Origin of the sequence: Zooshikella ganghwensis (assembly GCF_018263875.1) — a bacterium.
Classification (GTDB): Bacteria; Pseudomonadota; Gammaproteobacteria; order Pseudomonadales; family Zooshikellaceae; genus Zooshikella; species Zooshikella ganghwensis.
In genome coordinates this window covers 115343-173013 of record NZ_JAEVHG010000011.1, presented here as the reverse complement: position 1 = coordinate 173013, position 57671 = coordinate 115343, and the positions used below count along the sequence as shown (strand labels likewise).

At 36.3% G+C, this 57671-nt stretch carries 58 protein-coding genes and 1 riboswitch (1 of these 59 cut by a window edge); of the genes, 10 read left to right on the top strand and 48 right to left on the bottom strand.

Translation table 11 applies throughout. The features are described 5' to 3' along the window. Nucleotides 1–265 precede the first annotated feature (265 nt). From KHS79_RS16060 to KHS79_RS16040, 5 genes are all read left to right on the top strand, one after another. The gene (locus KHS79_RS16060) at nucleotides 266–661 is read left to right on the top strand and encodes a hypothetical protein (protein WP_027710195.1); all 396 of its coding nucleotides are present in this window, start codon (nucleotides 266–268) and stop codon (nucleotides 659–661) included. Between the two features lie 411 nt (nucleotides 662–1072). Further along, on the top strand, nucleotides 1073–1795 hold the full coding sequence (locus KHS79_RS26140) for a transporter substrate-binding domain-containing protein (protein WP_212720283.1): 723 nt from the start codon (nucleotides 1073–1075) through the stop codon (nucleotides 1793–1795). A 297-nt stretch (nucleotides 1796–2092) separates the two neighbouring features. Then, nucleotides 2093–2428, top strand: coding sequence for a DUF2845 domain-containing protein (locus KHS79_RS16050; RefSeq protein WP_094786254.1), 336 nt, complete (start codon nucleotides 2093–2095; stop codon nucleotides 2426–2428). Between the two features lie 132 nt (nucleotides 2429–2560). Then, a complete protein-coding gene (locus KHS79_RS16045) occupies nucleotides 2561–3058 on the top strand; it encodes a hypothetical protein (RefSeq protein ID WP_212720282.1) in 498 nt (165 codons plus the stop codon). Between the two features lie 44 nt (nucleotides 3059–3102). After that, on the top strand, nucleotides 3103–3459 hold the full coding sequence (locus KHS79_RS16040; RefSeq protein ID WP_212720280.1) for a DUF2845 domain-containing protein: 357 nt from the start codon (nucleotides 3103–3105) through the stop codon (nucleotides 3457–3459). Nucleotides 3460–3621: 162 nt separating this feature from the next. On the opposite strand, the gene thiH is transcribed toward KHS79_RS16040, so the two are convergent. The 7 genes from thiH to KHS79_RS16005 all read right to left on the bottom strand — a co-directional run bounded on the left by thiH (nucleotide 3622) and on the right by KHS79_RS16005 (nucleotide 10872). Next, the gene (gene thiH / locus KHS79_RS16035; RefSeq protein ID WP_212720279.1) at nucleotides 3622–4743 is read right to left on the bottom strand and encodes a 2-iminoacetate synthase ThiH; all 1122 of its coding nucleotides are present in this window, start codon (nucleotides 4741–4743) and stop codon (nucleotides 3622–3624) included. Next, a complete protein-coding gene (locus KHS79_RS16030) occupies nucleotides 4740–5510 on the bottom strand; it encodes a thiazole synthase (RefSeq protein WP_212720278.1) in 771 nt (256 codons plus the stop codon). The genes thiH and KHS79_RS16030 overlap by 4 nt, the downstream gene beginning before the upstream one ends. 24 nt (nucleotides 5511–5534) lie before the next feature. After that, nucleotides 5535–5747: a sulfur carrier protein ThiS gene (gene thiS, locus KHS79_RS16025; protein ID WP_212720277.1), complete on the bottom strand. Its 213-nt coding sequence runs from the start codon at nucleotides 5745–5747 to the stop codon at nucleotides 5535–5537. Further along, on the bottom strand, nucleotides 5744–7675 hold the full coding sequence (gene thiC / locus KHS79_RS16020; protein WP_212720276.1) for a phosphomethylpyrimidine synthase ThiC: 1932 nt from the start codon (nucleotides 7673–7675) through the stop codon (nucleotides 5744–5746). The genes thiS and thiC overlap by 4 nt, the downstream gene beginning before the upstream one ends. Nucleotides 7676–7863: 188 nt before the next feature. Further along, nucleotides 7864–7985: riboswitch (TPP riboswitch) on the bottom strand. A gap of 93 nt (nucleotides 7986–8078) precedes the next feature. Then, nucleotides 8079–9068 (bottom strand): ABC transporter substrate-binding protein, encoded by a 990-nt coding sequence (locus KHS79_RS16015; protein WP_212720275.1) that lies wholly within the window; start codon nucleotides 9066–9068, stop codon nucleotides 8079–8081. Nucleotides 9069–9084: 16 nt separating this feature from the next. After that, nucleotides 9085–10062, bottom strand: coding sequence for an ABC transporter substrate-binding protein (locus KHS79_RS16010; protein ID WP_165773283.1), 978 nt, complete (start codon nucleotides 10060–10062; stop codon nucleotides 9085–9087). Between the two features lie 30 nt (nucleotides 10063–10092). Further along, nucleotides 10093–10872 (bottom strand): substrate-binding periplasmic protein, encoded by a 780-nt coding sequence (locus KHS79_RS16005; RefSeq protein WP_094786244.1) that lies wholly within the window; start codon nucleotides 10870–10872, stop codon nucleotides 10093–10095. A gap of 281 nt (nucleotides 10873–11153) precedes the next feature. On the opposite strand from KHS79_RS16005, the gene KHS79_RS16000 reads away from it, so the two are divergent. Beyond that, nucleotides 11154–11507: a PAS domain S-box protein gene (locus KHS79_RS16000; protein WP_212720274.1), complete on the top strand. Its 354-nt coding sequence runs from the start codon at nucleotides 11154–11156 to the stop codon at nucleotides 11505–11507. A gap of 205 nt (nucleotides 11508–11712) precedes the next feature. On the opposite strand, the gene KHS79_RS15995 is transcribed toward KHS79_RS16000, so the two are convergent. From KHS79_RS15995 to KHS79_RS15980, 4 genes are all read right to left on the bottom strand, one after another. Continuing rightward, nucleotides 11713–12471, bottom strand: a complete 759-nt coding sequence (locus KHS79_RS15995; RefSeq protein WP_212720273.1) for a substrate-binding periplasmic protein — start codon at nucleotides 12469–12471, stop codon at nucleotides 11713–11715. A gap of 50 nt (nucleotides 12472–12521) precedes the next feature. Next, on the bottom strand, nucleotides 12522–13274 hold the full coding sequence (locus KHS79_RS15990) for a substrate-binding periplasmic protein (RefSeq protein WP_233468464.1): 753 nt from the start codon (nucleotides 13272–13274) through the stop codon (nucleotides 12522–12524). A gap of 20 nt (nucleotides 13275–13294) precedes the next feature. Next, nucleotides 13295–14035, bottom strand: coding sequence for a substrate-binding periplasmic protein (locus KHS79_RS15985; RefSeq protein ID WP_212720270.1), 741 nt, complete (start codon nucleotides 14033–14035; stop codon nucleotides 13295–13297). Between the two features lie 385 nt (nucleotides 14036–14420). Further along, on the bottom strand, nucleotides 14421–15104 hold the full coding sequence (locus tag KHS79_RS15980; RefSeq protein ID WP_212720268.1) for a TIGR02117 family protein: 684 nt from the start codon (nucleotides 15102–15104) through the stop codon (nucleotides 14421–14423). Between the two features lie 361 nt (nucleotides 15105–15465). Here KHS79_RS15980 and KHS79_RS15975 point away from each other — a divergent pair, with 361 nt between their 5' ends. Further along, nucleotides 15466–15855, top strand: a complete 390-nt coding sequence (locus KHS79_RS15975; RefSeq protein WP_027709398.1) for a hypothetical protein — start codon at nucleotides 15466–15468, stop codon at nucleotides 15853–15855. Nucleotides 15856–16153: 298 nt separating this feature from the next. On the opposite strand, the gene KHS79_RS15970 is transcribed toward KHS79_RS15975, so the two are convergent. From KHS79_RS15970 to KHS79_RS15950, 5 genes are all read right to left on the bottom strand, one after another. Continuing rightward, nucleotides 16154–16405, bottom strand: coding sequence for a FeoC-like transcriptional regulator (locus tag KHS79_RS15970; RefSeq protein ID WP_027709399.1), 252 nt, complete (start codon nucleotides 16403–16405; stop codon nucleotides 16154–16156). Between the two features lie 3 nt (nucleotides 16406–16408). Next, on the bottom strand, nucleotides 16409–18763 hold the full coding sequence (gene feoB / locus KHS79_RS15965) for a Fe(2+) transporter permease subunit FeoB (protein ID WP_212720266.1): 2355 nt from the start codon (nucleotides 18761–18763) through the stop codon (nucleotides 16409–16411). After that, complete coding sequence (locus KHS79_RS15960; RefSeq protein WP_212720264.1) at nucleotides 18760–18999, bottom strand: FeoA family protein; 240 nt, start codon at nucleotides 18997–18999, stop codon at nucleotides 18760–18762. Before KHS79_RS15960 ends, feoB begins: the two co-directional genes overlap by 4 nt. A gap of 356 nt (nucleotides 19000–19355) precedes the next feature. After that, nucleotides 19356–20282, bottom strand: coding sequence for a hypothetical protein (locus KHS79_RS15955; protein ID WP_212720262.1), 927 nt, complete (start codon nucleotides 20280–20282; stop codon nucleotides 19356–19358). A 211-nt stretch (nucleotides 20283–20493) separates the two neighbouring features. Beyond that, on the bottom strand, nucleotides 20494–21411 hold the full coding sequence (locus KHS79_RS15950; RefSeq protein ID WP_212720260.1) for a PEP-CTERM sorting domain-containing protein: 918 nt from the start codon (nucleotides 21409–21411) through the stop codon (nucleotides 20494–20496). A 387-nt stretch (nucleotides 21412–21798) separates the two neighbouring features. Here KHS79_RS15950 and KHS79_RS15945 point away from each other — a divergent pair, with 387 nt between their 5' ends. The 3 genes from KHS79_RS15945 to KHS79_RS15935 all read left to right on the top strand — a co-directional run bounded on the left by KHS79_RS15945 (nucleotide 21799) and on the right by KHS79_RS15935 (nucleotide 25228). Continuing rightward, nucleotides 21799–23241, top strand: coding sequence for a GMC family oxidoreductase N-terminal domain-containing protein (locus tag KHS79_RS15945; protein ID WP_212720257.1), 1443 nt, complete (start codon nucleotides 21799–21801; stop codon nucleotides 23239–23241). Further along, complete coding sequence (locus tag KHS79_RS15940) at nucleotides 23198–23635, top strand: hypothetical protein (protein ID WP_212720255.1); 438 nt, start codon at nucleotides 23198–23200, stop codon at nucleotides 23633–23635. Before KHS79_RS15945 ends, KHS79_RS15940 begins: the two co-directional genes overlap by 44 nt. A 66-nt stretch (nucleotides 23636–23701) precedes the next feature. Continuing rightward, nucleotides 23702–25228, top strand: a complete 1527-nt coding sequence (locus KHS79_RS15935; protein ID WP_212720253.1) for an aldehyde dehydrogenase family protein — start codon at nucleotides 23702–23704, stop codon at nucleotides 25226–25228. An 89-nt stretch (nucleotides 25229–25317) separates the two neighbouring features. Here the strand turns inward: KHS79_RS15935 and KHS79_RS15930 are convergent, their stop codons facing one another. From KHS79_RS15930 to upp, 32 genes are all read right to left on the bottom strand, one after another. Then, on the bottom strand, nucleotides 25318–25980 hold the full coding sequence (locus KHS79_RS15930; RefSeq protein ID WP_212720251.1) for a nitroreductase family protein: 663 nt from the start codon (nucleotides 25978–25980) through the stop codon (nucleotides 25318–25320). Between the two features lie 216 nt (nucleotides 25981–26196). After that, on the bottom strand, nucleotides 26197–26448 hold the full coding sequence (locus tag KHS79_RS15925; RefSeq protein ID WP_212720249.1) for a hypothetical protein: 252 nt from the start codon (nucleotides 26446–26448) through the stop codon (nucleotides 26197–26199). Nucleotides 26449–26461: 13 nt separating this feature from the next. Next, complete coding sequence (locus tag KHS79_RS26380; RefSeq protein WP_212720248.1) at nucleotides 26462–26569, bottom strand: SidA/IucD/PvdA family monooxygenase; 108 nt, start codon at nucleotides 26567–26569, stop codon at nucleotides 26462–26464. Continuing rightward, a complete protein-coding gene (locus tag KHS79_RS15915; RefSeq protein WP_212720247.1) occupies nucleotides 26562–26708 on the bottom strand; it encodes a SidA/IucD/PvdA family monooxygenase in 147 nt (48 codons plus the stop codon). The genes KHS79_RS26380 and KHS79_RS15915 overlap by 8 nt, the downstream gene beginning before the upstream one ends. 17 nt (nucleotides 26709–26725) lie before the next feature. Next, entirely contained in the window at nucleotides 26726–27901 is a 1176-nt protein-coding gene (locus tag KHS79_RS15910; protein WP_267910757.1) for an MFS transporter, read from the bottom strand. Nucleotides 27902–29174: 1273 nt separating this feature from the next. Then, nucleotides 29175–30527 carry a DNA/RNA non-specific endonuclease gene (locus KHS79_RS15905; RefSeq protein WP_212720245.1) on the bottom strand — a complete coding sequence of 451 codons (1353 nt, stop codon included), beginning with the start codon at nucleotides 30525–30527 and terminating at the stop codon, nucleotides 29175–29177. 85 nt (nucleotides 30528–30612) lie between these two features. Further along, nucleotides 30613–31656 (bottom strand): hypothetical protein, encoded by a 1044-nt coding sequence (locus tag KHS79_RS15900; RefSeq protein WP_212720244.1) that lies wholly within the window; start codon nucleotides 31654–31656, stop codon nucleotides 30613–30615. Between the two features lie 628 nt (nucleotides 31657–32284). After that, entirely contained in the window at nucleotides 32285–34438 is a 2154-nt protein-coding gene (locus tag KHS79_RS15895; RefSeq protein ID WP_212720243.1) for an ATP-binding protein, read from the bottom strand. An 87-nt stretch (nucleotides 34439–34525) separates the two neighbouring features. Continuing rightward, complete coding sequence (locus KHS79_RS15890) at nucleotides 34526–38548, bottom strand: phage tail-collar fiber domain-containing protein (protein ID WP_212720242.1); 4023 nt, start codon at nucleotides 38546–38548, stop codon at nucleotides 34526–34528. A gap of 59 nt (nucleotides 38549–38607) precedes the next feature. Further along, nucleotides 38608–39576 carry a phage tail protein I gene (locus KHS79_RS15885; protein ID WP_212720241.1) on the bottom strand — a complete coding sequence of 323 codons (969 nt, stop codon included), beginning with the start codon at nucleotides 39574–39576 and terminating at the stop codon, nucleotides 38608–38610. 89 nt (nucleotides 39577–39665) lie between these two features. Further along, nucleotides 39666–40574 carry a baseplate assembly protein gene (locus KHS79_RS15880; RefSeq protein WP_212720239.1) on the bottom strand — a complete coding sequence of 303 codons (909 nt, stop codon included), beginning with the start codon at nucleotides 40572–40574 and terminating at the stop codon, nucleotides 39666–39668. A 514-nt stretch (nucleotides 40575–41088) separates the two neighbouring features. Then, nucleotides 41089–42018 carry a baseplate J/gp47 family protein gene (locus tag KHS79_RS15875; protein WP_212720237.1) on the bottom strand — a complete coding sequence of 310 codons (930 nt, stop codon included), beginning with the start codon at nucleotides 42016–42018 and terminating at the stop codon, nucleotides 41089–41091. 17 nt (nucleotides 42019–42035) lie between these two features. Continuing rightward, nucleotides 42036–43046, bottom strand: coding sequence for a phage late control D family protein (locus tag KHS79_RS15870; RefSeq protein ID WP_212720235.1), 1011 nt, complete (start codon nucleotides 43044–43046; stop codon nucleotides 42036–42038). Nucleotides 43047–43052: 6 nt separating this feature from the next. Then, on the bottom strand, nucleotides 43053–43370 hold the full coding sequence (locus tag KHS79_RS15865; protein ID WP_212720233.1) for a tail protein X: 318 nt from the start codon (nucleotides 43368–43370) through the stop codon (nucleotides 43053–43055). A gap of 12 nt (nucleotides 43371–43382) precedes the next feature. Next, nucleotides 43383–43853 carry a phage tail protein gene (locus tag KHS79_RS15860; RefSeq protein WP_212720231.1) on the bottom strand — a complete coding sequence of 157 codons (471 nt, stop codon included), beginning with the start codon at nucleotides 43851–43853 and terminating at the stop codon, nucleotides 43383–43385. 10 nt (nucleotides 43854–43863) lie between these two features. Continuing rightward, the gene (locus tag KHS79_RS15855; protein ID WP_212720230.1) at nucleotides 43864–45315 is read right to left on the bottom strand and encodes a hypothetical protein; all 1452 of its coding nucleotides are present in this window, start codon (nucleotides 45313–45315) and stop codon (nucleotides 43864–43866) included. Nucleotides 45316–45460: 145 nt separating this feature from the next. Further along, nucleotides 45461–45700, bottom strand: coding sequence for a phage tail assembly protein (locus KHS79_RS15850; protein ID WP_212720229.1), 240 nt, complete (start codon nucleotides 45698–45700; stop codon nucleotides 45461–45463). Between the two features lie 107 nt (nucleotides 45701–45807). Then, nucleotides 45808–46314, bottom strand: a complete 507-nt coding sequence (locus tag KHS79_RS15845; RefSeq protein WP_212720228.1) for a phage major tail tube protein — start codon at nucleotides 46312–46314, stop codon at nucleotides 45808–45810. Next, nucleotides 46311–47972, bottom strand: coding sequence for a phage tail sheath family protein (locus tag KHS79_RS15840; RefSeq protein ID WP_212720227.1), 1662 nt, complete (start codon nucleotides 47970–47972; stop codon nucleotides 46311–46313). The genes KHS79_RS15845 and KHS79_RS15840 overlap by 4 nt, the downstream gene beginning before the upstream one ends. 203 nt (nucleotides 47973–48175) lie before the next feature. Next, a complete protein-coding gene (locus tag KHS79_RS15835; RefSeq protein WP_212720226.1) occupies nucleotides 48176–48529 on the bottom strand; it encodes a GPW/gp25 family protein in 354 nt (117 codons plus the stop codon). 15 nt (nucleotides 48530–48544) lie between these two features. Continuing rightward, complete coding sequence (locus KHS79_RS15830; protein WP_212720225.1) at nucleotides 48545–49372, bottom strand: phage baseplate assembly protein V; 828 nt, start codon at nucleotides 49370–49372, stop codon at nucleotides 48545–48547. A gap of 32 nt (nucleotides 49373–49404) precedes the next feature. Further along, nucleotides 49405–50328, bottom strand: coding sequence for a hypothetical protein (locus tag KHS79_RS15825; RefSeq protein ID WP_212720224.1), 924 nt, complete (start codon nucleotides 50326–50328; stop codon nucleotides 49405–49407). 48 nt (nucleotides 50329–50376) lie between these two features. Beyond that, entirely contained in the window at nucleotides 50377–52389 is a 2013-nt protein-coding gene (locus tag KHS79_RS15820; RefSeq protein WP_212720223.1) for an ATP-binding protein, read from the bottom strand. Between the two features lie 5 nt (nucleotides 52390–52394). Further along, nucleotides 52395–52796 carry a hypothetical protein gene (locus KHS79_RS15815; protein ID WP_212720221.1) on the bottom strand — a complete coding sequence of 134 codons (402 nt, stop codon included), beginning with the start codon at nucleotides 52794–52796 and terminating at the stop codon, nucleotides 52395–52397. 46 nt (nucleotides 52797–52842) lie between these two features. Continuing rightward, nucleotides 52843–53223: a hypothetical protein gene (locus tag KHS79_RS15810; protein ID WP_212720219.1), complete on the bottom strand. Its 381-nt coding sequence runs from the start codon at nucleotides 53221–53223 to the stop codon at nucleotides 52843–52845. 36 nt (nucleotides 53224–53259) lie between these two features. Beyond that, nucleotides 53260–53457, bottom strand: coding sequence for a hypothetical protein (locus tag KHS79_RS15805; protein ID WP_212720217.1), 198 nt, complete (start codon nucleotides 53455–53457; stop codon nucleotides 53260–53262). Nucleotides 53458–53487: 30 nt separating this feature from the next. Beyond that, nucleotides 53488–53895: a 3TM-type holin gene (locus KHS79_RS15800; RefSeq protein ID WP_212720215.1), complete on the bottom strand. Its 408-nt coding sequence runs from the start codon at nucleotides 53893–53895 to the stop codon at nucleotides 53488–53490. A 73-nt stretch (nucleotides 53896–53968) separates the two neighbouring features. Further along, complete coding sequence (locus KHS79_RS15795) at nucleotides 53969–54502, bottom strand: hypothetical protein (RefSeq protein WP_212720214.1); 534 nt, start codon at nucleotides 54500–54502, stop codon at nucleotides 53969–53971. After that, nucleotides 54502–54726, bottom strand: coding sequence for a hypothetical protein (locus tag KHS79_RS15790; RefSeq protein WP_212720213.1), 225 nt, complete (start codon nucleotides 54724–54726; stop codon nucleotides 54502–54504). The genes KHS79_RS15795 and KHS79_RS15790 overlap by 1 nt, the downstream gene beginning before the upstream one ends. A 902-nt stretch (nucleotides 54727–55628) precedes the next feature. Continuing rightward, the gene (locus KHS79_RS15785) at nucleotides 55629–56945 is read right to left on the bottom strand and encodes an aspartate aminotransferase family protein (RefSeq protein WP_212720212.1); all 1317 of its coding nucleotides are present in this window, start codon (nucleotides 56943–56945) and stop codon (nucleotides 55629–55631) included. Between the two features lie 112 nt (nucleotides 56946–57057). Continuing rightward, complete coding sequence (locus KHS79_RS15780; RefSeq protein WP_094786223.1) at nucleotides 57058–57432, bottom strand: SecDF P1 head subdomain-containing protein; 375 nt, start codon at nucleotides 57430–57432, stop codon at nucleotides 57058–57060. A 123-nt stretch (nucleotides 57433–57555) separates the two neighbouring features. Next, on the bottom strand, nucleotides 57556–57671 hold the end of the coding sequence (gene upp / locus KHS79_RS15775) for a uracil phosphoribosyltransferase (RefSeq protein ID WP_027709420.1). Its footprint extends 511 nt past the window's final position; the window shows 116 of its 627 coding nt (coding positions 512–627); the start codon falls outside the window, past its right edge; it ends in the stop codon at nucleotides 57556–57558.

The following is a 57671-nucleotide window of genomic DNA, read 5'->3' as shown; positions in this document are numbered from 1 at the left end:
ATCACTCACAAAATTTTAATTGTTTAATTCATATAATTGACTAGCGTCATATTAAACTATGCATTATTTGTTGTATAAATTTGCACGCAAAACTATAGTACACGGAAAGGGAACTTAAAATACACATCCTTAACTATGTGTATAATTTTCCACCAAATAAGCGTACATGACCAAATGTTGACTTTTAAGCATTACTTAAAATAAGCCTGGCAATTTCGCTTTTTTAGGTGGCATTCTAAAAACATAAAAACGCAAGGAAATGACAATGAATACTTTATTAAAAAGTGCCTGCATCGCAACAATGATAGCGCTTCTCTCTCCCATCCAGGCAATGGCTGACTCAGATAAAGCTGCAGTCAAACGCCCTAGCGGTATATGCACAATGGACATAAACCCCTGTGGAAACTCCAGTATTTGTACATGTGATGAAGGTTATCGCTATGATGCCAAGGTGGGCTACTGTATTATCGATAATCTCTCTGAAGCGACACATAAAGGATTTGATAAACGCTCAATAAAAAGCTCTTGCTCTATCCAAGTTCCACCCAATCGGGCCTGCACCCGAGATCTCAACCCTGTTGGCTACCCCAGCTACTGTGACTGCAGTGGCATAGGAGAGTACGACCAACGTCTTGGTCAGTGTGTTCTTGCTTTATTCTAATCACCATAATACTAAGTTAGAAAGCTAATAGAGAGAGGTTAATACCTCTCTCTATCTTGGTAGTGCTTATCCACTGAAGTACTACCATTAGTTACGCATTACAAATACCTATTTTTTTATATTATTCCACTATACTCATACCTATACCCAATACGAATGGTTTTAAGGTGCGGCCATCCATTGACGAAGACCCATAAGCCTATATTAATAGGTAATTGGGGTGAGGAGTGAAGATAATAAAACCTAGAAATCATTTGTGAAGGGTATATATCAGTTAAAAGTACCTCTTACATGAACGGTTTAAACCTCTATGCTTAAAAGTCGTCTTTTAAAAAAGTTAAGCATGGTAGATCAATAATCGTATAATTTTTATAAGTAACAAAAAAGAATCAAATAAAGTGAATTAATAAAGTGCATAAAATTAATACAATATATTGTTGGTTATTCACTCTATTATTGTTAAGCTCAAAGTTGTTTGGAGCACCTCAAACACTTCGCTTTTTCACATCATTTGATACCCCTGACATAAAACTTGCTCAAGCAATTCTTGAAGAAGCATTTAAGCAAAATCACTACCATACCATTTTTATTCTGGAAGCATACAGACGAAGTATATCCCGAGCCAACTCTGAAGGCGATGGTGAGGTGTTAAGGGTCGCGAACCTTAAACAAATCGATCCTGAAATTACCGGTAACCTTGTGCCAATACCGGAGCCAATACTAGAGGTTCCTGTTTTTATAGTAAATCACAACCCTATATCAAACTTTACTCATTACAACGACTTGAAGCCATATAGGAATGGTGTATTAAAAGGTATTCGAGTGCTTGAAAAAAATGTACCTAATATTCATACCATATCAACTTACCCTTCCCTTTTTAAACTCTTAAATAAAAAACGAATCGATAACCTGATCACTTCTGACTACTTTATTGAAGAAATAACCTACAATCCAGACTTTCAAACTGAATTTTATATTCATACTTTGTTAAAAATCGATGTATTTACCTACTTGAACATGAAACATGTTAAACTCGTAGCTCCAATAGCCGCCACATTAAAAACAATGAAGAAGGATGGGACGTATAAACGCGTAGAGTCAATAATTCGTAGTCAGTACTACTCAATTCAATAATAAACCCTTTATTATTCCAAGGTAAGTTCAAATAATAATAGTTTGCGATGAGTATAGATTACGCTGCCAATGTAATGCATAAATTAATGTGTTCAACAAGCATTATACTATCTTTAAACAAATTCGCATAAAAAATGCGTTTAAGGGAAAACTTATAAATAATTTTTCAACCCCTCATCATCCATTAACAATTCATTTAAACTCTTATCAAAATATAATAATTAATTATTAATATTCGCTATAGATTAAGGCCAGATCAAATGTTAGTATAAATTTTTACAATAAAAGAGTTAGCTAATGAATATACGATTATTGTTTTTATTTTTTTCTCCAATACTCTTTTTTATGCAAACCAGTCATGCAGATAGCTTACGTTGCGGTCAATATTTAATCAAAGGTGGTGAAAGTACAATTGAAGTACTTAATATATGTGGAGAACCAATTCTAAAGGAAAACCTTGGCACAGTAGCAGAAGAACACGACTTAAATAATACAGGCACTAGAGTACGTATTAGTGAAGAAGTTGTAACCCGATGGACTTATGGCAAAAAAGGTGATTTATACAAGTATGTCATTTTCCATAATGGTCAAGTTCGCAGTGTTCAAACCGGGGGCCGCTGGAAAATTAACTAGATGAGCCCTAGAGTAAAAACCCTTTAATAATTAATTAACAGTATATTGACCAATTACTAACAGACTTTAAACATATTATTAAATAGAAAAAAGTAAGATCATTGATTTTAAATATACGTAAAGATTAAAACTATGATTAATACTAAACATCTCAATAGCAAAATAATATTACAACTTACTTTTTTGCTAATTTTGACGAATACAGCCTTTTCCGCCGAATACATTTGGAAAAGCCAAAATCAATCGAAAATGCCTGACGCCGTTATCTTAGATAATGGCCAGCTTTGGCTTAACTCAAATACAAGTTCAATACCTAATGCCATTATTGTAGATAATGAAACAAAAAAACTTAAGAATCATTACTCAATGGGTTCTGACATCATTATAAAAAAGGATGGCAAACTCTGGATTAATAAAGGTATTAATCAAAAGCCAGATGCAACTATCAATGCTGCAGGTGAAATATGGCTACAAAACAATCAGTCTAATATTCCCAATGCTAAAATCAATAGAAATGGCTGGATTTGGTTATCAGGGAATCAACAGAATAAACCCGATGCTATTGTAAAAGGCATTAGCCCCCTATCATCTGCATTCATTGCTACCGTTTATATGTTACTGCCTTACTGAAAGGTATATACCTTTCGCTGTGGTATACAACAAGAGCATTTAAAATGAATAAATACTTATTAAGTTTAGTTTTTTTACTATTAACTCATTCTTATAACGCATACAGCGCTTCAACGATGATGCGCTGTGGCAGCAACTTGGTAAAAGTTCAAGATGATAAGAGTACTATAATACAAAAATGCGGTGCACCCATTACAAAAGAGTTTATAGAACGTGAATGGCATTACAAAGGCGACCCTGAAAAGCTTTCAAAACCACTTCAATACCGGCTCAAAAAAGGTCTAAAGCTTTATTACACTGTTGAACAATGGACCTATGGTAAACCTGGCTCTTTTTACAAACACCTTATTTTTAATGACAATGGTATATTACAAGAGATAAATACTGGAAAACGTTATTAAACTATTAATTATATCCGTACACATCACCAATAATATATTTAAAATAGGTGCCTTTAGCGCCTATTTCACAAAAAAATCCAATTATAGCCTCCCCTTTTAAATAGGAGAAGCTGTCAGCCATTACCCTGTTACAAACCCTCTTCTAGGGCCTGTTAACAGGCCCTAAAACGAAGCATTTAAACTACGATCCCAGTCCTTCCATACCACCTCTAAACCTTTTAGTTTAATTATTTCTTCCATTTGTTCTGGTGGACGATCATCAGAAATCTCGAACTGTTTCAATGCTAACGTCCTTTCATCAGTATAACCTCCAGGCTGTGTGCTTGAACCTGCACTTAAGCTGGTAATACCCAATGGGAGAACATTATTTCTAAAGTGCGCAGACTCTCTTGTTGACAATGATAACTCAACATCAGGATTAAACAAACGGTAGGCACAAATCAGTTGCAACAATTGACGATCTGTCATGATTGATTTTGGTTGAAATTCTCCTGCACAAGGACGCAAGCGAGGAAATGAAATCGAATATTTGGTTTGCCAGTATGATCGTTGCAAATAATCTAAATGCATTGCAACATGGTAACTGTCTGTTCGCCAGTCATCTAAACCAATTAATGCGCCAATCCCTATTTTGTAGACTCCAGCCTTTCCTAAGCGATCTGCGGTTTCCAGCCGATAACGAAAATCTTGTTTCTTTCCTTTTAAATGATGTGCGGCATAAGTAACAGGGTTATAAGTCTCCTGATATACCAGCACAGCATCCAGTCCTAAACCAATCAGCTCTTCATATTCATGTTGGTCTAAAGGTTGAACCTCCATGGAAAGATGTGCAAATTGAGATTTCACGTGTTTGATTATTTTACGAAAATAGTCAATGCCTACGCGGTACTCCGATTCTCCTGTAACCAATAGCACATGATCGAACCCCATTTTTTTTACCGCAGCAATTTCTGCATTCAGTTGTGGCAAGGTTAAAGTTGTGCGGCGAATTTTATTATGAATGGAAAAGCCACAATAAGTACAAATATTCGAACAAAGATTCGATAGGTATAATGGAATATACATTTGCAACGTATTGCCAAAACGCTGCCGAGTTAATTGCATACTCCGCTGAGCCATCTGCTCCAGGTAAGGTTCAGCTGCAGGTGAAATTAGCGCCTGAAAGTCATTAAGTGTTAGTCGCTGGCGAGACAAAGCACACTCTACATCTGTCTTGCTTTTACTACGAATAGAGAGCCGACACTCATCCCAATTAACTTGCAGTAGATAGTCGTAAAAACTCATCCGACATCCTCTAAAAAAGCAGTTAATGGGCTTGAAGCCTGTGCTTGCTGTTGTTGTCCTGCCAGCCCAGTTTCAAATGCCATTCGCCCTGCCTGTACCGCTAATGCAAATGCACGACTCATCACGACTGGGTCGGGTGCTACAGCAATTGCCGTATTCACTAAAACAGCATCAGCCCCCATTTCCATTGCAGACGCAGCATGACTTGGCGTTCCTAATCCCGCATCAATAATGACAGGGACATTGGACTGCTCAATAATAATCTCTAAAAACGCTTTCGTTTTAAGCCCTTGATTAGAGCCAATAGGTGATCCCAGAGGCATAACAGCCGCAACACCCACACTTTCCAACCGCTTACATAAAACAGGGTCTGCATGAATATACGGCAATACCACAAAACCTTCTTTAACCAACTGTTCTGCAGCAGATAACGTCTCTACGGGATCAGGCAATAAGTACCGTGGGTCTGGGTGTATTTCCAGCTTTATCCAGTGAGTTTCCAGTGCTTCTCGTGCTAATTTAGCCGCAAAAATAGCATCTTTTGCGGTACGAGCACCAGACGTGTTTGGTAATAAATGCATGTTATTAGCGATCAGCGGCTGCAAAATATCATCGTCTTTATTTTGCAAATCAACCCGCTTCAATGCCATGGTCACCATTTCGGAGCCTGATGCTTGTAATGCTGCAACCATGGTTGTTTTATCATTAAATTTACCGGTTCCCGTAAATAATCGAGAGCTAAAAGTTTTATTCGCTATTTTTAACATATTTACACCTTAGCCCTTTTCACCTTAACCACCAGCAATAGCCTTAAACACTACAACCTGGTCATTTTCTTGTAACTGATACTGCCGCCACTGGCTACGACAAATAATGTTGGTATTAATGGCTACAGCAACACCTTTCTCTGGCTGCTCAAGCAAAACCAGTAACTCTATAATGCTACAAGGATTGTATAACTGACGAGGTACATCATTTACACTAATATTCAGCTTCTTGGTCATTCTTGTGCTTCCATTAACTGGTATATTTCAGCACCACTGGCTTTAAACTCAGCAGACTTTTGCTGCATACCTTGTTCAGCATCCACAATCATCTCTTCATCAAGAAGCTGGATTTTAATGCCTTGTTGTTTCTGCTCTGCAGCATAGTCACGCACATCCTGTGAGATTTTCATAGAACAGAATTTTGGACCACACATCGAACAAAAGTGAGCTAATTTACCCGAAGCTTGCGGCAGTGTTTCATCATGAAAAGCACGCGCTGTATCAGGATCTAACGCTAAATTGAACTGATCTTCCCAACGAAATTCAAAACGCGCTTTAGACATTGCATTATCACGTATTTGCGCACCAGGATGTCCTTTTGCCAAGTCAGCGGCATGTGCTGCAATCTTGTAGGTAATCATCCCTGTTTTTACATCATCCTTATTGGGTAAACCTAAATGCTCCTTGGGTGTGACGTAGCATAACATGGCACATCCATACCAACCGATTAACGCAGCTCCTACGCCTGAGGTTATATGATCATATCCTGGTGCAATATCAGTTACTAAAGGGCCTAATGTGTAAAAAGGTGCTTCATGGCAATGTTCCAATTGCAAATCCATATTTTCTTTAATCATATGCATTGGAATATGGCCTGGGCCTTCAATAATAACCTGAACATCATGCCGCCAAGCTATTTTTGTTAGTTCGCCAAGGGTTTTAAGTTCAGCAAACTGCGCCTCGTCATTCGCATCAGCAACTGAGCCAGGTCGCAAGCCATCACCAAGCGAAAGTGATACATCATAAGCCTTACAAATTTCACAAATTTCTTCGAAGTGAGTATAAGCAAAGTTTTCTTTATGATGGGATAAACACCACTTCGCCATAATAGAGCCGCCACGAGATACAATACCTGTTAAACGTTCTGCTGTCATAGGTACGTAGCGCAACAATACACCGGCATGTATAGTAAAATAATCTACACCCTGCTCTGCTTGTTCAATTAACGTATCACGAAAAACATCCCAACTTAGGTCTTCAGCAATCCCTTTTACTTTTTCAAGTGCTTGGTATATCGGCACAGTGCCAATAGGAACAGGTGAATTACGTAAAATCCATTCCCGCGTCTCATGGATATTTCGCCCAGTTGATAAATCCATGACGGTATCAGCTCCCCAGCGCGTCGCCCAAACCAGTTTTTCAACTTCTTCTTCAATGGATGAGGTCACAGCCGAGTTGCCAATGTTGGCATTCACTTTAACCAAAAAGTTTCGCCCAATGATCATAGGCTCTGATTCTGGGTGGTTTATATTGGCAGGAATAATAGCTCGTCCTTCAGCCACTTCCTGTCGTACAAATTCAGGAGTTATATTTTCAGGTAAATTTGCACCAAAATGCTGGCCAGGATGCTGCTTTTTAAGCACTGCACTACGCACCCGCTCGCGCCCCATATTTTCACGAATAGCAATATATTCCATTTCAGGTGTAATAATTCCCTTACGGGCATAATGCATTTGGGTAACATTAGCACCAGGTTTTGCTTTTTTAGGCTTTGGTAAACAACCAAACCGTAAATGCTCTAACTGTCCATCAGCCAGACGTTGTTGTGCATAATGAGAAGATACCCTCGTCAGCTCCTCTGTGTCATTTCGAGACTCTATCCAGCATTTACGCAACGAAGCTATTCCCTTATGCACATCAATTGTCGCAGAGGGATCAGTATATGGCCCTGATGTATCATAAACGGGAACAGGTGGGTTAGATTCGTAGCTTGGATTAGCCTTTGTACCCCCAGCTAATGTATCAGCCAGCTTAATCTGACGCATAGCAACGCGAATATTATCTTGGCTGCCAGTAATATATATCTTTTCTGAATTTGGAAATGGCTGGCAACTAAGCTGATTAATAAAATCTTGCGCTTTTTGGCGACTTTCATTTCTAGACATAAGCACTCACACGTCCACAATGGATATAGTTTGTGATTGCTTGTCGTGAGTAAACAGAGGGAGAGTTTTGGTAACCAGTTCAACAGCCCAACAGGTGAACTACTGAAAGCACTGCACGAAAGCCATGAAAAATGAACAGTAACTGGTGTATATTACTTATTATGTACACCCAGGTGGCATCGCTACGTGCTTTGGCAACTCTTGTTTCCTTCGCTGGTACTAACCAGATCAGGTTCCACGGATCCCGCAACTGCAGTCTCAGCCAGAGAGATGAATGACTTCACCTCTACAGGCACTCCGACAAGATGCCCAAGAGTATAGAAAATATAAGTACTGAAGATCAAGTACTATCAAGACACGACATAAATTCACACTTTAATTCTTTTGCCAGGTAAAATGGCTGTCAATCAATATAATCAGCTCGTTTGGCAATTGAGTCTGGCAAAGTAATACTCCACTTTTCCAGTAATGACTTACTGTATAGATTTCGACCCTTCTCTCCTATTTTTGGCCGTATAGAGGAAGGCTGTTTACCCGATAAAATGTCCATTGCCATTTTGCCAGCCGCTTGGCCTTGGGAAAAACCATACAGCACCAGTCCTCCAATTGCTTTTTTTGGTCCTACCGCAAAATCCCAGAAGGCAAACATAGGTACTGGCGTATTTTCTGACGTCCACTCTATTAATTTGGTTGAATCAACAGACTTATCGTTTTCATCTCGCAAGGTATGATAAAGACCTGTAATGATGGCATCATATCCACTTTCTTTGGCAGAACTGACTGCTGATTTCCACTCACTTAGAATACCAATTTGGTGAATATCAATTTTTATGCCACTAATCGCACCGGTCTTTTTACCTTTAAACTCATCTTCTAATGCCTGGGTAGAAGTTGTGCCATTATCAAATAGAATAAGAAGCTTTTTTGCATTAGGTAAAATTTCTTTCACTTGAGCAATAGACTTTTTAAATAATGGGCGCTCTAAAATACCGGTGATATTTTTATACTTAGTAATACCCAGTTTATTTGGATTACTGTTAATACCTAAATAAACCACTGGCGTATTTGTTTGTGAAAATTTCTCGGCAAGAAACTTTAATGCATTATCATCTCCAAGAATGACAAGATCAGGCTGTACTTGCTGATAATATGCCCAAGCTTCATCAGCTTTTTGCTGATACTCTGCACTTGGAACTCGTTTCGTATCCATTTGAAATCGAAGCAGCGAAATTTCTTTCGACTCAAAGACAGATCTTAAGCCTTCAACATAACTAATATCCCAAGGATAATCGGCATGGTAACTCTCAATTAAGAGAATTTTATTTGCTGCCAGAGCATAAGTAGAACAGTATATTAACATACCAAGCAGCAATAATTTCATACGTTGTTTCATAAATAACCTCTAACTATTATTCAATAAATTCTGCAGATACCTGTAAATCCATTGGCAACGCCAGCTGCCATCGCGTAAGTTCGTGCCGACTAAAAATCAGCTGACCATGCTCTGGTATGACAGGCAATATATCCTTTGGTAAAGTACCGGCGAGTACTTGTTGCGCAAGTAAACCTGCTGCAGCTCCCTGTGAATTACCCGTCATAACATAGCCACCTATCGTTTTCTGCTTACCTACCGCAAAATCCCATAACGCAAATAAAGGCACCTTACTGTTATTTGAAGTCCAAAATAAAAGTTCTCGATGATCTATATGTTTTTGCTTATCAAATACAGTAAAGTAAAGCCCCACCCAAACGGCATCATATCCATTTTCTTTCGCTGACAGCACCACTGACTTCCATCGTTCATAATTATTGGTTGTCTCAAGGTGTATCTCTACACCACTGTATGCTAAAGAATCATGACCTTGAAATAGGTCCTCAGCAGCATATTTTGATGTATTACTCCCATCAAACATAATCAGCGCTTTTTTCATTTCAGGTAGTACTTTCTTCATTTCAATGATTGAACGACGGTATAATGGTCGTTCTAGTACCCCTGTAATATTTTTGTATTTTAATATGCCTGTTTTTCGAGGATTAGAATTAATACCTAGATAAATTGCTTTATACTGACTATTACCAACTCTTGCAGCAAGATAACTAAGCGCATTATCATCCCCCAGAATGATAAGGGCTGGGTCAACTCTCTTGATAATATCCCACGCGGTATCTGCACGAAGTGAAAAATGCTGCTTGGGCAAACGTTTGGTATCCATTTGAAATGTTATTAAGTTGTAGTGTACCAAGCTATCACGCAGTGCCATTAACCAATCTCTATCCCACGGGTACATTGTATGATAGCTTTCCACAACAACAATATCGCGCTCTCCAGCATTAAGCACTGTATTAAATACCAAAACAATTATGGCAAGCAGCGATGGTAAAGGCATACTCATACCAGGGTAATATTATTAAAAGTGCTATTTATCTAAGGGTGCCAATTGCATATGGTATGAATCAAGTATTTCTTTTAATTTTCCGGAGTTTCTCATATCTGAAACTGCTTTACTAAAAGCATCAGCAACCTTTTTATCTGTAAATTCTTTACTAAGCCCAAAATAATAGTTGAGTTTTTTATGTGACCCTGCATAGCGGATATTATCTAAATTAACTTGATGAATAATAGCCATGCCTACATCTTTATTAGAATAAACGCTTGTTAGATTTCTTTTCGGGTCATCTAACATCTTAAAAATATTGATATCATCTGATACCATCTTTATTTGAATAGCACTCAAACTCTCAGATTCCATACTTTGCTTAATTTTCTCAAGCGACTTTGAAGTATTTGATGGTCCAAAGACCCCCACTCGGTAGCCCTCAATATCCTTAAGTCCTGAGTAATTAAGGGTATTGGACTTTCGCACAAAGAAACCGTAAGCTGTTTCCATAAGCGGAGGAGAATAATAAAGCCACTGATCTCTTTCTTTATTCCAGCCTATAACAAATAGCCCATGTGCTTTTCCCTCCTTTACTTCACTAATGGCTCGTCGCCAAGGTAAAAGCTTAAACTTACAGTTATACGATAGTGCTTGACAGGCTCCTCTAATAATATCAGCTGCAGGCCCTTCTACTTTATTATCAACCGTATAATTAAATGGAGGAAAATCCTGTGTATTAAATAATAATTCTTCAGCCACCACACCACCTTTAATATTTAAAATCAATATGGCAACCAAACATATAAGATGACGCTTCATAGGGAGGCTTGCTCCTAGCTCATAAAAAATCAGGCGTTATTAATTAAAAAATATAGTCCAATTGCAACAACATGCGTAAGTTAAAATCTTTTAAAACACATAATAAACAGCTATCTACAATTTATTTTTAAAAAATTTAATACAAATACCCACAACTGAGTATTTTTTTTCAGGAAAAGCGTACTACTGAACTTAAGCTAACATGTACTTTTTTAATCATAGAGATAACATTCTACGCTAAAATAGGAGTATGTTTTACAACTATAAATACAAGGATAACCGTGGAAAGCTTGAACTTCATTGCAGATCAGCTAAACAAGCCAGTCATTATTGTCGATAGCAAACTTCACATAGTCTGCTACAACCATGCCTCTGAAATATGCTTTCAATACAACGCAGAAGAAGTAATTGGAAAGTCAATCAATATTCTTATTCCAATAGAGTATCATCATAGCCATAATCAGTTGGCTAAACATTTTATAGATAACAATGAATCCCCTCGATTAATGAGCAAGAGAACTGGCATTATCTATGCCAAACGTAAAGATGGTTATGAATTCCCTATTGATATTTCTATATCAAATATGTTAATGGGTGATCAACATTATGCCATAGCTGTTATCTATAACCATTAATATATCGAGCTTATAGTCTAATACATTAATATAACCGCCCAGCAGCACTGTTATATCAATTAAAGTGTCTACTGAAAGTTTCACAGCAGTAAACTTGCCCAGGGGCTTCATCGCTTGACGGCCGCACCCTTGTGCCCTTGAGGTATAAAAACCCTTCGTTTTGGGTAAATCTACAGTACAGTTTCTAAAAAACAGATTAAAGGCATTATTTCAATGGAGCATCAATATTATATTTTTCATAAAAATAAGTTACTCGTCCTTCAACAATCATTTCTTTTATAGCGCTATTAAGCAATTCAAATTTATCAGTATTTATTGATTTCTTAGACATCCCATAGTAATTTCCAATCTTTTGAACATATTTATAGTTTGCATATGCATAATTACTATAATCGAGTTTAGCCAGTGCAGACTCTATAGCATCTGTATCCAAAATAATCATTACAGAAAAACGGTTTTTAATAATCATTTCAGCCATATTTTTATCATCAAGCGCGATGACCTTTCGAATTCTTTCATCCTTGTCAAATTTGGGAAAATACGCTGTTCTTCGCTTTACTCCCACTCTAAATTGATACAAATCATCATAACTGTTAATAGAGGTTTCCATTCCCTTTGTGACCAAAAAGTGAATATCCTTTTGTTGATAGCCAATTGGTCCCAAGTATAAAACATAAGGTTCGCGTTCTTTCGTTTTGATAGTCCTGGGTATTATATCAATTCTACCATTTTTTAAGTCTTCTAAACTTCTTGGAAAGGGTGCAAATCGCCAGCTTATCGTATAACCAATCTTCCTTGCTGCTTCTTCCAGAATATCCCTTAATGGTCCATAAAACGTGTTCGCTTCTACAACTCTGACCATTTCTGGTGGCCGGTGCCTATAATCAGCGTATAACACCTTTGCTTCTGCCCAAAGCAGTCCAGAGAAAAAACAACTGATCAAAATCACTACTATTCTGTTCATTGTAGTACTCTAGAAAAAATTCTTCGCAGTGGATATATACTTAATAAGTATCACATTTGATATCTATCAATAATTGCCTGATAGGCACCATCTTCTTTCATATCCTTTAGTACTTTATCAAACTGATCTCTAATACTGGTTAATTTTCTTTTTTTTGAAAAAGCAATATAGCTTGGAGTACTTTGAAGTGGTGGATTCAATTCTTTAACTTTATTTAGGCTTCCTAACTCAGTTAGAATGTATTTTGCACCATGCTGATTACTCACAACTATATCAACTCTGCCAATTAATAGCATTTTAAAATTACTCTCACCAGAGTTAGAAGTCATAACAAACTTAATAACATCGTCTTTTAAAGCACGGTCAAAGTTCTCTCCATAACTCACTTTTCTTACTATTCCAAACCTATATCGTGCCAATGCCGTTAAGTTACCATCAAACTTAATAGGATGTTTTTTTAGTGTATACAAAGATATAGCCTGATCGATGAGCACTTCATTAGAGTAATCTGCAAATAGCTCCCGCTCAGGCGTTTTAAATGCTGTAAATATAGCATCAGCATCCCCCATTTTGACTTTCTTTATTGCTCTTGCCCAAGGATGTATTTCAATTCTGATAGGTTGGTGTATTCTTCTAAATGCTTCTTTAACAATATCAACAGCAATACCTTTTACAGTATCACCGTCTTTATACTCATAGGGGGGGTATTGTAATGTGACTAACTCAAGCTCTTCACGAGCCGATAAAGTACCAATAAATAGACACTTCAACACACAAAAGTAAAGCCATATTACTTTACACATCACTCAAAAAATGCATTTATTTATTGATAGTTTAACATTGATTTTTTTATCCAGTCTTCACTACTCATTTTTCTTAATTCTTGATCGAACTGGTCTCTGATACCACCTAAGTTATTTTTCTTAGAAAATCCAATGTAGCTTGGAACACTATCAAATGGTGTGACGACTTTTATCACTTTGCCCTTGAGTACTTTCTTGTTTTGAGCAAGTGTATAATCACCCACATAAGTATTCGAGGGCACAATATCAATCCTACCCGCCATTAGCTTTTTAAAGTTTGAAAGAAGATTTGTAGCAGAGCTTAGATTTAGATCAGATTTAATACCATCAAACTTTTTTCCGTAACTAATAGTTGAGACCACGCCTATTTTATATTTTTTAAGCACCTCAAGTTCCATATCTTTTCCCTGATCAATTGATGAACTAGCGTTTATATAAAAACTCAATGTTTGTGGTACAAAAATTTCCTGAGTAAAATCTATGAACTGTTCTCGTTCTTTATTCTTATATATGGTAAAAATAGCATCAGCTTCACCATTCTTGACCATATTTAACCCCCTTGTCCAAGGCAATACCTTAATACTTACCTTGTGACCAAGTTTATCTGAAATACGCCTTACCGCATCGACTGCAAATCCTGTTGGTTCTTTGTTATCATCGGTATACGCAATAGGAGGAAACTCTAAGGTAACGAAATTTAAATCGTCTGCTTTAACACTCAAGCTATATATAAGAATAAGTACTAAAAAAAGATATTTCATACTCCACCCTCTGGCACTGATACGCTTCAATATCCTAATGTTAGTACAAAGACTACATACTTTTTATACCCATTTTAGCGGAGCTAGACTGGCCTGTTTGGTGATTATATTTCGATGCACGGCCTGATAAGACAAAGCCTGGATAACGTATACCCAATACGAATGGTTTTTAGGTGCGGCCATCGAGTGACGAAGCCCCATGAGCCTATATTAATAGGTGATTGGGGTGAGGAGTGAAGATAACAAAACCTTGAAATCATTCGTGAAGGGTATACATTGATTTGTTTGTCATGAGGATGCGGCAAACAAGCCTTCAGGGAAGGTGTTCAATAAGCGTTATACAAGCTATGGACAAAGGTAGCTTAAAAAAAAGCTTTTGGCTTCATCATAGGCAACTGTTGTTATGTCCTTTAACCGTACTCATTACGCTATCAGCAGTAAGCTTAAATGTTACAAAGATGTCAAGGCCCGCACTTTTAAGTCCTTTAGCTGTCCAGCTATTACAGGTATTCATCATATAGTAATCACCCTCACCTTCATAAAACTGACTATCTCCATATATTCCCTGCTTAAGCGAGACAACCTCTTCCTGCTTATTTCGAGCAAAACTATGGCTAATAAACTGTATAAGCGATTGATAGCCTTGTTCATCTAAACAAAGTTTTTCAATATCACTGCCTGAAAAAAAGTTTTCTATATCATCTGGCACAGCAACAACATGAACAACTGATCCAGAAGGCCAAAATATTGCTTTTAAAGTAATACCTGTCGTGATTTCTTTTGCTTGATAGAACCCTTTATCTCCCCAACCTATTTCTAAGTAAGGAGTTTCACCAAACCGTTCCACCAAAGCAGGCATTTTGGACTGAAGCTCTTTGGCAGGAACGACAAACCCAGAATGCCAACCATTACTCACTAAATAAACTACATAAGACCGTTTCAACGACGCTCGAACAAGATTACTCTTTTCACCATGTGGATTATTACTGTGTTGGTAATTAATAACATATGGCTTTGAAGAACAGGCGGCCATTAACATAAAAACACAAAACAATACACCATATTTCATTCGATTATTGCATATAAGCATTCTATGCCCATATCTGAATAGTAAAAACAAGAAAACACATAATAACTTTTTGTCAAACCTTATCGTAGTACAAGTAAAAAAAAGTATACTCATCATTTTGGGTATACTTCACAATATTTTTCAAATGTATTTTGCTATCTAGCCTTAAACTATTTAAAAAATAGATATTCGTGATGGGTGTCAATTATTAAATATGCGCACAAACAATTTCTTTAATTTTTTCTTAAACTCTTTATAAGAATTAATATTCATATCCATACTAGCACTAGCAAACTATAGCCATGCTGGTGAATATATACCTCCTTAGTTGAAGGTATTATAAAGTAATAAAGGAGAAGTAATGAAAACCTTAAAGACATTTGTAACTATTTTCGCTGTTCTATTTCTAATATCCTGCACATCTGCCCGTGTTCACAACATTGAAGGTGGCGTATTACCCACTACCATGCAAGGTTACCCTTACCAGTTACACAAAGTAAGAAGCGCTATTGTTCGGGCTTGTCAAACACGAGGTTGGAACCCATCTATACAACGTGATGGTAGTATCATCGCCACAATCAATGTCAGAAGCCACTATGCTAAGGTGCACATTACTTACAATAGACGTTCTGTAAATATTCGTTACATGGATAGTCGTAACCTTAAGCACGCTAATGGCAAGATTCACCGAAATTATAATCGTTGGGTAAATAAGCTTTACCACACGATCAACGATCAATTGACAAGATAAGGAAGGAAGATTGAATCCTGAAACGCATTCAGGAGAGTGTGTCAATGCAATAAATTAATTTGTTCTTCCCACACGCAGTAGCAGACCATCCCAGGTCTCTACTGCGGGAGGAACAAATGAATTCGAACATTGCATGAGTACAATCAATGATCATCACAATCGTTTTTTAGATGCCATTGCCCTGTCATCATTCCTCACCCCAATCACCTATTAATATAGACTCATAGAACTTCTAATATAGACTCATGGGATTTCGTCACTCGATGGCCGCACCTAAAAACCATTCGTATTGGGGATATTAATCGATATGACAGCAGATTATTTTATTCGTATCTTGTCCTTGCCAGTGGTAAATTTCCACTTGGGCAGGGTCACAGCCACAACAACCTTTTTGACACCCGACATTACCTGTTATTTGAATGACACCTTTACGCAACCAGTGTTGCAACATACCACGTAAAGCATCAGCAGGTGTCGAAAAGTGCTGGCTCAGTTCCAGTAAAGAAACTGAACCACGCTGTTTAATGTAGTTTCTTAAATCAAGCAACATGGTTTAATCCACTACTGATTCGGCCTGATAACTTAACTCTTCTCTTTGACTTTGAGCGTAATATCGCATACCAAACAAAGTAGTTAAAAATGCGATAACTAAGCCTAATGACCACATCAGCGAACTTTCCGGATGACTAGCAAAGGTGCTTATTTGGTAGTAAACACCAGCCACCGTGTAAGCCATGAGAAGTGTCCATAAACTTACAAACAAAGACCATCGGCCACTGGTTTCCCGATAAATTGCACCAATCGCAGCAACACAAGGAGTGTAAAGAAGAATAAATAGCAGATAAGCAAATGCTGCAGCAGAACTACCAAATAGCGTTTGCATAATGGTATAGGTAGAAGTGCTGACTTCTTGCTCCTCAGCAGCTGTCTCCTTATCATGAGTCTCACCAATATTAAGTCCTAGTGGGTCAACCCATGCACCTACTGCATCTGACAAGTTTGCTGGTACTGTCGCAAACGCTTCCTGAATACCACCCAGCAAATCATATTCAGCACTTTCTGCTTCGCTCTCACTTGAACTCATTTGGGTGTACATTGCATCCAATGTCCCTACAACAGCTTCTTTAGCAAAGATCCCCGTAAAAATGCCTACCGTTGCTGGCCAGTTTTCTTCTGTGAGACCAATAGGTTTAAACAAAGGTGTTATTTGTTGTCCAATTTGACTTAATAAAGAGCGCTCAGTATTTTCATTTCCAAATGAGCCATCAGTACCAAGAGAGTTCAACATACTTAGCACCATGACCACCATCACAATCATTTTACCGGCTTTGGTAATAAATGAACGGAGTCGATCCCAAGTCCGAATACATACGGATGTAAACGAAGGCATGTGGTAGTCTGGTAGCTCCATAATAAAGTGAACGCTCTCACCTGGAAGCAACGTTCTCTTCATCAATAGTCCAGTAGCGACAGCTGTTGTAATACCAATGAGATATAAGGCAAAAACAATGTTCTGGCCATTATCAGGAAAAAAAGCAACAGCAAACAGTGCATAAACCGGCAACCTGGCTCCACAGGACATAAAAGGCGCCATAATAATCGTTAAAAAGCGATCGCGCTCATTTTCCAAAGTGCGGGCAGCCATTACCGATGGAACATTACAGCCAAAGCCTATTAACATAGGTACAAAAGACTTCCCTGGTAGCCCCAAGTAGCGCATTAACCGGTCCATAACAAAGGCAGCACGTGCCATGTAACCAGAGTCTTCCAGTATTGATAAAAATAAAAATAAACAACCGATAACGGGTATAAATGTCGCTACAGTTTGAATACCCCCGCCAACACCCTGTGCCAACAATGTATTTAACCAGTCTGGCGCACTGATAGATGACAGAAGATAACCCACACCATCCACAAATAGCGTACCAGCCAAAATATCAAACAAGTCAATGAACGCGCTGCCAATGTTGATGGTGAACATAAACATGACATACATGACCAGCAAAAAGATGGGAAATCCCAACCAGCGATTTAAAACCGCTTGATCGATTAGCTCTGATACATGTGCACTAGCTGGGCGGGTTGTACTAATTGTTTGCTCAGCCAATCTGGCAATATGCTGATAGCGATCATTAGCAATTAAAATATCCAGATCTTCTTGCTGGCTTTCTATAATTTCTGCTCGATGGCGTAGCAACAAGTCATGTGTTGTATGATCTTGACGAATGGGTAATGCCAGCTCCCCTTCTAATAATTTTATCGTCAGCCAACGTCGAGAAGTGGATGCTGATAATTCAACTGATGTCTCCGCAAGCTGCGGTTCAATTGCCTCAATCGCTTGTTCAATGGGAGGACAAAAGGAAAATGTTGGGGGAATAGATTTTGGGCTAGCAAGGTATTCATTAATGGCCTGTTTCAGCTCAGTAATACCTTTTTTTCTGCTGGCAACCACAGGAACAACAGGACAACCCAGTAGCTCAGCCAGTTTGGCACAATCAATCTGCTTACCATCACGACTAAGCATATCCATCATATTTAACACTACTAGCATGGGCTTACCCATTTCCAGCAGTTGCAGTGTTAAATACAAATTCCGTTGGAAATTAGCGGCATCAATAATATTAACAATCAGATCAGCTTCATTAGAAATGACATAGTCTCGGGCAATCTTTTCATCCAAAGACACTGTTTCATCAATGACATCCAGTGAATAAGTCCCAGGCAAGTCAACCAGCTCTATGGACTGCTCATTAAACTTATACTGTCCCGTTTTCTTTTCGACCGTGACACCAGCCCAGTTACCAACCTTCTGTCTCGCCCCAGTCAGCGCATTAAATAGTGAGGTTTTACCGCAGTTTGGATTACCCACCACACACACTGTTGCCTGCGAATGCTCCGCTACAGTCATGAACTCACCTCCACTGTAACAGCCTTTGCCTCAGCTCTGCGTAAGCTCAGCTTAAAACCACGCACCTCCAACTCCATGGGATCTCCCAGCGGAGCAACACGTACTAAGTTTAATGAGGTTCCAGGAATCAACCCCATAGCTAATAACTGTCGTCGATAGGCTGGATTGTCATTACTAATTGCCAATACTGTAGCGCTTTGCCCTACAGAAAGGTCTTGAAGGGTTGCTGTGTCCATGCTGGGCTGAACTCTTTACTAATTAATGAATGATACTGCTCAGAGCCAATACAAATAAGAATATAAGAACGAATGAGAATCACACGCATCAAAAGACCCAAAAAATCTGCCCAACAATGAGCAGAAATAGAACTTATGATGCTGCCACTCTAGCAAAGCCATGAATAGCCATATTGATACGTATCAAAGAAATGCTATTCATTATCATTTCGCTAATATACAGGAGAGCGTACAACAAATCACTTATTTTTTGTAATGTTTTTAAGGGGAGAAAAAAACACATCCTTGTGGCCTGGAGGGCTTGAAAAAGCTCTACTATTCATAGAGCTGTAGCGTGAGAATTGCTATGAGAATAATTAACGCTTAGCGATTCGCCGTGATATCCGGTAACCTGCCAACAAGACTAATAAGATGCCAATCAAAAAAACCACACTGGGCTCTGGAATAGATAAAGGACTTAACCGAGCAAAGGTATATAACGTGGTACTGGCATTTTCTGCAGTAAAGTAATTAGGCCCAGGTTCAGCGGAAGTACCTGTTTCATCAAACGATGAATAAATCAGCAGCTCATGAGGGAGTCCATCAATTAATAACTCAATAAATACGGGAAATCCTCCTTCTGTTGTGAGTAAAAAAAAGTCATCACAAAAAGAGCCTCTTGGGTTACCAAAAATACAAAACCCAGGATCATTAAAGGTTTCATTAAAAGCCAGGTTGAAAAGACTAATTAACGTAGTACCTTCTTCACCAGCAGGAACTAAATCATCTGCTACATCCGGACTGGCAAGTAAGGCAAGGGTTAAGTCAACTAAAGGAATCAATCCTAAGCTGCTATGATTAACAAATACGTCTGACACTGGGCCATCAGTACTGGATAGGCTTAACGCCCCTAATATTTGAGCTGACAGTAAAGTGGCTGCAGTAGGATTAAGCACATTGTTGTTATGGACCAACTGAGAAATTTTCGCTGGTGAACCATCAGCACTCATTGCAATTTCATGGTAACTGGTTAATACCATTGAGCTTTGCAACAAATCAGGATTTATCCCAGACTCATCAGATGGCTCACCCCACACCAAAGAGCTCACCGTTGCAGTGCCACCTTCAGCCACAGGATCAGTCACAATGACAGCAGGAGGACCTGGGTCTGGCGTTAACGCAGGATTTTGAAAAAAACCACTGCTCGACACCAATTCCAGCTTCAGCATCGTAGCCTGTACAGCCACCGACAACATAACTGTCGTGCTACATATCAGCACCACGACATACGACATTAGTCTCATGGAATTTCCCCATTTCAGTACGCAATAGAAACAAGAAAGTCATGAGCACAAAAAATGCCATAAAATAAAAATCAAAGTGAAACAAAACCTTAATTTTTGAGCTTAAATTCACTCATTTCATTATTGAAAAAAAAACAGACAAACAAAAAAAAGGGGAACGACTCTCCCCCTTCATGTTAAGACACTAAAATCTTCACCGTAAGTATATGACTTACTGTTTTTTTCTTCGTCTTACAGCTAAACCTCCTACTGCACCTAATAGACCTGCGAGCATCATCCCTATACTTGAAGGCTCAGGAATAAGTGTTAAACGTGCAAATGTGTATAGATCAGTTGCAGCAACCTCCGGCGTGTAATACAAGGGACCGGTTTCAATAGTTGAGCCATCTGCATCAAATGATGAATAGATAAACAAATCATGTAGCTTATCATCTATATACACATCAAAGTGCAGTGGAAAGCCTCCATCTGTCATCAAACTAAAAAAGTCATCGCAAGTTGAGCCGAATGGATTTGGAGGATCACAAGGCACAAAGTTAGGCGTTTCAGTAAAGCCTATATCAAATAAACTAATAATGGTTGTAGCATAATCAGCTGGAGGTACAATATCATCTGGTACATCAGGGTCTAATACCAAACCAGCACTCAATAATCCTAGTGGTACATCTCCACCTGGTGTTTTCAGGAAAATATCTCCTAATACACCCATGCTACTGCTAACCGATAAAGCACCTAGAATTTGTGCAGTCCCTAAAGTTGCAGCCGTTATACTTACAACATTATTATTATGTGTAAGAATTGATAGCTCATAGGGGTCACCTAAGGTATCAATTGAAACAGATTTATGACTTACCAAGTCCAGATTACTTTGCTCAAGCCCAGGGTTTAACCCGCTTAAATTAGAAGGTTCTCCCCAAAATAATGTGCTACGCGTATCCAGACCACCATTAAATGCAAAATCATTGACAATGGTTGCAGGTGGAATACCTGGAGCTGTAACAACAGGGTTTTGAAAAACGCCGGTATCATCTACCAACGCAAAATCCAAAAACCCAGCTAATGCAGATTGCGCTGCGAACGCAGAACAACCAATTGCAGCAGATAATGCCAGTGCCTTAAACTTTTTCATCAACCCCTCCCATCAACACAAAAAAAATACCCAAAAGCAATTCTCACTGGCTAAGAACGCATGGATAATGCCAATTTATTTTTCTTTCTATTTTTCAACCAGATACTAAAAGCAAACCACTTAAAACCATTTAGTCACATTATTTTTGATAAGCATTCAGAACACAATATTTATTACCCACAGCTTCAAATCATCAAAAAAACATCCCAAAAAAGCCAAGAACAAACTTAAAGCAAACTTCTATTTTTAATAAAATCTAAATATAACTTTACTATTATTTTCATAATCTATTTGTTTTTCTAAAGTTATAAAATTATTACTTTAATAAACCTGTAGTAAAACCTTTCTATGTCCTCAACAAAGAATAAAAATAAGGACATTAGCCCCATGAATGAGATATTTGATTATGTGATAGTAGGCTCTGGTGCTGCAGGGAGTGTACTTTCATTCTACTTAACCCAGGCCGGTGCCAGTGTCTGTTTAGTTGAAGCTGGCAAGTCGTTTTCATCTGGTGAATACCCAGTAGATGAGTTAACCGCTAACAGTCAGCTTATGTGGCATGGTGGAGCTGATCTGAATACACAAGCCAATCTGATTTTATTGCGCGGCAAAACGGTAGGCGGTGGTACCGTGATTAATCAGTGTTTGTTAGATCGTTTTGACACGTTTGCCTGGAATCTGTTTAAGCAAGCTAGCAATATTTCCTGGTTCACCAACGAAATAATGCATCCACATTACTTAGCGATAGAAGAACAACTCTCAATTCAAACCATTAGCCAAGCTCACTGGAATAATAATGCGAAACTCTATGCAAAAAGTTTCGATAAGCTGAAGCTGGACTACGCACCGCTGCAACGAGGACAATCTCACTGCAATAACATGGACTGTATTGTTTGCCTTGGTGGCTGTAATCGAAACTCGAAGCAAAGTATGCCAGCCACTTTTCTTAAGCTGGCTTTGCGACAAAAGCTCAAGTTAATCAGCCAGTATCATGTGAAAAATATTATTCCAGGAAAAAACATAATTTCCATTTATGGAAATCATATAACTGGACCTAAGGTAATTAATGCTCGCCACTGTATATTGTCTGCTGGTGCATTAGGTACTACCGAAATTCTTTTACGCACAGGTTTCGCTAACAAACTGCCAGCCCTTGGTAAAGGTTTTTATTGTCACCCTCAGTTTATGTATTTGGCCCAATGTAAAGATCCTGTCGATGCACATATAGGTAACTTTCAAGGGATTAAATCCACTGATGTCCGGTTTCGTAAACAAGGCTTTAAACTTGAAAATGTATTTGCTCGCCCCATTGGTATTGCACTACTAAAGTCCGGTTATGGTCTTGACCATCAACAGTTTATGCAAAAATTTCGGTATTTAGCCTGTATCGAGGTTGCTATTCGCGACGAGTGCCCTGGTTTTATTACGCTGAAAAATAATCGGCTTGCTATCCATAAAATATTGGGAGATACCGATAAACAAAAAGTGAATAGTGGAAAGGATGTCGTTTTTGAAATGTTTAATCAATTAAATGTATCACATAAAGAACAACCAACTTATCCAATTGGCCTACACTTAATGGGAGGTTGTGCTATAGGAAACAATAGCCATTCATCAGTGGTAAATGAACGATTTGGGGTATGGGGTGAGCCACGTCTGTCTATTGTAGATGGTTCAATTTTTCCTATTGCGCCAGGTATTAATCCCTCATTAACCATTATGGCGCTTGCCCATAGAGCAAGCCAATACCTGCTGAGACAACATACTCAATTACAGAAGACGACTAATGACATCCAAATATCTACAGCAACATCAACTGAATACGCTTAAAAAAATGGGTGACATTCTAATTCCTGGTGATAATAGTCTACCCAATTTTTCCTCAACAGGTTGCCTATCTCAAATTGATACTGTTTTACAGGCAACACATCCAGACGATGTAATCGCACTAAGAAAGCTATTAACCGTACTGTGCATAATGCCTAAGCAAGTATTGCATATATTGTTACCAGGAATTTTAAAACTAGCCAAATTACCTGGTATATTGGGAACCCCTTTCAGGCAATTTGAGTTTGCTACAAAAGGGATTCTTATGTCGTTATATTATTCTGGATTATCTACAGATTTTAATGAATACAGTAGTGTTCACAGCAAAATTGGTTATCAGGTCTCCCCTCCAAGACCTATTGAAGCTCCCCTTAACGTTAAAAGACAAGAAGGCTGACAATAAAGCCCTATCATCATTCGTTAACGGTATAGTGAAACTAAATGCTCGACTAAGGATAGCTTAATGTTTCAATATTCTTCTTCCACAATGACTCAAGATGGAACATCGTTATCACCTGAACAAGCGCTTCAACACGCTCGACTGACTTTCCAAAATAATCAGGTTTATTCCATCAAGCAACGCATTATAGAAGTTAAACGTGTTATTGAATATATTCGTATAAATCGAGAAAGTATTACTGACGAGTTAACACAAACGACAGGTAAAACACGCACTGATGCATTAGTATCAGAGATTTTGGGGGTATTGGATAATTTACATTGGAATTGCGCTAATGCTAAACGTATTCTAACAGAAAAAAAAGTGCACACCCCAATTACACTTCTTGGTAAATCATCACGCATTCGGCATGAACCCTTTGGTGTTATTTTATTAATTGTACCCTGGAATTATCCACTACATATCAGTCTAACTTTTGCTATTGGGGCTTTTTTAGCAGGCAACTGCGTAATTATAAAACCCTCAGAACATACCCCAATGCCAGGTTTACTTGAGCGTATTTTTGCTGCTGCACCTTTATTAGCTTCTTGCATACAAGTCATTTATGGTGATGGCAAAACTGCCCAACAATTAATTGATGCTAAACCCGATAAAATTTTCTTTACCGGCAGCACCGTGACAGGAAAGAAAATTCTGCGACAAGCCAGTGAACACTTAATACCCGTTGACGTTGAACTCGGCGGCAAAGATCCTATGATTGTTTTTGAAGACGTCAACATCCAGCGCACTGTGGCTGGAGCACTATGGGGAGCAATGACCAATGCCGGTCAATCTTGTACATCAGTAGAATTACTTTATCTACAACGTTCAATTTTTAACCCCTTTATCACTCAGTTTAAACAAGCAATGGAAGAGTTAGTTATAAACACAGGTGACCAGGGAAATGCGGATGTCGGTGCTATCACCACAAACTTTCAAGCAGAAATTATTCAAGAGCACTTAGAGGATGCTAAACGTAAAGGTGCTAACTTATTTAGTGTTGGGCAGGCTATTTCTGCGACCAGCCGACTGATTCCCCCTACCTTGGTCACGGATGTCAGTGAAGATATGCTCATTGTGCAAGAAGAAACATTTGGCCCTGTTGTTTGTGCTATTCCTTTTGATAGTGAAGATGAAATAATCCGCTTAGTAAATCAAAGTCCCTACGGTTTAAGCGCTAGTGTATGGAGTAAAGACCTCAAACGCGCACAACGTGTTAGTCATGCCTTGCAAACGGGTGCAGTTTCTATAAACAATGTTATGTTGACGGAAGGTAATCCTGCCTTGCCATTTGGTGGAGTTAAGGAAAGTGGCTTTGGCCGTGGTAAAGGAGAGGAAGGCTTATTAGCTTTTACTCGGAGTAAAGCCATTATCATTGATAAACAAAGCTCAAAAAAAGAACCCAACTGGTATCCGTATACAATAAAGAAATATCAATTATTTAGTGAGCTAATTGATACGCTATTTAGCAATGACTGGTTAAAATATATAAAGCTGGCATTAGTAGGTGGTAAGCTCGAAAAAACGTCACAGCAAGCTAGAGGTGATTAAAAAAACGTATATACGTAACCCCTTCCCCCTCGCTTAGAGCACTAGAGGGGGATATCAAAAAATAACAAAGTAATGCTGGTTAACGGTAGCTAGATATAATCACACACTTCGGACAAAGAGTATTTTTGAATATTGGGTACTTCGGCATGTTCTGAAGGATATCCAGTGACCAATAATAGATAAGGGCGTTCATCTGATGGCCGCTGTAAAATGGTATTAAGAAATTTCATTGGGCTAGGGGTATGTGTCAACGTTGCAAGACCAGAATAATGTAAGGCTGTTATTAACATTCCACATGCAATGCCTACAGATTCAGCTGTGTAATAGTTTTTCTGTTTTTGCGCTTCATGATAAGTAAATTTCTTAAGAAACACTGCAATCAAGTATGGTGCTGTTTCCAGAAAAGGCTTATGTTCATCCGTGCCTAAAGGTGCTAAAGCGTGTAACCACTCCTCAGGTGCACGATGTTGGTAAAAAGCCTTTTCTTCAGCTTCAGCTGCCAGACGAATTTCTTTTTTGACAGTTTCATTGCTAACTACAACAAAATGCCAAGGCTGCTTATTAGCACCACTGGGAGCAGAACCAGCGGATAAAATCGCATTATCAATAATTTCCCGTGCAACGGGTCTATCTGAAAAATCCCTGACTGTACGACGCTGCTTAATGAGTTGGTAAAACTGACGAGAACGCAGCAGCATGTCTTCAGGGGAGTACTCAGTAAACGTCAAAGGGATAAATGGTGCAGGCTTCATCAGTCAATTCCTTTTGGGTATAGTTTATCCATTTTTTGATTAGTATATACCCTTCACGAATGATTTCTAGGTTTTGTTATCTTCACTCCTCACCCCAATCACCTATTAATATAGGCTCATGGGACTTCGTCACTCGATGGCCGCACCTAAAAACCATTCGTATTGGGTATAGTGAGTAACAAAGAAAAGGCCCAAATCAGTTGCCCTGCAAAATATTCAAGCTGTCTTCTGTGCTAATACATCAATATACTCCACTTTTTCGCCCGCCAGCTCTAACTTTTTGATCCAGTCATAGGCCAATGCGTCAGGAGCACCCGAGACACCAGCACTAATATCACCAGATAACACAGACTCTACAGCAAAGCTGACAGGCAACGAAACAAGCCTAGACATTGCGGATGCATTTATTGCACCTGCCGTATCGATGAAGTAACTCTTGTGCCAAATTGTTTTAGCTTGCTTTACCACCTTGAGCTCAACACTAAACTTTTGATGATAAATAATTTAAAAAAGAATAACGATTAGCTGGATTAGCTAAACTAACGAGATCCTTAATATAGTAAATCTGGATTTTGGCTTTATCAAGCATAATGCCCAGAATACCATTCAAAATTTGCATTTGTATTTAAAAAGTGACCCGTAATATCTTTATTCTCAGACAAAAGTTTTGCTAAGCTTAAATTAGATATTCCTGCACCTACTCCTAACGAATCATACTCATATCCCATCTTATTCTTCTTTATACTTAGATGCTTTTAGCTGCTTTAATAAAAAATTTTTTTGAAAATGATAACCTAGATAAAACCAGTAACAAATAAACAAATACAGCTATACAAAGACTTAACAAATACCCAGTATCGCCAAACTGCGATAAAACAAACCCTGCAACCATTGGATAAAAATAAACGCCCACAAAGTAACTCAGTGTAAAGAATGAAAGAACATCATGCCTATCATTTTCACTAGATACCTTGACGGCATATGTCTTTATGAGTGGATAGGCAAGCCCGTACGATGTACCTAAACACACTGCACTCACAAAATATAAAATACTATTAGAACTATTAAAAATCATTACCAACAAACCAAACAGCATAAGACAAAGCAGATAAGGCATAGGGCTTAATGGATTTTTGCTAGTCAACACCCCTCCTAAAACTATTCTGCAAATAACCACAGACAAAGAATAGAAAAAATAAAACAAAGAAAAGTTTAAGCCTCTATTTTCAGCATACTCTGTCTGAAAATTCATCATTATGGAAAACACACAAGCCCCTAAAAAGACCATAATAAATGGAAATATAGCTTCTGTTTTAGTGATTTTAAGGTTTATTCCTTTAATTGATACCCTCTCACTCAAATTAGCTTCTATTTGAAATAATTCTCCTAGCTTAAGAAAGGCTATTATACTAACAAATGAGAATAACACGGCAATTTGAAAAACATGTTTCAACAGAAGATAATTTGAAAAAATATCATATAAAACAGGTAATGTTGCCGTACCCGCTACCACACAAACTGAAATTAAACTGATATACTTACCTTTTTCACTTTCTTTGATAACTGGACTCAAACTAAACATCGGCGATGCTGAATAATAAAAACTCCAGCCAAAGCCGATTAAAATTGCAACTAAATAATACATCCAATTTATACTTGAAATTGAATACAAACCTAAAAATCCTAAGGCACATGAGAGAGCACCTAAAGCAGCTACTTTATGTGCACCATATTTTTTTGCCAAAACACCAGAGAAGCCAACCAAAAAAATAGTAACAACTCCACTTATAGATAAAAAATACCCAAATTCAATTTCATTACCTAACAATTCTGTCTGAGTGTATTTAAGTAAAAGGTAAATTGAACCATAAGCTGCTGCCATAAAATAGCAGCCTAAAAACAGTATACAGTCACGCAGCATTTTGGACACTCACCACCTCACTTTTTAAATTTGATGAAACATATCGAAGCCTAATCAATATCACTTATAGCTTTTAAATAGAATTATATGCTGATTTATAAATCATTTATCTGAAACTTAGTTTAAACAAATTATTATTCACGGGCTATATAGACCAAAGTATTAGTCTAAAATACTAGTCGCTTTGAACCATAAAAACTTAACATTTTGTTAGACTATCCGACAATTTAAATTAATACTTTTTGATATATACCCAAAACGAAGGGTTTTTAGGCGCGGCCGTCAAGCAATGAAGCCCCTGGGTAAGTTTACTGCTGTGAAACTTGCAGTAGCCACTTTAATTGATATAACAGCGCTGCTGGGCGGTTATATTAACAAGTGACTGGGGTGGCAGTAAAATGCTCCTCGTCAATAGCTCCTGCATTGCTCTACTATATGATGACATCCATGTCATTATGCATAAACTGCATTCTCAACATCCTTGGTGGTCAATAGCGCTGACAACAAGCCCTACTAATGTATCGGGAACACATTAGAACAGCTTCGCTGGCCCGTTAGGGTGAGCGCTATGGATAGCGCATATAAAAATGATTCGTGAAGGGTATATTGTACAGACAATAAGCTTTAGCATTACAAGTTCTAGTGTGGGCTGCATTGACAGTCAAAGTGTTAAAACCATACCCGTGATATTCATATTATATTTCATGGTCGGAAGAGAGTTAAAGGCCGTAAGCGCCATCTTATGGTTGATACACTCGGAAATACAATTTGTATTTTAGTGAACACTGCGGTGCTAGTGAACGAGAAGGCTTAAAAAAGCTATTGAAGTGTCATGTCAAAAAAGGTATGAGTGGCCTGAGAAAATTTAGTTAGATAGCAGTTATTTACCGAATCCAGTGATTGAATGAGTAAAAGGTAACCATAAGGTCGATCAAAACATCATATTCGTGGTAATTGAACATATGGGAAAAGAGTTTAATTTTGTAAAAAACATTGGTTTTTTTAACCTACGTTTTCATGTCTAATTAACTATTGGCCTCACTTTTAATACAATGACGTTTTAACGAGAGATAGTGAAGCAATGATTAACACTGCCATGCAGCGGATAAAATATCCTAAACGATTGAGTTTTGGTATATATACTACCAAAAACGAATTTGTTTCAGAGCGTTTTGAACACCAAGAGTAATGTGAACGCAACTTATGCATAATGACATGGATGTCATATTGTAGAGCAATGCAGGAGCTATTGCCGAGGAGCATTTAGACATGCTTACACTTTATATTTTGAGTTATTTTTAATTGCATCTATAATTATTCGTCTATTTTCTGTTCGCTTACTCCGATCAAGGTCTGTACCTCTCCATAAGGAAATGCTACCTTTGTTAATATCTATTGCTAAGTTATTAAAAATAGTAGCTAATTCCGTTGATCTGTCATTGATAGGAGCCATAGCTTGATTCCATACACCTATCGGATTGATACAAGTAGCAAAGTCTTGATTATCAATATCATAATTAACATTTATTAATATATTTCTCTGCTGCTTGGAAACCCCTTGAATCATAAATTGCAAAAAATGAATTGAAACAATATCAGCATCAAGACCAAATTCACTTACAGTATTAATTAAAAAATTAATTTGATTACGTACATTATTATCAATAATCGCTGGTTCTGCTCCTGCACGATGTGCAGAAGAAAGTTCAACTTTACTTTTTTTATTATTCCAAAAGCTTTCAATTACAGGTGAGTTTAATCCTGGATTAGGCATACCTATTGTTGTAGCAGCACTTCCTCCAAATACAGAGTGAATAGTCTTGATAAAATGTTTATTGCTTATATTTCCTGTTACATCTAATGCATAAGCTTCACAACTAAAGTCCGCATTGATAAAACCCATTGCTAATTGATCATTAATATTATCGACACTAACACGATAACTAACATGGTAACCTTTATCATTAACCCAGTCTTTTATAAAACTTTCAACTTGTTGTTCATGTTCTTTATTAGCCTGTGCCGTAATAGGAAAAAGATTTGCAGGATCTCCAGGACCACCTAAATTATCATTTAGTAAATGGCCTTTAATGTACTTATTTGGTCCTGGTAGTTTAGGATTTGTAGGTATTAGAGACATAATTTTAGCCAAGCTACTACTTTTTGGAGGACCTCCTTGAGGATGATTAGGGGTTATAGACTGGGCCTCCATTAAAACACCAACTGCATCTCCTCCAATATTAGCTGTTCTAAACAACACATTACTGTTTCTGTCACCTACAAATGCAGCTTGACCCGCAAGCATAAGATTTCCAAAATTATTACTTATATATGCTTTTGGATTAATTTCCATAACTAACTTTACTTGAGAAGTACCAAGTTTTTCCCAGCCAATATGCTTTAATTGAAAAATCTCTTTTACAATAGGAAACTCACTCTCTACCTCAGTAGTTGTTTTACAACTGGATATGACTCTAAGCATATAGTTTTTTGCTTTTTGTACGGCTTCTTCCTTTTCTTCAAAGGTTCTACTATCAAATTGTAAGTCATCCTCCCTACTATCATTTTTATCTTTAGTTTTAGTTTTACTCGCTTTATCTCTTTCCTTTGAATGACTTAAATACATAATTCATACCTAATACAAGTAACTACACCTTCAACCACAAGATGTATTATAAAATTAAAAAGATCTTTATAACCAGTATAAATTTTTATATATTATTTGATCTCTCAATTATTTCTTTCTGCAGTCGTTCCAAGTACCCAGGATGCTCTTTTTCAAAGCTGTCTAGTTTATTAACGGCATCACTAACAGCATAACCTAATTGAGCATAACCGACCACGTTATTTAAAACTGGCAATAGACCTATGCCTGTATACGCAAGTGCTGTATTCACTGCTGCGTGTTGAGCTATATTGAGTGTCAATTGCTCGATATTTATGATCGAAAGTAATTTAAGGGCATCTTTGCATTCTTGTATTTTTTCATCTGAAACTGTTGATGCTGTATGAACATTTTCAGCAGCATCAGCAACTTTTTTAGCGGCCTCAGGAATTAACCAAGGTTTATATATGAGTTCTGAACCATAATCCATAGCTTTTTCTGTTGTATACTCTATTGAGGCTTTTTTTACTGCAGATGATAGCTCTTCTTCTGATAAGGACGATACTGCTTTAATACTATCAGAGTACTTTTCAGCTTTTTGCTGTATTTTCTTAACATTAATACCTTTAAAACCATCCTTTGACAATCGATCAATTGTTTCCTTTCTTTTCTCAAAATATTGGGTAAAGCTGACTGTATTTTGATAAATTTTATCAATCATTTCTGACAGTTTTTGGTCTCCTTTAGAAGAGCTAGTATCTGTCATATCTTCACTCATTTTTGTGTTAGCAATAATGTCATCAAGTTGTTTATAATCTATAGCCACTAATTTATTTTGTTCTTTATTTAGCTCAGTTATAGTATCAGAAGCTGCAGCAGGCTCCTCCAACTTGGACTTACCTACTGCATTATTCTTTTTGGTTTTTATTACTAGCTTACCGTTACCGAAAGGATTTTTAATTTCAAATTTATTTGGTGTTTTAGAAGACTCCATTGTTTCCTGAGGAAATTGCATCCATCTTTGTTGCTGACTAGGTATTGACATAGCGTTGTCAAAGTCATTATTTGTAAGTCCGTCTATTTCATTTGACATTTTATCGTAAGTTTCTTTCCCTTTAATTGCAATTATTTTTCCAGCCTGTCTAAACATATTTAACCCCATTAATTACACTGACAAGTAGAGTGTCTAACCTGTTACTTTTATTAGCCCCACACAAAGTACACTTAAATTCAAAGTTTTAAGAATAGTCAACAAGCGATGATAACGCAGAGGCAGGGCAATCGCATATAATTTTCCTTTAAAGCACTTGTACCCAAAGACTACATAATACCCTTCGAACACGCCGTGAATCCTACCTTGGAGGCTTGTTTGCCGCATCCTTGCGGCAAACAGTTCAGCGGCTATTATCCAGTCTTTGTCGTGTACTTAATATATTGAGCTATAACTGTTACTGACCTAAGCGAGTTTGGGGTATAGCACAAAGAGAGGGGCAATACTTGAATTAGTTTGTGAAGCAGGTGCTGGGCAGTAGAGACCAAGGGTGGTCTTCTGCTGCGGGAGGAACAAATGAATTCAAGCATGGCATAAGTATAATCTCTGATCATCACAAACTCGCTTATATGCAATTGCTCTGATTGCAGAGAACTATATTAAAAAGCAAATAAAACTAACTTTTATAATGATTTTTTAAAGCGCATACAGACATTATTTTTTAGTTTAGTGAATAGCGTGGACAAAGTATAACTATCACATATGACTATCATCATTAATCATTTTTTTAATATGGACTCTCTTCAGATAGAAAAACATCCAACAAATATTGATGGCCGCTGTGCTTTGTTTGCTTATTCAGCTCAGATTCAATGAGTTTAGCGAGCTCTTGCTTACTGCAAACAGTAGCATCCTCTTTTGCTTGCTTATTAATCTCTGGCTGAATACGCTTTATTTTTTTGGTAATATTAGCTATTTGTGCTCCACTAAGGGGGAATAATGATCCAAGATAGTGGAAGGTAAATTCTTTTTTACTGTAGTGTATATAATCAGGCCACAATGACTCCCATATTTTTTCACGCATAGCTGGAGATGGTAGTTTCATTTCAATTACATAGTCAAGCCGTCTAAAAAATGCAGAATCTAAATTATCTTGATAGTTTGTCGCTAAAACTAATAGCCCAGTAAAGCTTTCAATACGCTGTAATAAATAATTTACGCCTAGGTTAGTATTTTTATCATGAGCACTTTGAATGTCAGTACGTTGGTTAAATAGTGAATCAGCCTCATCAAAAAACAATACACACCGCTGTTGTTCAGCTAATGTAAACACCTCAGCAAGATTTTTTTCTGTTTCACCTATCCATTTACTCGCAACTGCAGCTAAATCTATCCGATAAATCGGGATAGCTAATGTATTCGCTAAAGCTTGAGCACATAATGTTTTACCCGTACCGGGAGGCCCATAGAGCAAAAGCTTTGTCCCTTGGTATTCAGAAGGTAGACCAAGGCTGTGGGATTGCGATGGGAAATATTGGATTATCTCTTTTAACTGCTCCTGCACATCATCAGCAATGATACAGTCGTCTAAACTCACTGCTGAATCGAGACGCCTAGCAAGTCCAGCAAGGTGATCAGGCGCACAGCCTTGAATTAACGCTATCACCTGTTGTGTAGTGACACCCGCTGAATCATTTGACCCTATTGGTTCAATATTAGCTATATCTAACCGCAAATGTTGTGCAATTCGAACGATCTGACCTGGCAATAACTGATTTTTTTCAACAATCACATTCCAATTAAGTGCCTCAATGTTTTTATAACTAAAAAAATAACTGAATATTGATTTCCATACGCCAGCCTGTTGTGTGCTTTCAAGGGGTGTGAGCGCTTGAACATGGCTGGGATACTTTAATAGCACTTTGGGGATATCTTCAATACCAAAAGAGGTTGAGTGACCTAAATACAACTGAGTCGCAGGTAAAGCAAACCACTTTTCCAGCACCTGACATAATTCAGGATGGTTAGCTAAATATTCAATACCTTGTGGCCAATACACAATGCTGTCCATAAGCATGGATTGCCGTAAACTATCCATTAAAGCAGTTGCAGGCGATTGAAATTGCTCCAGTATCCCATGATTGAGTTCAACTAATGGTTTATGCTGTAGGGAAGCTAGCCTAAGTGCTTGTGTACGTTTTCCTTCACCTGATGCTCCTGTTATCACAAAAAGTTTAACATCATGAGTAGACTTATCATTAGGAGTGAGCGTGTTGGTAAGTACAGATGTTTCAACCGTTGAGTGGTTTTCAGTCACATCAGATTTAATATCCGACAAGTCAGATAATGAAAGCCATGGCGGTGGTTTAACCTCTGTGATTAAGCCCCGTGTAACAGTAGAAGTTGAAAATTTTAACGGAGCGTTTTGTTTATCACGTGCTAATGCTAACTGATAAACCAGCCATTGCAACACATCTGGTGCAAGATGTATGCTTTGATTGACTACATTAACCTGTTGTTTCTGAACACTGAACAATCGCCACTTAAGTGCTTGACCATTGAATAAATCTGATAAGGCTGTATAACGTTCATCTTCATCATTAAACAACAAGTCGAGTAAAAAACTTATTGTAGGTGCTTCTTGACCACTCAATTGATGATAAATTGAACGATAATGGGGGATAATACAAGGTAACGCACAGAGTAACACACAGTTTAGTTCAAGATTTGTCAATTGAAAGCGTGGTTTAAACGTCTGCAATATCTCACAATCATCAATTTTAGCTTGCGCTTTTTGAAGATAAAGCGACTGCTTTACCTTCTGTTCTTGAAATGATAAACGCTCATTATTATTAGCATCTTCATTTGTTTCTTGTAACCATTGATATAGCTGGAGAGGAATTACCCCAATAGAATGTAGTACATTCTGTAAATCACTCATAGGAATTTTCCAATGGAAAAAGTCCATATACCCACCAAGTTCACTGTGAGTAGATATATGGATTAATCAGAGTTTGGATAGATAAATTTAGACTTTCTTCGTAAAATTACTTACGTATTCTTTAAGTTTTTTTAATTCTACATATTGTGCGTTTATAATACTTTGCTGCTCCTGAATCGCTTTGACTATTGGCGCAATAAATTCACTGTAACCAAGAGTCACTACATCTTTACCGCCTTTGACTGTATGATCTTGATAACCACCAAAGTCTTCAGATAGTTGCCCAACATCCTGAGCAATAAAGCCATGATGAAAACGCTCACGTTTTTTCGATCCATCTTTAGGTAAATACTTAACCTTTTTTTCTTTTATAGTTTTTGTTATTTTATTACCTTCATCATCCATTTCACCAGTTTCAACTACTTTTTCAATTTCCTCATAAATTTTATAGTCATCTCGAAAATCAAACTTAAAATCAACAGGACGAAGTTCAAGAATAAAATCCAAGCCTAATTTAGTTGTACGGATCTCAGTTTTATCACGTTTATCTGAACGATGATGCAGTGAATTATGCGTATAAACATTCACATAAGAATCACCTAACTGAATTTGATTACTTCCATCGACTTGCGCATTATAACCAACACCAGTACAGTTAGAGAAACCTTTATTACTATATAATGCTGAAGCCCCTAATGCTGTGTTATTTTCTCCAGTTATATTTTTACGTAAGGAGTTATCGCCAACAGCCGTATTATAATTTCCTTTATTTTCATAAAGCGCTGTATTGCCAACAGCAGTATTTGCATTTCCATGCTTATTCTCATGAAGTGAAGCATTACCCAGCGCAGTATTCAACTTCCCATCGATATTATGCTCTGCCGCTGCCATTCCTAATGCAGTATTTTTGTATCCATTATTATTATTTTTTAATGACTCACAGCCAACAGAAACGTTATTAAACCCTACAGTATTTTGCTGTAGCGAATAACTACCTATAGCAGTGTTATTATTTCCTGACAAGTTTCCTGTTGTACTTGAATCGTCATCTGTAAAGTTTGGATCAAAGTTATTTTTTTCTAACGCAAATGTACCAATAGCTGTATTATTTGAACCTGTTGTATTGGTTACAAGTGTAGATGAACCTAAAGCAGTATTATAGTTACCAGTAGTATTTTCTAAAAGAGATAAGTAGCCAACAGCAGTACAACAACTTGCGTTATTAGTACTACTTAATGCTTTATAACCGAAAGCAGTATGAAAAAAACCCAAATTTAAGGTTTTAAGAGACTCATAGCCTACTGCAGTTAGACCACCTTTATTTAAATTATAATATTGCTTATAACTATGTAACGATCGTGCTCCTATAGCAATGTTATCTGAAAGTTGATCATTACTTTCTAATGCTCCATACCCAATAGCAACATTTTCACTCCCAGTTTTATTGTTTTGGAGTGAATTTTTTCCAACAGCAACATTCCGATTTCCAGTCTCATTTTTCCATAACGCCTGATCACCTACTGCAGAATTATTTTCTCCAGTTGTATTATTTTCTAATGACTCACAGCCTACAGCTGTATTATTGATACCTGTTGTGTTATTTTTGAGCGATACATTACCGATAGCTGTATTATATTTACCTTTGGTATTACTTGATAAACTTAGGTATCCAACAGCCGTATTATGAGACTCTTGATTACTCAAAAGAGTTTGAAAACCTATAGCTGTATTATTACTACCACTACTGTTATTTCTAAGCGCCTCAAAACCAGCAGCTACATTATTATGACCACTTGTATTTTTATAAAGAGATAAATCACCTATAGCTGTATTTTTCGAGTCCGTGTTTTGATATAGAGAAAAGTTACCAATTGCACAATTTGATGAACCATGCTTATTAAGCTGAAGTGATTGGTTACCTACTGCTGTATTAGCATGTCCAGTTTCATTATCTAAAGCAGCTGCATGCCCTACAGCTACATTTAAATTCCCATTTTCATTTTTCATAAAACTATTAATACCAAGAGCAGTGTTTTGCTTTCCATTAATATTTGTAAAGCCAACACCCTCCCCTACAAATAAATTCAACTTGCTATTGTATACCTGAAGATATGAATTTTTAAGTATTGTATTATTTATTTTACCACTTACTAGCTTTTCAGCATCAAGATTGGGTATCCTATCAATAGCAAAGGTGCCCATAGTCGTTTTGCTCGCATCTAAATCTGGAATTCGATCTATAGAAAATCGTCCTCGATTTGTTTTATTGGCATCTATATTTGGAATACGCTCATCTGAAAAAACACCTGTAGATGTTTTGCTGGCATCTAAGTCAACAAGATGATCACTTTTAAGCTTTCCATAAGTTATATGATCAGCATTAATATCAGTTAGTTTGCTACCATTTCCAATAAAATGTCGTGCTTCAACATCATTTTCTACAATAATATCCTGATACTTTGTGTTGTTTGTTATAATTGTACCTGTGCAACCTTTTGCATTACATTCAATTAATGATAGATTTGAAGCTTTGCAATTTATTGCACCATAGCCTTTGTCATCAAAACAAGCAACTACTTTCCCTGATATAACCTCTCCACCGTATATACCACCTGCAACTATGGCTTTACAGTAATAAATAGACTTTGCCTCAATAACTCCTGAGTCAACACTATATAATGCACCTCCTGATTGACCAGAATTATGATTGATTATATTTAAATTAAATTTGCTATATATGCATCCTTTAAGAAAAAAAGCACCTCCGTTATTAGTATTTTTTAATGTACCGCCAAAAACATTACCCCAAAAAGTCCCTTCCCCTCCACGACCATCAAAACTCCAACCCATTAAATTTATACTATGAACAGGATTTTCTTTTGTTCCGTTAGTACGAAAGTGTATATCCCCATGGTTTTTAACCACAACTGTATCTGCAGCGTTAAAACCGATAATAGAAACATTACTGGGAATAGTGACACTGTTCTTTAAAATATATGCAGGTCTAGCATTAAAGGTATGTTGTGGTTCGTCACCTTTTCCTCCCCATGCACCATATTTTAAGTCACCCTTTAAAAAGGGTTTATTAATATCAAATCCTGACTCAGTAATACTGCTTATCAAATAGTAACCACTATAATGCTCATTATCGTCAGTGATAATCGCAATAGAAGTGTTTTCTGGTAGATGATGTTCATCCACTGTACATGTCGTTTGTATACCTGGATGTTGAACAGAATCCGTAAAGCTATTAATTTGTGTGGGTGTATACAACCCTGCTCTGCCAGTACCATTTTTTTTAAAAGGTGAATCAATGTCAAACTTGGCACTATCTACACCGCTGATTGTATAAATGCCATCATAGCAATTACTTTGCGTAATAATGATGGTATCACCATCTTTAAATGAATGATTATCAAGACTACAAGTGGTCTTCCCTGTTTGAGCTGATTGTGAAAATGAGTTTATAATATCAGTAATGATACAGTACTTACCTTTAGCATCAGGATTATAGGTTCCTTCAATGGGACTCAGCACAATAGTACTGTTTTCAGGGAGACAAGTATCGGGTCCCAGGTTGAACACCTTATCAAAATCAAATTGGGTATGAATCTTAATACTATTTCTACCCTGAAGAATATAGTCAAAGTCAATCTTAGCGGCACAGCATGTTGCATTGTCACTACAGTTTATATTGATAAAGTCTCCATCCGTGGCCGTTAGTACCAAGTCAAAAATCATTTGGAACTCACCACCGGCAATAGTTTGCACTAGTTTTGATTCACTGGCATAAATAGCAAAAAGTTCACCCGTTTTTAAATAAAATCCCACCTCATAAATATCGATTTGTTCTTCACTTTTAATGGTTGCCGTGAGGTGTAATTGATTTTGATGATCACCTATTATTTGTCCACCAGATACTTCACAACGCACCATTTCATTCACAAGCTGAGTCGCTGTGTTTACAGCATTATCTTTTGCTTTGTTTCCATCACCATGCGCATTGCCCACAGCAACATGAGAAATTTCAGCTTGTAGACCACGGCTGTTAGAATGGATAAGTGCTGAAATGCCTTGTCTGGTGATAACTGGCTTTAAAATATTACCCATGGGTATTCCTTACAGTATTAATCTATAGAATGCGATAAAGAGTTTATTTGATTTTATTTTTACATATTACTGTTGGCTGGATGCTCAATAGTTGCACTCATATAGAAGTGAGCATAATTTTTAACTTGCGCTGTACAACCAAATTTTAAAACTGCTTGCTTAGCTGCAGCAAAATGAATATCACAACGGCTTCTTAGTGGCTTAAGCTGATCGATAATAGTTTCAATAAGCTGAGATAAGTTTAAATTGAACTCTAGTTTTGGGTTATCATTGACTAACAACGTAACATCAAAGTGGTGTGGCTCTTTACTGGCACCTGTATAGTTTTCTTCCCACCACTCCGAAATATTAATATTAAATCCGAGTATTTTCATTATTTCTTCAATGCCGTAGCGCGTTCCACGATATCGGTGTTGTATATAGCTCATCGCAATAATATTGCGTCGTTCCATTTCGTAATTTTCTTTATGCAACCAATCAATCCAATGATCAACAGATAGAGATGACGCTAACCAAGGTAACACATTTGCTGGGCATGAAGCATAATCCCAAAATTGGTTTATAGGTAGAGGAATTCGACTTAAACGGGCAGCAGTACTTGAAATTGATTTTTCTAGTGCAGTAGCATTTGAAGGTAATAGATGGTTTTGAGAGTAAAGATCGCGATATGCATATAATTTCTTATATCGTTGCTTGGACCTTTTCACAAATACAAGTAGATAAAAAGCATTTTCAGGTATAGACTTTAAATATTTATTTTCCGTCGACTCAACCTTTAGAGGCTTGATAAACTTTCCATCAAAATCAGGGTAAAAACATTGGATAGATTTATTATTAGACAATTTTATAATGTCTTTATTTTTATCTCCCCAATATAGGTGATACGATATAATACCTAAGTTGTCGTTTTGGTCTTGTATTTTACGTATAGTAACAGATCCATGAAATTCATTTGCTATGGTTGAGAAATTAGAAAACTCAATGATATAATTTTTGATCGGGGATTGTATGTGCATCATTTCTTCCATAGGCTATATTCATGATATAAGTTCAAAACATAATTCTTTTTATAAACAAACTATAGGGTTCATCTTTTTTACAGATTAATAAGGAAACCCTAATCTATGATCGTAATATTAATATTATCTTCTTTACAATAGGCTGCCTGATTAAAGCTAATACATATATTTTTCTTTGGCTCAATTAATTCAATATTAGTAACACCATTCACATACACTGATTTTATTATCGACGACAAATTAATATTAACACCCATACGATGATGGATAGCGATATAATCTAAAAGATTAGACTTTATTTTTAATTTAATTTGATCTTTTAAATTTTGCATCTGCCTATCAATGACAACATTTAGATTAATAGAATATGAAATAATTTCTGCTTTATTAACACTTACATTATCTGTTAAAGGTATTTTTTCATGCCCCCTTAAATATGTTCTAACTGAATCTATCAACTCATCAGTAGCACTACCGTCACCCTCTTTAGAGAGAACATATACATCAACATAACCTGGTTTATTTGAAATAGCAGATACTTCTTTTACTTTAGGATCTGATGACAAACCATGAAATACATAACTATTTTTCGTGCCTGCACCAGATAACCTATCAAAACTTAATGAAGCTCGCACTCTTAACTCTTCATCACTTTCTTGATGTAGAGTGAGGTTTTCAGATATATCCTCATCCTTATTGTTATCTGTTTTCTCTACTCTTCTTTTTACATCAAATAGTTCAGCCACATGATCTAATGCATATCCATGTGCTGTTGGTAATAGGATGTGATGTGCAGACTGATTAATTAGCTTATGAAGCATCTCTTCTCGTTTAGCGATAGTAGCAAGAAGAGCTTTTGTTACTTTACCATCAATATAATAATTCCTATATAAAAAAGATGAAATATGTTCGAAGTCAGCTTTAATTATATTATATAATTCTTGAGAAGCTTTTTCTGAAACAGCTTTAGGAAATGGTATTTTACTAAGATTGATCGGGTGTGCCACTTTTTTTGCCTATATAACTAAATCTTGAAGTAATTGTTAATATACCCTTCACGAATCATTTTTATGTGCGCTATCCATAGCGCTCACCCTAACGGGCCAGCGAAGCTGTTCTAATGTGTTCCCGACACATTAGTAGGGTTTGTTATCAGCACTCTTGACAACCAAGGATGGCGGGAATTCAGTTTATGCATAATGACATGGATGTCATATAATAGAGCAATGCAGGCGCTATTGCCGAGGAGCATTTAACTACCACCCCAGTCACTTATTAATATAACCGCCCAACAGCGCTGTTATATCAATTAAAGTGGCTACCGCAAGTTTCACAGCAGTAAACTTGCCCAGGGGCTTCATTACTTGACGGCCGTGCCCTTGGGGTATAAAAACCCTTCGTTTTGGGTATATCTAAAGGCACTTCTAAAAATCACAATGAATCATATCAATATTTTTGGAAGCACCCTCAAGTCAACCAACAAAAAGTATATATAATATGCATTACACAGAACAATAAAATTCATGAATCGCAGAATTGACTTCCATATTTAATTATAACATCCTCATCAATTCTGTTTAGATTTTTACATACTGGTACCTGAAACCATTGTAACTTCGTTAAGTCATGACCGGATGAGTCGAGAGATAACTTTACATCACTAACACCTTGTTGGTGAAGCGCAGCAATAATTGCATTTTTATATATTTTTTTGTCAAAATCATATTGTTTAACAATATATTCCTTCAAAGCAACCAAAATATTATTCGTTATTTCCTTAATACCTATCGAGTCCAGTGATATATAAACATCAGCTTTTATACTATAATATACAGGTTCAAAACGATTAACAGCTATACAGTCAGTTAGAGGTCGAATATCTTCTCGATATAAGTGTTCTCTTACCTTTTCTAGAATATCACCCATTTCTGAGGTTAAAAATTCTGATTCCGTTAGCAAACCATCATCTTTTTCTAGTAACAATCTAACATCGACGATACCTTCAGCATGCTTGCCTACATTAACATTTTTAATCTGTTTGCAGTCTTTATTTAATGAGAGAGCATGCATTCTATAGGCTTCAATGGATCCTGCAGTATTATGCTCATTAAATACTTGTTTGATTCTTGCCTTTAAATCATCATCAGTTTCATCCTTCTTATCTTCTAGACCATATAACTGGGCCAGTCGTTTTAAATGGTGACCATAAGCCTGGCTTATCCAGCAGTTTTTAATAGATTCACGGATCTTTTGTTGCATATAAAGTTCATGATAGGCAATAATTTCAACGAGTTTCTTTATGGGATCACTTTCAGGAAGCTCTTTAACACTTACATCAGGAAGATAATGTTGAAGACAGTGTTCGATATCATCAAGAATATCTTCATAATCAATTGATTTTAAAAACGTCTCAAGATCAGCTGAATACAATTCTTTTCGAGGTACTGACATCTTTTTATTCACTCTATTCAAACTTGATATGCGGTAACAGATGAAATAAATCCACTATGACTGACTTGATGATTAACTGTTTTAATAAACCATTTTCCATTAATTTCTGGATGCACAAACTGAATCATAAGAATCATTTCAGGCTGTAACATAGGATTACCAACAACAGTTAAAGATAGTTCTCGGTCTTTTCTCTCTTTTCTATCAGCCATCCCTTGAGCTGCATATTTTGCATCTGCTTTATTCGGATAGATATAGTCAAGCCTCAAAGTATCCTTACTTTTTGGATCGGATATAACTTCAACCTTTTGTTGTTCTCCTATTTCATGGTCATGCCAATAGGCTATAACCTTTTTGTATGTTGATCTAATCGTGATTGAAATATTCCAGTTTATAATATCTTCCGCAGTCACGAATGCTGGAACCAGAGGAATTCCAGATGCACTAACCGCTTTCCCAGGTAAAAACATTAACAAAACATCAGAACCAGAATTGGTTATTGTTGGTTTTACAAATACATCGTATCGTTTTGCAATTCGCGAAAGAAATGAAATATCTGACTCATTAACTTGATTAAGTTGTGATTCTTCAACGCTAATAGTTGAAAGGCTAGCATGGGCTACACAACGGGCTTGATTTTTAGCCGCAATTTTCTTACCAATTGCAACAAGATTATTAACTCCCCACGTTCTAGATGCTTCATTTTTAAACAATTTGGGTGTTGCTGAAACACTTAGCGTATTACCGCTGTTAGCGCCTTGCAACTGCCAATGGTTAACTCTGAAACGACCGACCCCCTGTAGTTTTGTTTTATAGCCAAGCCATACAGCTATTTCGTCATGATTTCCTGGTAAGTCAAGATATTTTCCTGTAGGACTGGCTCCCGCATCAAACACAAGCGACAGCTGATCACTCTGATCTCCTGAATACAGTTGAACCGAAATACTGATTAATCGTTTATGAAATGAGCTAGATAATCCTTTTTCTGATATTTGTACTTTATAATTGGGTGACCAGTTTTTTAACATTTATGATTAATCCCACAACTGAATCATATTTTGTTCTTGCACAGCCTCTTCTTGATCAAAAAGCTTTATTTTGATGCCTGCCGGCAAGCGAACGCCGTAGTTAACTAACTCTCTGTTTTCATTCAGCACTTTTTCAGTAATACCTTTAAGTTCTAAAAGGTCTTGATTAAAAAGCAAATTATGACTGATCTGATTTAGGTCTGCTTGTGTTAAGGAAGGATCAACAGCAAGAGCAGTTTGTTGATATTGTTTATGTTGACCATAGTGATTCCAACATATTTGATCTAGTATATCTCCCTCAACGGTCATATAGTATGTAGGCATTTTATGTCCTCATCACGCTGTTTTTACTGGATCATAACGTTGTAATGATAGTTGAAAGTCAATCTTTCTAGGCACACCACCGAAGATAAATTCAATATCAGTTTGCTGTACATCTTCTAAAATCCAAAATCCTAGTGGCAACCCGGTTGAGCCTGAAATATTAATAAGTGGCAATGGAATTCCTAAACTAGCCATGGCCCTTAACATTGACATTTGTTTTAGTTTCAAAGGGGCGGACGTATTTGATAAATTTGGTTGATATTCAGATAGTAATGTATATATAAAGCCCGAAAGCTGCAAACTATCTTTACCTGGCCCCATATAATGTAATGTAGCCCCCCCCAAACCCAAATGCTTTTTTAATGGATGATTCAGCGTATCGTGCGATGCCCAGTGGTACTGAGTTGAACGTTGCAATTTATCGTATATTGCAGAGTCAATGTAGAATTTAAACGTTCCTAATGTCATCATAACATTAGACATATGTATCACCCTAATAAAATAAATAAGGTTCAGTTTGGATTGTGCATTGATTTTTATTTAATTTAGTATGATTCTTAAAAAGAAATATTAACTCATCTCTAAGACTTAATATTTGCTTACTTTGGGTATTAATAATATTTAACACATTTTGCTCTGACCGATTATCATTAAACTCCTTATTATTATTATTAGCAATAGTTGTTTTAATTAGATTTAAAATACTATTTTTGTCATGCTTGTCGTTATGCACGTAATTAATTTGAGAATTTTCAATTTTCGACTTTTTATTAGTATATAATTGCAACTTACTTACAATCGATTCACTCCCAATACGTATAAAGCGATTCTTTTTTTCATAATAATTAAATCTATTCTTATCATTATGGCTCATAGAGTGATGTATCGCTTCAGATATCAAACCACTCAAATACTGTCTCACTTTTCTTTTACTAAAAACTCCTAAACCATCCTTGTTATTGAAAAAATTCTTTCGAAACTCATTCATATTGCGACAATCTTTTTGATATTGATTTTTTTTAGTTTTACCAAAATTATAGTTTTTATTGAAATTTGTATCCACACAGCGAGACACGATAAGTTTGAACTTAGATATTGAAAACATATTTTTTTTTGGTTCGTCCGGTGATAGCATCAAGTTTCGAAGGTCTCTGCGTATAAAATTGCTATACTTCAAGCCTCTTTTTTTTTCGCCCGAAATTTTACTCAAGGCCTCTGCATACTCATACTTATACCTAGATAATTTTGAGTCAATCCTTTTTAAATGCTTATCAAAACATTTAATACTAAAATATCTAGCGAAGCCTAACTTCGTCAACTTTATTTTCTTTACTGCATTCTTATAAAGTACCTCATTAATTTTATATATTCCATACTCTAGTTTAACGCCATGCTTAGCAATAATCTCAAACAGGGGTTTACTATTTACCCGACGACTATTGCGTTGACGCTTAAAAAACAGATTTAAAACAGCAATTCTTTCTAAGCTAGTTTTGAGTAAGTGTAAAAACGTACCTCCTCTCTTATTAATGTTATCAAATTTACTATTCACTAGTTTAACTATTTTTACTTTACTTAAGACTTCTTTATTCCAGGCACTTGATTTTAATGCACCTCCATTAAACCACCGATTAGTTTTACTTAAAACGAATGATTTAAGCTTATGAAAAATCAATGCAGGCATAGTTACACTATTTCGAACACCTCCATATACAGCTCTATATAAATTGATTATATTTTTTTTGCTTATCGAAGATAAATTTTTATGCTTGCGCACTTTATACGAGGTTAACAACAATTCAAATATGCTGTATTTATATTTTAATCTAACCTTTGGCAATAATATAGTACGCCATAATTTTTTATATCGTGATTTTTCTCTTATTTGATTGAGTATATTTTTATTAACTATCGACAAAAGATAGATTTTTGACTGACTTTTCATCCATCCCCCTCTAATTCTCGTAAGACTTTGGGTAAAGTTTCTAGCCAGCTAATAAATTCAGCTTCTTCCAGCTCTTTGATTTCAGCCAACCCCCATCCTAATTTTATCGAAAGCAGCAATACTGCCTCTTTAATTTGTTCAATGGTTAAGACAAAAAATCAGAAAGGGTGTCCTGTAAACTAATATAATCAGAAAGATCTAGTTCTTCTAAATACTTTGGCGGCATTTCCGCTAAGTTAGCAATTAAGTTCATTTCTTTATCTGCATCAGTACCAGCGCTATTCTCTGATATAATTCTATCTCTTACTTTTGGTCTGCGTAAATGTATTTCACTGATTAATTGCCCATCTACAGTGATTGGGTAAGCTAATTTAATGATTGACATAATGACCTCCAAGAAAGTGGAAATTGCCTAAATAGAGCTATCTTAAAAAAACCTTCGTAATTAACACATCAACTACGAAGGTTAGAAATAATTATATATCTTTTATATTATACGCCAATTGCAGCACGCATTTTAGATAATTGATCGGCACCATTTATTTCTCTAACCATATTGACTACGTCGATATTTACTAGAGGTGTACCTTTAATACTTAATGTGTATTTACGTAAGGCAATGGACACTTTTAATGGTGCTTTTTCACCTGCTTTCCAGTTACCAAAATCCAGTTCACGCCATGCTCCTTCTAGTGAAACAACAACAGGATCAACACCATCTTCACCGTCTAGTCCTCCTTTAAGTGTCAGTGCTACTTGTGCTTCTGAGCCCATAGCAAGACCAAATTTCTTAATTACAGCAGGATTATATTCTGCTAGTGTAAAGTCACACTCAAGTTTATTCATCCCCATTTCAAGTTCTACGGGAACATCCATTCCTCCTGCACGGTACTCATCTGTTTTCAGCGTAAGCTTCGGGAGGTTTATTTCTTCAACAATTCCAGCGTAACCTACACCATCAACAATAAGATTAAAATTCTTTAATACCTTAGGAATCATGCAAACACCTCTTTCAAGTAGTTATCAACCATTTGACTGCGGAAGCTGATATGCTCAGCTGGATAGGGTGGCGTAAAATCAAAGTCAAAATAAACTTTTCCATCCATAATTTGATCTGGTGTATTGAGCTCAGGATCAGCCCAGCATTTTCCGTCTATAATCGCCCCCATTGCTTTTAGTGAGCGTAAATAACGATTAACACTTTCAACCACAGATTCAACGTAATTTCTTGTAATATTACGATCAACTGCCCATAAGTGTGCTCTCAAAAGAGAATCATTAATTAAATCAGCAGTACGTCTTACACTGATGTATTTCCATTTTGGATCTAATGAACAACTTCGGTTACCCCAAAGCCTAAAGCCATTCTGTCGAATGATCGTTGCAACATTATTTTCATTCAACAAGTTTGCACGAGCATTAGAATCGCCAAGCGTAAAATCAATAGCTCTATCTGTTCCTAAAATACCGTAAACAGGTCGGTTAGATGGACTCCACCAAAAACCACGCTCATTATCTGACTTAGCAATTATGCCAGCAACGCGTGGAGATGAAGGTTGAATAAGCGCTTCATCATTTGCAGCGCCAGGTACTTTAACATTAGGATCTACTAAATAAAGACGTGCACTTCCTTGCAATGCTGCATAAGCTTTAGCGTCTTCATCATTTGTGCTGGGACCATCTGCAACAACAATAGCCCGCAACCGATCTGCAATAGAGACTAAATCACTACTGACATCATCTGAATGAAATCCTTGTTTATCTGCACTAAGTTTGCCAGTAAATCCGGGGGCTAATAAAATACGTGGTGTCGCATAAACTGTGCTTTCAGCTCCCAGCAAGGCTTGAATCCCTGTATCTGAACCTTTTCCCCTAATATCATTACTTTCGGCTTTAGTTGGATCTGGATATTTATAGCTGATTAATACTTTGTCCTCTTTTTTAATCCCTTGAGAAGGAACTTGTATTACGACCCCTTTATCTTCATCTACATCATAATCAGTGTTATCCGTGTAAACCTTTGAACCATCAATTTTCTTTAGAACTACATCAGAAACATAATCATGATCTAATTCAACTTCATACCGGACGAAGCTTACTTTCACCTGAGCGTTACTCATTAATGATCCATTGCCATCTTTTAGCTTGAGAATGGTATTACCACTTGCAGGTGAATTTTCTGTGGCAGGTGTTGTAGAAGTGATTTCATAGGCTTTACCTTCTACATAAGTGATTTTTTCATCAACTGACTTAACCACAATATTAGAAAGGTGCTTATATCCCAAATCCAATGAATCTCCGTTAAAAGTAAAATCACTTAATTTGTATTCTACTTTTTTAAACTGATAGGGCATTGCAGCCGCTGACTTTCTCATAGTATCTGAATTCACCTTTGATCGATCAAAGGCATTTACGACCACTACCATAGCACCTGCTTGATCAAAAATAGCATCAAGAAAATCTGGTATCGTATTATCACCTGTTGGTTTACCAAATATTTTGACCGCTTCTTTTCGAGAGCCAGCAATCAATACAGGTTTATTAATGGGGCCTTTTGCTGCTGCCCCCACTAAACCGATAACAGATGATTTTACCGTACTGATAGGACGTGGGCCACCATCAAGTTCAAGCACTTCTACACCGTGCAAAAATGCCATAGTGTCTCCTTATATTTAATGATTAAATATTTAAACAGCTTTCAAGCTTCAGCCACTAAATCAATCGCACTAATTGACTTGTAAACAATTAACTCAGAGTCATATGAAAAGCAATTTAGATAGGTTAAATTATTGATTCTTACGATTTAATTTAGTTTATTAAGATAATTTAAAGCGCATGATATTTATCATGTCATGTTTAATTATTGCGAAAACAAATAGATATCTTTGATAACAAATGATAACTCTGTATCAGCTAAGGTACCTTCTATTACTATATCTACTCCTCCTGGCTCATTTTCAGTTTTATTATTTACCTGTACATTTCTGATTCTAATTCTATGTTCAAGTAAGCTTAATGCTTCAATAACAGCTGAGTGTATATTAGCAATCAAATAATGGTTAGTTGGATTATCAATAATAGACATTAACCTTGACCCATAATTTCTTCGCATAACACGACTTCCGATCAATGTTGTTAATATATCTCTTATTGATTGCTCAATGTGATCTACACCATCGATTAACTCTCCTGTTTTTGCATTCATTCCTAACATAAAATTACCCACATATTATTTTCTTACATCAACTCCCTTATTATTTATTTTCATTTTTGTTCCTGCATCTATATGCACTTCGTTTGCCTTTAATGATATTTTATTATCTGCATATATAGCTATATCACCTTTCCTGAAGTTAACAACTAATTTTGTTTTTGTACTTTTAGTATGACTAATGACTAGTTCTTGACTATTAGCTTTGATGGAAAGCTGATCAGTTTTATCTTCACCAATCAGCAAATTAACTAACCCTTTACTATTTTTGGCATCAGCCTCAATCTTCAAACGAGGATTAACTGCCTCAGGTTTGTTTTTTAAAAAAAATGTAAAAATATGATTTTTTTTATCGTAATGCAACTCACTGCCATCATGATAGCACCTAATGTGTTTATTACATAAATTTTTTTCATTAGGCATTGATTTAATTTCAGCAACTTCTTTTTTATACGATTCCTCTTCTTTAAATTGTAATGAATTACCACGATATAAAGCACCAATAATTAATCCTAGCCCTATATTTCCATTAGGTGCAACTATAACGACTTGTTCATTAATTTCAGGCATCCATAGTTCGGCATCACATCCTGCTCTAGATGAAGTCCAACCTAACCAGTTTCTAATTTTTGCATCATCATCATCATTAATCCCAAATTGCACAAGAACTGTTGGTCGATCTGTTGGTTTAGGTGGGTCATTCTTTTTTCTATCTGATTTTCTTGTACCAACAACCTTACCAATTAAAATTTGACTATTAAGTTGTTTTTCATGCTCACTTAATTTTTTTCTAAGTTGAAGCTCTTTTTGATTTTTATTTATGGGTGTAGGTGCATATTCTGACACGTTGATATATCTCCTGTTGCAATCTCAGTATCTTATGACTCCAATGGTAAATTTGATGGATAGTTGACTGAAATATTATTTTTCATCTCACCAAATGAATTCTGAGAAAAAACGAGAATATGTGTTGCTAAATATGGCTTATTGCCTAATTGGGATAATTCAATTGTTAGCTTTTTCCCTTCTTTTTCTTTCTTCATAATAACAGGTTGTTCAGGAATTTTTATACTTTCATCAAGCCCCCAATACAGTGCATAGTGTGTAATTGTACTTTCGTCAATAGCAGGCTCTATCAATAATTGTTTGTTTTCGATAGACACAGATTTTGCAGTGTGTTTTGGTGGTTTTGTTATACTATCCTTTTGACTTTCCATAGTATTGTAAACATATACAGGTGGAAAGTGTGGGTCAGGTTTGTACAAATCATCGCCAACACGAATCGATTGTTCCCATGTGATCGTTCTTAATGATAAACCAGTCACTGGGTTAACTTCACCACCGTATAAATCAGAAGCTCTTGCAAGAACTGACACACTAGTACGCCAACTTGATGTATCTGATTTATACCCGTTTGATAGTCCATGCAGGTCCTGACTCACAACATTGACTGCGGGATGAACAAAAGGTAAGCCCCAACGGTTACTTGATATCAGTATCGATAATTGTGATATTAAATCACACATGGTTTTTTCTCGAACTAGTGAATCTACTTTATCGACGACAATGATATAGGCAACTAACCTTACCACAATATCAGTCTCTCCAGAAGGTACTGACATCGTATCACCAATACCTTCATGTGCTAAATAAAATCCAGGTGTCTTTTCGTGTAAATCTTCTACACTTGTTGTTTCAATATATCCTGGTAATATTTTTGATTGTATAAAACTTATTTCATTATGACTATCTATTGCTTCTATAATCGTATCTAATAGCAATCTTATTTTATTATTTATCATTTACAAATCCAGAATGAGTTATAAAGCAGTAATATTTTTCCATCAACATCACCAGTCAACGTAAAGTGATGGCGAAATAGATTTTTCTACTTTTGCAAACTCAAACTGCGCTGCTTTTAAAATATGTTTCATACCAATAGACTCATTGGATAAAGCAGCATTAAAAGATGCAGTTAATGCAGTGCTTCTGATCATCCCACCCGAAAAGGGAAGTCTGGATAGTTTTTTATAGTCTACTAAATCTAAAGGAGTTTTATCAGGAAATATATTTCTCCAAATAGCTTCCCTTTCTGATAGCTGCGGAAATGGGAACTCAATAATAAAGTTTAATCTTCGCTCAAATGCACTATCGACTGATTGCCGTAAATTTGTTGTTAATATACAAATTCCTGTATAACTTTCCATTCGTTGTAACAGGTAACTAACTCCCGTATTAGCATACTTGTCTTGGCTACGCTCTACTCTTGTTCGTTTTCCAAATAGTGAATCTGCCTCATCAAATAGTAAAATCGAACTACTTTTTTCTGCAGCAGAAAAAAGCATCTCAAGTTTTTTTTCCGTTTCACCAATGTACTTGTCAACAATATTATTAATATTAATATGATACAAATCAAGACCAGTTTCTGCAGCAATAATTTGAGCTGCATAGCTTTTTCCTGTCCCACTCGATCCATAAAATAGCGCACTTGTACAAGGTGAGTTCTTCGATTCAGCAAAACCCCATTTATGAAATACTGTTGCACGATTATTAATTTGACCAATAAACATATAAAGTAATTCTTTCTGTTTTTCTGGAAGAACTACAGATGACAACCTCATATCGTTTATACGTTTTAGCTCACAACTTTCTGGCGTTTTAATTTGAGCCACATTTCCAACACTAACTCTACAGTGGTCGCGGCATAGATTTTGAAGCTCTTCTTCTGGCTTATTTAAAAAATCATCATTACTTTTTGATATGCTTATCGATCTAACCAGCATATCTACTAAATGACTAATCTCACTAAAGTTTAAATCATACTGAAAACCTAGCTTAGTTATTATTGTATCTGCCAGCTTAATATCGACGGTATTTAGCACTTCACGCCAATATCTGATTTGTTCATTTTTAGTAGGAAAATTAATAGTATACTTTTTAAGTCCTAAAGACCTGCTAATTTCATTTACAAAATCATAAGACTTCAAAACTGCAATACAAACTGTTGACTCAACATTTGATAAAAAATTTATTAAGCACTCCTTCTCTTTTAAATCCAGAGTTGACAATAATGACAAATCAAGAAAATACTGTATTTTATGCAGTCTACTTTCTCGATTTAGCACATCGAAAAGATATTTTTCTTTTTGTAGTTTATCGATTAGCTTTAGAGCATCTAAATTAACCAGTGATAAACCCACCTCTTTAAAAGCATGTTGCGCTATACGATACTTTTCATCAGTATTAACACCTTCCATTACTAACAGTGCATGATCAAAATTCAAGCTATTAATATTTAGAGCGATATCATCTGCAATTTTTTTATGACTTACTGGTAGAATATGAAATTGATTCTTACCACTAATATGTGCTGAATTAGTTATTTCATGCAAATCAATTATATTTTTTTGAGGATTTATAACAAATTGAGCAATACTATCAGATAATACAAGTTCAGATTTCGAGTCAAAGCAATACCCATTTGAATTATAAAACAAGCGATATTTCAATGCATCTGAATCGTTTGAAATCGATACCAATTCAGAAATATCCAAAATACTAGAAACCACTTCTAAAGAATTTGACCTCAAAAACTTTTGTTCTTTTAATTTTTTTATCGACACCACAGTTTTACATAATTCTTTAAAAGCATCACTTTTTTGATAAATTAGTAAGTACCCCATAATTCTAATTATATCATTTGATAGATCGAACCTTTCTTTTAATACATTTACTTCCGTTAAATCATTGATTACTCGATCATAACTATCAATAAGTATACTTGGCACTTCACCATCTTTTTGGAAGATATATACTATAGAGTATAAAATTTTTTCGAGTGACTGTAGTATAGTTGATTTCATTTTATTTAAAGACTAGTAAAAATTCTTTGGCCTGCACTTTTAACAATAACAGGCATTGGTGAGATAAGACTTACGAGTAAACCTGACATAGTAAGCGCATTTACCATCATAAATCCCTTATCATTTTCTCTAATCGGCTTTTGTTTTCCAACCAACATTTTTACAGAGGTAGGAGTAATCATTGCAGGATTGAATGTATGCACACTTTTTTTTGCAATTGGTAATCCTGGAATGTTTGCATCACCACCGACAAAGCTAAACTGCAAAGGACCAGTATATATTTTTTTCCCTTCAATATTTATCAACTCATTAGGCTGCGATATAATTTTAAAAATACCATTTGAGATAACTGACCCTGAAGCATGCCCTATAGCTCCATTGCCATTCATAATTAATTGACCAAGCATTAGATTCAAACTCTAGCCATAATATGTTATTTAGTTTTTTCTAGATCTATATTTTATTGCTTTGAAATTTATCGAGCACACTTTTATGATAACTTTTTGTTTCACCACTTATTTTATCAATTTTAAAAAGAAGCATTTGAAACTGATTCTGATATTCTTCTTTTTTAACATACGTTTCAGCCACTGTTTTTTGGTAATTTAGGAGCTTCTTTTCAATTTCATGCAAATGAATTTCTTGCTTCCTTATTATTTCCTTAAAATCAACATGAAGAACTTCTAATTTTTTCGTTATTTCTATAATTCTTGCATCAGTAATGTGTTGCAGTAATTGAGACTGACGACTTAAACTCCAACGTATTGTGGCCATCGTTATGCCTAAAAAACTTAAAAAAACCCCTAAAATAGGAAAAAAATCTACTGCTTTCATGATAAGCTTTCACTGTAGGTAATAAAATTCAAAGTATTACAATTCATCGATACTGATTTTATCAGATGTTTTATTTGTAAACTCAATCCCTTCAAAGACATCCAAATCATCTAGAATATCTCTTTCCAGTATAACCTGATTTACTCTTTCTTCAGCCAGCCTCCAATCTTCACCTTCATCATCATTATAATTATTCAGCTCATTAAAAAAATATTTTGATATTTCATTATTCATATATTTACACCATATATTATTATCCATAGTTTATTTAGTGCGTGCTACTCCTTTAACTCGCTCAACCATTCTTACTCCTCCAAGTCCCAATAACGCTAGAACCAGCGTCATCATTTCATTTGCATTAATTAAAGGAAGAGCATTCACGATTTCTGTTTTATTATTCAGCAATAGGAGACTAATAAGTAAATCACGACCAAACCATATATATGATAATAAAAACACGCATAACCAACCTAAAGCTGGTCGCCATCCAGAGACAAATAATGAGTTATGTTTTGTCTCTTCTAGAGTAGTTAATGCCTGGATAATATGAGGTTGATTTAGTATTTTTAACGTTTGATTTTTAACCTTAAGTCTTTCTTCATCACTTGTAAATAATTCATCCAAACCATCAGATACAGTTTTAGCAAGAATAGATATTATATCTTCAGCCATATATTATTTATCCATTGTTTTATCTTTTAGATATTTATACCTTCCCTGGACGCACTCCTTACTTATAATTTTTTTATAAACTCAATTGATTTGCCAAATGCTTTGAAATTTGCTTCTCTGCGTCTTCAAATATTTGGTATATAAACTCATATCGTTCTCGCCATCTTCGCTCCCAATTTCTCTTATCTATACATAAAAATTTATACTTAGAAGCATCTGAAAACCCCTTTGAACCTGTCCCCCCACAACTCTTACATGTTTCATTTTTTATTTTTCCAGTTCCATTGCAGGTCTTACAAATTGGACTTCTAATATTTTCTAAACATGCCAATTGAGATAATTTATGCGCAGCATCAGTCTTTATCCTCCAGCCTACTTCTTTAGCATGTGTTAAAAATAAATTTGCCACTTCCTTAATTAAATTTTCAATAACACTTTTATCATCACAATACTTTATTCTTCCTATATAATAAGCAGTTTTATTTAAATTACCCATAGCTAATGCAGAAGCAATATCTTGCCATGTTAGTAACCGTATGCTTTTCGATGAGTGATCAAAAGAACAGCGTGTTGGATTCATCATAGATAAACAATTTGCTTTACTCATTATCCAACAACCTCATTTTCACTTACCTTGCATTTTATTGCGTATGGTAAATAGATGCCCTCCCAATCTACTGCTCCATTACTTTTTTCAATTATATTAAGCGACTGTTTTGGTGTAGGGGCACGCTCAAGCCTTCGCCATGATCCAACAGTTCTTTTTTTTACACCTATGAGTTCTGCAGCTTCTTTATCTGTCATTTTTTTTAGGAAATTTGATAACAACATGCTCTAATCTCCCTTCCCCTTTCTTACAACTTGTTTCGGTTTATATCTGCTTTATTTTGTATTAACTGCAACATTAGCTTTAAGAAGCTATTTATTGTATTTACAAACTATTCATTGCATGACACCTCTTGTAGCATTTACGCAACACTTATTTTGTATATTTATTTCTAATGCTGTAAGCAAGAGTACAAGAGTGCCATACTCTTGGGTTTCATTTCACCCCAAATTATTTCCCTACTTTAGCTAAACTATACTGCTCATCACGCTCTTTTGCCTGAAGATTAATCAGTTGTAAACTTTATAATTACTAAATTTTAGCTAGAGGCTTATTTAAGTGTTTTTTATAAATTGGAACTACCTCAAATACTCTATATGTAATTATATTTCTTTCGAATAGTTACTTATAAATCAAACCCTGCACTATCAACTAAAATAGTACAGATAAAAAAATGGGCGAATAAATATGCATTTATTCGCCCATTTTACTTTCTCTATTATTCAGTATAAATTTTTTATCAAGGATATGTAGCTTTTAAAGGTATATACAATATTAAGCTAATAATCAAAACCAGCATTCGTTCAACCAAAGCGACAAAATGATTCACTTTAAAAGCAATAAAAAGGAAGACGTACGTTGTCTATCATGGGAATTATTAGATCATGTTTTGTGGTCTTTTTCAAGAATAATTTAAAAAATATTTTATGTTACACAATTTGTGTATTTTTTTCAAAGCCTTTTTTATTCAACCAAAAACTTATTTAAAATCATCCTTTAGCCATAGCAGTATTTTTAACTTTTAGAGCTTCTACCTTTCAATACGTTTAATTTTACTTAATGAACTTAATACACAAAGCTACTGTTTATTTTTTTGCTAACGCTTGATTTTGAATTGTATATGCAATTAACTGCTTAGCTGCTTTAACACCTGTCTCAGCGTTATAATTATTTGATCAACTTCTGGTTTAGAAATAATAAGCGGTGGTGATAAAGCAATAACATCACCTGTCGTACGAACTAAAACGCCTTGTTCAAACATATCAAGGTAAACCTGAAAAGCACGTTTATTCGGTTCATTTTTTCTTGGCTCTAGCTCAATGGCACCCACTAATCCCAGGTTCCTAATATCAATCACATAAGGCAAATCGGCTAGACTATGTAGAGCATGTTGCCAATACTCTGCTAGTTCTGAGGCTTTATATAATAGATTTTCCTCTTGATAAGTCTCGAGCGTACCAATGGCTGCAGCACAGGCTAATGGATGTGCTGAATAGGTATAACCATGATAAAAATTAATCGCCATAGGATCATCTTGACGAAAAGCTGAATATATTTTATCACTGACAAAAACAGCCCCCATGGGCACTGCACCATTTGTTAACCCTTTTGCCGTAACCATAATATCAGGGCTAATATTAAAGTAGTCTGCCGCAAATGGCTTACCTAAACGTCCAAACCCAGTGATAACTTCATCAAAAATCAGCAGTACACCATACTGATCACAAATTTCACGTATTCGCTGTAGATAACCTGCCGGTGGAATTAACACCCCCGTAGATCCTGCTACAGGTTCAATAATAACGGCAGCAACGGTAGACGGGTCATGTAACTGGAGAATCTGCTCAAGCAGCTCAGCTTTATCAGCGCCATAAACAGGCACCCCCAAGCTAAATTGATTACGAGCTAAATCGTGGGTATGGGGCAAATGATCAACTTGTGCCAATAAGTTTGGGAACAGTTTCCTGTTCACGGCAATGCCCCCTACAGACATTCCACCAAAGTTAACGCCATGGTAAGCCCGTTCTCGGCCAATTAAACGCGCTCTTCTGCCCTCACCTGTCAGTTGATGGTATGCCAAGGCCATTTTAAGTGCAGTATCTACTGACTCAGATCCTGAATTTGTAAAAAACACATGATTTAAATTTCCAGGAGTGATCGCCACAAGTTTTTTGGCAAGCTCAAATGCTTTGGGATGGCCCATTTGAAAAGCAGGTGCAAAATCCAGTGTAGCGGCCTGTTGTTGGATAGCCGTCACTATCTTTTCACGATTATGCCCTGCATTTACACACCAAAGACCTGCAGTGGCATCAAGAATCTTTCGACCTTCAGGTGTCCAATAATACATGCCTTTGGCTTTTTCCAAGAGCCGGGGATGGGCTTTAAAATGTTGAGTAGCTGTATATCCCATCCAGTAGGCGTCTAATGTATTGTTATTCTCCATAGCATCCTTGCTATTTCTATATTTAACTATAACTGGGCACTACGCTTCCTTTTTAATAGCACCCAGAAATAGTTAAGGGGCCTCTAAGACAAGTGCATTTTTAGAAGTGCACTTAACTTTCAGACGCTAACAGTAGTGACTGTAAAATACGCGAAGCTTCTTGTTCTGACAATCCTGTTACAGACAGCTTGTGTCCTATTTTTTCCCTGATCTTTGTACCTGCACTCACGAGTGTGCCATCAATGCTTATCGACATCCGTTGCCCTATGTACCTGCCTGTAAATCGAGCTAGTTTTTTACCAAACTCATCAGATAGCTCGATATCAATGACTGGGCTATTAAAGCTATCTTTATTCAGCTCAGCAAAGAGTACATCATCATTACTGGCAACTAAGTCTTCGCCATTTACGCGAAACGCTATGTCAGCCTGTGCTACTAAAGACTGATAACAAAGTACGCCAACGAATAACAATCCAAACTTTTGCATTTCAGCACCCTCCCTGGAAGATCAAAAATTATCTAATCGATCCTAAAGTATAGCGCTACCTGCAAAACACGACGGCCGTGTTAATCAGCAACCTTAAGTAAAGAAGCCGAACGGCTTCTTTGCTTATTTGGTTCCAAAAATCTTATCTCCGGCATCCCCTAAGCCAGGAAGGATGTAACCTTTTTCATTCAAGCAGTCATCAACAGATGCTGTATAAATAGTGACATCAGGATGCGCTT

Bases quoted from the DNA above. Each gene is read 5' to 3' on its own strand.
- KHS79_RS15870 (WP_212720235.1), bottom strand. From the start codon at position 43,046: ATGTTAAAAAACTGGTCACCCAATTATAAAGTACAAATATCAGAAAAA.
- KHS79_RS15800 (WP_212720215.1), bottom strand. From the start codon at position 53,895: ATGGCTGAAGATATAATATCTATTCTTGCTAAAACTGTATCTGATGGT.
- KHS79_RS15820 (WP_212720223.1), bottom strand. From the start codon at position 52,389: ATGAAATCAACTATACTACAGTCACTCGAAAAAATTTTATACTCTATA.
- KHS79_RS15805 (WP_212720217.1), bottom strand. From the start codon at position 53,457: ATGAATAATGAAATATCAAAATATTTTTTTAATGAGCTGAATAATTAT.
- KHS79_RS16010 (WP_165773283.1), bottom strand. From the start codon at position 10,062: ATGCCTTTACCATCGCTGCTTGCCATAATTGTTTTGGTATTTAATACA.
- KHS79_RS15960 (WP_212720264.1), bottom strand. From the start codon at position 18,999: ATGGACACAGCAACCCTTCAAGACCTTTCTGTAGGGCAAAGCGCTACA.
- KHS79_RS15850 (WP_212720229.1), bottom strand. From the start codon at position 45,700: ATGTCAATCATTAAATTAGCTTACCCAATCACTGTAGATGGGCAATTA.
- feoB (WP_212720266.1), bottom strand. From the start codon at position 18,763: ATGACTGTAGCGGAGCATTCGCAGGCAACAGTGTGTGTGGTGGGTAAT.
- KHS79_RS15955 (WP_212720262.1), bottom strand. From the start codon at position 20,282: ATGAGACTAATGTCGTATGTCGTGGTGCTGATATGTAGCACGACAGTT.
- KHS79_RS15895 (WP_212720243.1), bottom strand. From the start codon at position 34,438: ATGAGTGATTTACAGAATGTACTACATTCTATTGGGGTAATTCCTCTC.
- KHS79_RS15980 (WP_212720268.1), bottom strand. From the start codon at position 15,104: ATGAAATATGGTGTATTGTTTTGTGTTTTTATGTTAATGGCCGCCTGT.
- KHS79_RS15970 (WP_027709399.1), bottom strand. From the start codon at position 16,405: ATGTTGCTTGATTTAAGAAACTACATTAAACAGCGTGGTTCAGTTTCT.
- KHS79_RS16060 (WP_027710195.1), top strand. From the start codon at position 266: ATGAATACTTTATTAAAAAGTGCCTGCATCGCAACAATGATAGCGCTT.
- KHS79_RS15825 (WP_212720224.1), bottom strand. From the start codon at position 50,328: ATGATAAATAATAAAATAAGATTGCTATTAGATACGATTATAGAAGCA.
- KHS79_RS16040 (WP_212720280.1), top strand. From the start codon at position 3,103: ATGAATAAATACTTATTAAGTTTAGTTTTTTTACTATTAACTCATTCT.
- KHS79_RS15810 (WP_212720219.1), bottom strand. From the start codon at position 53,223: ATGAAAGCAGTAGATTTTTTTCCTATTTTAGGGGTTTTTTTAAGTTTT.
- KHS79_RS16050 (WP_094786254.1), top strand. From the start codon at position 2,093: ATGAATATACGATTATTGTTTTTATTTTTTTCTCCAATACTCTTTTTT.
- KHS79_RS15795 (WP_212720214.1), bottom strand. From the start codon at position 54,502: ATGAGTAAAGCAAATTGTTTATCTATGATGAATCCAACACGCTGTTCT.
- KHS79_RS15950 (WP_212720260.1), bottom strand. From the start codon at position 21,411: ATGAAAAAGTTTAAGGCACTGGCATTATCTGCTGCAATTGGTTGTTCT.
- KHS79_RS15995 (WP_212720273.1), bottom strand. From the start codon at position 12,471: ATGAACAGAATAGTAGTGATTTTGATCAGTTGTTTTTTCTCTGGACTG.
- KHS79_RS15915 (WP_212720247.1), bottom strand. From the start codon at position 26,708: ATGGGATATGAGTATGATTCGTTAGGAGTAGGTGCAGGAATATCTAAT.
- KHS79_RS16045 (WP_212720282.1), top strand. From the start codon at position 2,561: ATGATTAATACTAAACATCTCAATAGCAAAATAATATTACAACTTACT.
- KHS79_RS15780 (WP_094786223.1), bottom strand. From the start codon at position 57,432: ATGCAAAAGTTTGGATTGTTATTCGTTGGCGTACTTTGTTATCAGTCT.
- KHS79_RS15855 (WP_212720230.1), bottom strand. From the start codon at position 45,315: ATGAAAAGTCAGTCAAAAATCTATCTTTTGTCGATAGTTAATAAAAAT.
- KHS79_RS15890 (WP_212720242.1), bottom strand. From the start codon at position 38,548: ATGGGTAATATTTTAAAGCCAGTTATCACCAGACAAGGCATTTCAGCA.
- KHS79_RS15975 (WP_027709398.1), top strand. From the start codon at position 15,466: ATGAAAACCTTAAAGACATTTGTAACTATTTTCGCTGTTCTATTTCTA.
- thiH (WP_212720279.1), bottom strand. From the start codon at position 4,743: ATGAGTTTTTACGACTATCTACTGCAAGTTAATTGGGATGAGTGTCGG.
- thiS (WP_212720277.1), bottom strand. From the start codon at position 5,747: ATGACCAAGAAGCTGAATATTAGTGTAAATGATGTACCTCGTCAGTTA.
- KHS79_RS16015 (WP_212720275.1), bottom strand. From the start codon at position 9,068: ATGAAACAACGTATGAAATTATTGCTGCTTGGTATGTTAATATACTGT.
- KHS79_RS15990 (WP_233468464.1), bottom strand. From the start codon at position 13,274: ATGTGTAAAGTAATATGGCTTTACTTTTGTGTGTTGAAGTGTCTATTT.
- KHS79_RS15985 (WP_212720270.1), bottom strand. From the start codon at position 14,035: ATGAAATATCTTTTTTTAGTACTTATTCTTATATATAGCTTGAGTGTT.
- KHS79_RS26380 (WP_212720248.1), bottom strand. From the start codon at position 26,569: ATGCTTGATAAAGCCAAAATCCAGATTTACTATATTAAGGATCTCGTT.
- KHS79_RS15790 (WP_212720213.1), bottom strand. From the start codon at position 54,726: ATGTTGTTATCAAATTTCCTAAAAAAAATGACAGATAAAGAAGCTGCA.
- KHS79_RS15910 (WP_267910757.1), bottom strand. From the start codon at position 27,901: ATGCTGCGTGACTGTATACTGTTTTTAGGCTGCTATTTTATGGCAGCA.
- KHS79_RS15785 (WP_212720212.1), bottom strand. From the start codon at position 56,945: ATGGAGAATAACAATACATTAGACGCCTACTGGATGGGATATACAGCT.
- KHS79_RS15945 (WP_212720257.1), top strand. From the start codon at position 21,799: ATGAATGAGATATTTGATTATGTGATAGTAGGCTCTGGTGCTGCAGGG.
- thiC (WP_212720276.1), bottom strand. From the start codon at position 7,675: ATGTCTAGAAATGAAAGTCGCCAAAAAGCGCAAGATTTTATTAATCAG.
- KHS79_RS16005 (WP_094786244.1), bottom strand. From the start codon at position 10,872: ATGAAGCGTCATCTTATATGTTTGGTTGCCATATTGATTTTAAATATT.
- KHS79_RS15940 (WP_212720255.1), top strand. From the start codon at position 23,198: ATGACATCCAAATATCTACAGCAACATCAACTGAATACGCTTAAAAAA.
- KHS79_RS15905 (WP_212720245.1), bottom strand. From the start codon at position 30,527: ATGTATTTAAGTCATTCAAAGGAAAGAGATAAAGCGAGTAAAACTAAA.
- KHS79_RS15815 (WP_212720221.1), bottom strand. From the start codon at position 52,796: ATGCTTGGTCAATTAATTATGAATGGCAATGGAGCTATAGGGCATGCT.
- KHS79_RS15935 (WP_212720253.1), top strand. From the start codon at position 23,702: ATGTTTCAATATTCTTCTTCCACAATGACTCAAGATGGAACATCGTTA.
- KHS79_RS15900 (WP_212720244.1), bottom strand. From the start codon at position 31,656: ATGTTTAGACAGGCTGGAAAAATAATTGCAATTAAAGGGAAAGAAACT.
- KHS79_RS15875 (WP_212720237.1), bottom strand. From the start codon at position 42,018: ATGTCAGTACCTCGAAAAGAATTGTATTCAGCTGATCTTGAGACGTTT.
- KHS79_RS15865 (WP_212720233.1), bottom strand. From the start codon at position 43,370: ATGCCTACATACTATATGACCGTTGAGGGAGATATACTAGATCAAATA.
- KHS79_RS15930 (WP_212720251.1), bottom strand. From the start codon at position 25,980: ATGAAGCCTGCACCATTTATCCCTTTGACGTTTACTGAGTACTCCCCT.
- KHS79_RS15835 (WP_212720226.1), bottom strand. From the start codon at position 48,529: ATGTTAGGAATGAATGCAAAAACAGGAGAGTTAATCGATGGTGTAGAT.
- KHS79_RS16030 (WP_212720278.1), bottom strand. From the start codon at position 5,510: ATGTTAAAAATAGCGAATAAAACTTTTAGCTCTCGATTATTTACGGGA.
- KHS79_RS15885 (WP_212720241.1), bottom strand. From the start codon at position 39,576: ATGGAAGAAATGATGCACATACAATCCCCGATCAAAAATTATATCATT.
- KHS79_RS15845 (WP_212720228.1), bottom strand. From the start codon at position 46,314: ATGATTCCTAAGGTATTAAAGAATTTTAATCTTATTGTTGATGGTGTA.
- KHS79_RS15860 (WP_212720231.1), bottom strand. From the start codon at position 43,853: ATGTCTAATGTTATGATGACATTAGGAACGTTTAAATTCTACATTGAC.
- KHS79_RS15840 (WP_212720227.1), bottom strand. From the start codon at position 47,972: ATGGCATTTTTGCACGGTGTAGAAGTGCTTGAACTTGATGGTGGCCCA.